This is a genomic window from Streptomyces sp. NPDC025784, from assembly GCF_055558435.1.
Genome location: NZ_JBVHMN010000015.1, coordinates 1 through 56,773 on the forward strand (window position 1 = coordinate 1; position 56,773 = coordinate 56,773).

Genomic DNA, 56,773 nt, shown 5'->3' on the forward strand with positions numbered 1-56,773 from the left:
GTCGAACTCATCGGCGGCGTGCGATTCCCGGCCATCGGAGAACTCCCCTACTTGCTCACCCTCGCCGGACACGGCTTCTACTGGTTCCGGCTCCGTCCCGGGATGGCCCCCGTCACCGCAAGGCGCTCTTGAACGCCCACCGCCGTGCCCCACAGCCCGCCCGCCCCTGAAAGGACGTGTCGCCATGGCGAAGACCGCGCTGCACCGTCCGAGCGGCCAAGGTCCCGCTCCGCTGCTGACCTCGCTCGCCGGGCTGCTGCGTGAGTGGCTCCCCCGGCAGCGCTGGTTCGCGGGCAAGGGCAGGCCCGTCACGGATCTGACCCTGGTGTCGTCGACCGAGCTGTACCCGGGGTGCCTGCACCTGCTGGTCCGAACGGAATTCCTCGACTCCCGCTCCCCCACCGGTGCCGGCGCTCCCCCGGCCGACGATTGCTACCAACTCCTCCTCGGGATACGGAAGGTCGTGCCGCCGCGGCTCGCCCATGCCGTCATCGGCCGGGCGAGCGCGGGCCCGCTCTCCGGCCTCATGGTGTACGACGCGCTGCACGACACCCGGGCCGCCGGACTGCTGCTGGAGCGCCTGCGCCGGCCCGGCACCGCGGGACCGCTGCGTTTCGAGCGCGACATACGAGTGACACTGCCGGCCGGTCTCGCTCCGCGTCTGCTGGACGCCGAGCAGTCCAACTCGTCCCTGGTGTACGGGGACTCGTTCATCCTGAAGGTGTTCCGCCGCATCCAGCCCGGCATCAACCCGGACCTGGAGGTGCCGTGTGCGCTGGCCCGGCAGGGCTGCACCCGGGTCCCCGCTCCCGCCGCTTGGTTCCGGACCTCGCAGCCGCAGGAGGCGACCCTCGGTGTACTCCAGCCGTTCCTGCCCGGGGCCACGGACGGCTGGAGCCTCGCTCTCGAATCCCTCGCCGCGGACCGCGAGTTCACCGACGAGGCCTACGAACTGGGGCGCGCCACCGCCGAGGTGCACCTCGCCCTGGCCTCGGCCCTGCCCGTCGACGCGCCGAGCCCGCCCCGCAACAGACGGCTTGCGGAGGCGATGCGCGAACGGCTCGACGCCGCCGTCCACTCGGTGCCCGAACTCCGGCCGTACGCGGCCGGACTGCGTTCCGCGTTCGACGCGCTCGCGTCCCTCGACTCGGGCGTCCGGCCCGCGCAGCGGATCCATGGTGACCTCCACCTCGGCCAGGTGCTCCGCGCCGGGCAGCGGTGGTCCGTCATCGATTTCGAGGGCGAGCCGGCCCGTCCGCTCGCCGAACGGCGCCGCCTCCAGTCCCCCGTTCGCGACGTCGCGGGAATGCTGCGATCCTTCGACTACGCCGCCCGGTCCCGCCAGCCCTGGCGGCCCGAGTGGGCGGAACGCTGCCGCGAGGCCTACTGCGCGGGCTACGCCGCCGAGGCGGAGTGGGATCCCCGCGAGGAACCCGAGCTGCTCCGCGCCTACGAGACGGACCGAGCCGTGTACGAGGTGCTGTACGAGGCGCGACACCGCCCCGACTGGCTGCCCGTGCCGATGGCCGCGGTCGGCCGCCTCGCCTCCGCCGAGGTCCGATGACCAGTTGTCCCACCCGTTCCCCTTCCCCCGAGGAGGCTGAAGTCGTGACAGCCCGCATCGCACCGGCCGGCGTACGGCCGGCCGCTTCCGCCCCGATGGACGCGCCGGACCGCGCGCGTCTGCTGTCGGGTGCCCACCACGACCCGCACGCCCTGCTGGGTGCGCATCTCGTCCCGGACGGCGTCGTGTTCCGGGCGCTGCGCCCGTTCGCGCAGTCCGTGGCCGTGGTGGTGGACGGGCTGCGCACCGAACTGGAGAACACGGGCGACGGGATCTTCTCGCGCGTCCTGCCGCTCGACGCGATCCCCGCCTACACGCTGTCGGTGACGTACGACGGCACCCCGTTCGAGACGCAGGACCCCTATCGCTTCCTGCCCACGCTGGGCGAACTCGACCTGCACCTCATCAGCGAGGGCCGGCACGAGGAACTGTGGCGGGCCCTCGGCGCGCACCCCATGACGGTCGACGGTGTGAGCGGCACCCGCTTCACCGTGTGGGCGCCGAACGCGCAGGGGGTCAGGGTCTGCGGCGACTTCTGCCACTGGGACACCAACGCCGGTTTCCCGATGCGGTCGCTCGGCTCCAGCGGCATCTGGGAGGTGTTCCTCCCCGGAATGGGCGAAGGCGCCCGGTACAAGTTCGACATCACCCGCCCCGACGGGACCCGCACGCTGCGCGCGGACCCGATGGCCCGGCGCACCGAGACACCCCCGGCCACGGCATCCATCGTGACGGAGTCGGACTACGAGTGGCACGACGCCGAGTGGATGGCGGGGCGGGCGAAGTGCCCGGTGCACGTGGCGCCGTTCTCCGTGTACGAGGTGCACCTGCCGTCCTGGCGCGCGGGACTCACCTACCGCGAGCTCGCCGAGCAGCTCCCCGCCTACATATCCGACCTGGGCTTCAGCCACGTCCAGTTCATGCCGCTCGCCGAGCACCCGTTCGGCGGATCGTGGGGCTACCAGGTCACCGGTTTCTACGCCCCCACCGCACGACTGGGCACCCCCGACGACTTCAGGTACCTCGTCGACGCCCTGCACCGGGCCGGCATCGGCGTCCTGATGGACTGGGTGCCCGCACACTTCCCCCGCGACGACTGGGCCCTCGCCGAATTCGACGGAACCGCGCTCTACGAACATGCCGACCCACGCCGTGCCGCCCATCCGGACTGGGGCACCCTCGAGTTCGACTACGGACGGCACGAGGTCCGCAACTTCCTCGTCGCCAACGCCGTCTACTGGTGCGAGGAGTTCCACATCGACGGCCTGCGCGTCGACGCGGTCGCCTCCATGCTCTACCTCGACTACTCCCGCGAACCCGGACAGTGGGTCCCCAACGAGCACGGCGGACGGGAAGACCTCGACGCGGTCGCCTTCCTCCAGGAGATGAACGCCACCGTCTACCGCCGCAACCCCGGCGTCGTCACCATCGCCGAGGAGTCGACCGCCTGGGACGGCGTCACCCGGCCGACGTCCGACGGGGGACTCGGGTTCGGGCTGAAGTGGAACATGGGCTGGATGCACGACTCGCTGGAGTACATCCAGCGCGAGCCGATCCACCGCAAGTACCACCACAACGAGATGACCTTCTCGATGGTGTACGCCTACAGCGAGAACTACGTCCTGCCCATCTCCCACGACGAGGTCGTCCACGGCAAGGGCTCACTGGTCTCCAAGATGCCCGGAGACTGGTGGCAGCAACGCGCCACCGTGCGCGCCTACCTCGGCTTCATGTGGGCCCACCCCGGCAAGCAACTCCTCTTCATGGGACAGGAGTTCGCCCAGGGCGCCGAATGGTCCGAGGCGCACGGCCCCGACTGGTGGCTCCTCGACCCCGCCTACCCCGCCGAACCCGACCACCGCGGCGTCCGCGACCTCGTCCGCGAGCTCAACACGGTCCACCGGCGTGAACCCGCGCTGTGGCAGCGCGACACCGATCCCTCCGGGTTCAGCTGGATCACCGCCGACGCGGCGGACGACAACGTGCTCGCCTTCGTCCGGTACGACGCCGACGGCACCCCACTGCTCGCCGTCTGCCACTTCTCGCCCGCCGTGCGGCACGGCTACCGCATCGGCGTCCCCGAGGACGTCCCCGCCTGGCAGGAGATCCTCAACACCGACCATGCCCGCTACGGCGGCAGCGGCATCCACGCCCCCCACCCGGTCAAGACCGAGTCCGAGCCGTCGCACGGACGTCCCACCAGCATCGAGCTGACCCTGCCGCCCCTCGCCACCGTCTGGCTCCGCCCCACCTGAGGGCCGCCCCGCGGAGCGGAGCCGGGGCCGCGGCGAGGTTCAGGACGAGGACGGCTTGCCCGCGGTCTCCAGCCAGGTGTGGAACAGGTGCCCGAGGTCCTTGCCGGACTCCCGCTCGCAGAGGCGGACGAACTGGGCCGTGGTGCCGTGACCGTCACGGTGCCCGGCGGCCCAGTTCCGCAGGATGCGGAAGAAGGCGCGGTCACCGACGGCGGTGCGCACCTTGTGCAGGGTCATGGCGCCGCGCGCGTACACGGGCGTGTCGAAGATGTGCGCGCCGCTGCCGGGGTCGCCGGGCGGGAACGCCCACAGATCGCTGTCGGCGGGACTGGCGTACAGGGAGTCGAACGTCTTCTGCGCGCTCCTGCCGCCGTGCTGCTCGGTGTAGAGCCACTCGGCGTACGTCGCGAAGCCCTCGTTGAGCCAGATGTCCTTCCACCGGGTGAGGGAGACCGAGTCCCCGAACCACTGGTGGGCGCTCTCGTGGACGAGGGTGCCCAGGTCGGGCGCGGAGTCGTAGACGGGCCGCGTCTGGGTCTCCAGTGCGTAGCCGACCTGGGGTGCCCGGTCGACGATGGCGCCGGCGGCGCGGAACGGGTAGCGCCCGAACACCTCGCTCTCCCAGGCCAGTACCGACGGCAGCTTCTTCAGGACCGGCGCGGCGGCGGTCGCCTCACGCGGGTCGACGGCGTTGTAGACCCTGAGCCCGTCCCGGGTGGTGTACTGCTCGACCTTGAACTTCCCCACGGTCGCCGTCGCCAGGTAGGCGGCCATCGGTTCGGACTGCCGCCAGCGGAAGGTGGTCCGGTCGTGGGAGGTGCGCTGCCCGCGCAGGAGGCCGTTCGCGACGGCGGTGTAGCCCTTCGGGACGGTGAGGGTGAAGTCGTACGAGGCCTTGTCCGTGGGGTGGCCGTTCGCGGGGTACCAGGTCATGGCTCCCTGGGGTTCGCCGGCCACGAACGCGCCGTCGTCGGTGGGGATCCAGCCGTCGAGGGAGCCGTCGGGGTCGGTGACCGGTTTCGGTGTACCGGAGTAGGTGACGGTCACCTTGAACTCCTGCCCCTCGCACAGGGCGTGCCGGGGTGTGACGACGAGTTCCTGGCCGTCGCGGCGGAAGGCGGCCTTCACGTGGTCGACGGTGACGCCGGTGACCTTCAGCCCCTTGAGGTCGAGGTCGAAGCGGGTCAGGCGCTGTGTCGCACGGGCGGTGACGACCGCCTTGCCGTCCAGGTGACGGCTGTGCGGGTCGTAGCCGAGGGTCAGGTCGTAGTGACGGACGTCATAGCCGCCGTTGCCCGCGAGGGGAAAGTACGGATCCCCGGCGCCGGCCGAGCCGACGGTGCTCGCCGCGGCCGGTCCGGCCGCGGCGAGCAGGGCCGCCACGGCGACGGGGACGGTGGCGACAACGGCTTCCCGGCGAAGGACGGTTGAGCGTCTTGCGGCCTGCTGCGGGCGTGGCGTCACGTTCGCTCCTTCGGGTCGACGGTGATCACTCGCGCGCACAGCCTATGAGTCTCCTCAGCCGGTATCCCCCTCAATCAGGTCAAGTTACGGGCCGGCGGGTGCGGAGGTCGTGGCCCCGGCGACGGCGGGCTCTGGCCGGAATGCGGGACGGCGTGGTGAAGTGTGCTCGTCAGGCGGTTCGACGGCCCTGGTCCTGACGGGCCGTCGGCTCGTCGGGACGACGCACACCCGCACCACACAGCACAGCAGAGGAGCTCCTCGTGACCAAGAACGCCCACGACTGGCCGCACGCACCCGTCTCGGTCGGGCTGGTCGGCGCGGGGCCATGGGCACGCATGGTCCACGCGCGCGTGCTCGCCGCCGGGCCCGAGACGCGGCTGACCTCGGTGTGGGCCCGGCGTCCCGAGGCCGCGCGGGAGACTGCCGCACCCTACGGGGCCGCCGTGGCGGGGACGTTCGAGGAACTGCTCGACACCTGCGAGGCCGTCGCCTTCTGCGTTCCGCCCGACGTGCAGGCGGAACTGGCCCTGCGGGCGGCGAAGGCCGGCAAGGCCCTGCTGCTGGAGAAGCCCCTGGCCCTCGATCTGGCCGCTGCGCGGGAGCTGGTGGACGCCATCGACAGCGCGGGGGTCGTCTCCCAGCTCGTCCTGTCGAACCGCTATCACCCGGAGACCCGGCGATTCCTGGCCAAGGCCCGGGAGCTGGACGTCTCCGGGGCGAGGTCGTGCATTGTGGGCGGCGCCTTCCTGGGCGGGGCCTTCGCGACCCCGTGGCGCCTGGAACACGGGGCGCTGCTGGACATCGGGCCGCACATCCTCGATCTGCTGGACGCGGCCCTCGGTCCGGTCCTCCGCGTGCGTGCCACCGGGGACCCCCGCCGGTGGGTCGAGCTCACCTGCGAACACGAGGGCGGCGCGGTCAGTCAGGCCTCGCTGTCCGGTTCGGTCGAGGTCGAGCGCGGCATCACGCGGATCGAGTTGTTCGGCCGGCATCCCGAACTGGTCTTCGACGGTTCGGCGCTCGACCACGAGGAGTCCTGGCCCGTGCTGCGCCGCGAGTTCGCGACGGCCGTACGGACGGGACGGTCCGGCGAACTCGACGCGCACCGCGGACTGCGTCTCCAGACCCTGATGGCGCAGGCCCTGGAGGAGGGCCGGTAGCGGAGGCCGGCGGCACGGTGCCGCCGGCACGGCCGGGCCGGCGGCACCGTACGGAGAAGGGACCATCGGACACGGGAGGCGGAGGTGCGCCGCCGTTCAGGCGAAACGGCCGCCGCCCGAGCGTGCGCCGCGCGAGGCCTGTCGAGAACACAGCTGTGAGACTGCCCCTGATCGCTCCCATGCTCGCCACGCCCGGCACGCTCCCACCCAGGGGTCAGGACATGCGCTGGGCGTACGAGACGAAGCAGGACGGCCAGCGCGCCGTGGTCTATCTGCCCGGGGACGGCGGTCTGGTGCTGCGTGCCCGGTCCGGCGAGGACATCACCGCCGCGTACCCGGAGCTGCGTCCGCTGGGTGCCGCTCTGGGGAGAACACCGGCGATCCTGGACGGCGAGATCCTCGTCCTGGACGAGCGCGGGCGTGGCGACTTCCAGCTGCTCCAGTCCCGTATGGGGCTCGCCGGATCGCCGGGCAAGGCGGCTCGCCGTGCCGCACAGGCCCCCGCGCACCTCGTGCTGTTCGACGTCATGCACCTCGCGGGTGACCTGACCCGACTGCGCTACGCGCGACGGCGCGAGGAACTGGACGGGCTCGCCCTGGCCGGACCGTTCTGGTCCACCCCGGTCGCGCTCGTCGGCCACGGCGAGGCGGCCCTGCGCGCGACTCGGGAGAGTGGTCTGGAGGGGCTGGTGTGCAAGCGGCTGGACTCCGTGTACGAGCCCGGGGTGCGCTCACGCTCCTGGATCAAGATCCGCAACATGAGGGCCGAGGACGTCCTCGTCGGCGGCTGGGCACCGGGCAGGGGACGGCTGGCCGGGCTTCCCGGTGCCGTGCTGGTGGGACAGCGCGACGCGGAGGGCGCGTTGCGGTACGTGGGGAGCGTGGGGACCGGCTGGAGCGAGACGGAGCGCGCCGAGCTGGCCCGGCTGCTGCGGGCCGCCGCGACGGACCGCTGCCCCTTCACCCCGGCACCGCGGGTGACCGGGGCGCACTGGGTGGTGCCACGGCTGGTGGGCGAGGTCCGCTACAGCACCCGCACCCGGGCCGGTCTGCTGCGGCAGCCGTCCTGGCTGCGACTGCGCCCCGATCTGGCTCCGGAGGACTCGGCGGCCGACCTCCCTCACGACAGACGGACATGACCGCCCGACGGGGCGGTCATGTCCGCTGCGCGTGGCCCGGTCAGGTCCTGCCGGGGCCGCCGCTTCCGAAGGAACCGCTGGATCCGGGGACCCAGCGTTTGCGATGCTGATCGTCGGCGTGTTTGCTGCCCGCGGCGTGGAGGTTGTACGGCATCAGCCGTTCGCTCTCGTCCACGGCGTGCGGGACCTCGTCGGGTTCCCGCATCTCCCGGATCTCGTGGATCGCCCCCTCGGCGGGCAGCTTGGGCTGCTCCTCGGGGGTGGGCGGGTCCAGCTCCTCGCGCCGCACGCTGATGCCCATCCGGACGGCCCAGACGAGCGCACCTGCGATGACGAGACCACCCACGAAGGCGGCGATCGCGTTCACCGCGGAACTGGCTGCGATCACTTCATAGGTCGCGGTGTTCATGTTGCTCGTGTACCCCCAATGCCAGGGGAAACTGCGGTACCTCCGTCAACGACGGTCATACCATTGTATTCCGGTTTGATTCGGACGATATGCCCATTCAAACCGGACGCGACGACCACCGCTCGCTCCGGTACTCCGAGCGGGTCACCCCGGGCGGTGCGCCACCGCCCCGAACATGGTCACGGACATGTGCAGGGCCCCATGCGCGGCGGCCTCGGTGAGGTCCTCGTACAGGAGGTCGCGCTGCACCTCGGTGACGAGGCCGCGGCGTACGGCGGACTCGCCCAGCATACGGATCAGCGGCCAGGCGACCGTGGTGTGGTCCTGGAGCAGCGCCTGCGAACCCCGGTCGTCGACCACCAGCCCGGCAGCCGCCAGCCGGCCCACCAGCTTGCGTCCCGAGTACGGGTCGGCCGCCGCCGAGAGAGCGCCGGAGGTGACGGCCGCGACGGTCTCCGGGTCCCCCGGGTGCAGGATCGTGGTCGCCCAGTCCGTATCGAGCAGGGCCACCCGCCCGCCGGGGCGCAGGACGCGGGCGATCTCGACGACGGCCTTCTCCGGTTCGAGGAGGTGCTGGAGCACGCGCTCGCACCACACCACGTCGATCGAGGCGTCGGGCACGGGCAGGGACAGCGCGTCGCCGTCCATGAAGCGGGCCCGGTCGCCCGGTTCCGTGCGCTGCTCGGCCACCGCGCGCAGCCCCGGGTTGGGCTCGATGCCGAGTGCCGCGCCGCCGGGCGCCGCGGCGGCCGCCAGGTGCCGGGTCTGCGAACCGGTGCCGGAGCCGATGTCGAGCGCCCGCTCCCCCGGCCGTACGTCCAGTGCCGTGTGCGCCCAGGCGCGCAGTCGGCGGACGCCGTCATTGGCGTCCTGCGCGTCGAGCGCCCCCACCAGCCGGTCGACGCCTGACGAGGCACCGATGTTCGGCGCGTGGAACTGTGATGTAGGTCGTGTCGCCCCCATGGCGATCACTCTAGAGCCACCCCGGCCCGCTGTGGCGTCAGATCGTGTAACGCCTCAGGGCAGGGGTCACGGCGGCCAGGCCCAGCACGGCGGCGATCACCAGCAGACCGCCGCCAGCGACCGCGGCGCGCGGTCCGAAGAGCGAGCCGGCCGTGCCGTGCAGGACGTCGGCCAGACGCGGCCCGCCCACGACGACGACCGTGAAGACGCCCTGCATCCGCCCGCGCATCTCGTCGGTCGCGGCGGACAGCAGGATCGCGCCGCGGAACACCATGGAGACCATGTCGGCGATCCCGGCCGCGGCGAGGAACGCCACCGCCACCCACAGGCTGGTGCTGAGTCCGAACCCGGTGATGGCGGCTCCCCAGGCCGCGACCGAGACGATGACCATGAGACCGTGCCGCCGGGCGCGGGAGAAGGTGCCCGACATCAGACCCCCGATCACGGCGCCGATGGGGATCGCCGCGAACAGCAGGCCGAGCGCGAGCCCCTCGCCGTACGGCGCGTAGGTCTGCGCGGCGAGTTCCGGGAACAGCGCGCGGGGCATGCCGAAGACCATGGCGATGATGTCGGCGAGGAAGGACAGCAGCAGCACCTTGTGGACGGAGATGTAGCGGAACCCGGCGGCGACCTCACGCCATCCCGCCCGCTTGGACGGCCCGTCGGTCAGGGGCGGCAGGGCGGGCAGCCTCACCACCGCCCACACGGTGACGCACAGGGCGAGGGCGTCGATCAGGTAGAGCTCGGGCAGGCCGATGACGGGGATGAGCGCGCCGGCGAGCAACGGCCCGGCCACCAGACCGGTCTGCATGACGGTGGAGCCGAGCGCGTTGGCCGCCGGCAGTTCATCGGCCGGGACCAGCCGGGCGATGGAGGCGTTGCGCGCCGGGGAGTTCAGACCGAAGAACGCCTGCTGGAGGGCGAGCAGCACCATCAGGACGAGTACGGAGTCGAGTCCGCTGACCGCTTGTGCCCAGAAGAGCAGTGAGGTGACGGCTATGCCGGTGTTGGTGACGAGGAGGAGCTTGCGCCGGTCCATGCTGTCCGCGACGGCGCCGCCCCACAGCGCGAAGACCACCAGCGGCAGCAGGCCGGCGAGGCTGGCGTAGCCCACCCAGGCCGAGGAGCCGGTGATGTCGTAGATCTGCTTGGGCACGGCTACCGCGGTGAGCTGGCTGCCCACCGCCGTGACGATGGTCGAGGACCACAGCCGACGGTAGGCGGGGCGGCGCAGCGGCCGGGTGTCCATGGTCCACCGGCGCCATCCGCGCCGGTTCGGCGGCTCTGCCGCGGGGGCCTCCTCGTGTGTCCCGGGGCCGCTGTCCTTGCTGCTTTCGCTCGTGTCCACACTCGTCCTGATTGCTCGATACATCTTTCGCTTCAGGGATCACTATGGCCGAGCGGGAACGGTTCGTGTCCTCCGGGGGACGGAACGTTCACAGAGCCGGACCTCAGGCGCCGGCGATCAGGAGGCCACCGGTGGCGATCATCGTCGTGGCGACCAGGCCGTCCAGCACACGCCACGACGCGGGCCGGGCCAGCCACCGGCCGAGCAGCCGGGCGCCGAAGCCGAGCGCGACGAACCAGCACAGGCTCGCCGTCGCCGCGCCCAGCCCGAACGTCCAGCGCAGCGGCCCGCGGTCGGCCGCGATGGAGCCGAGCAGGAACACGGTGTCGAGGTAGACGTGCGGGTTGAGCCAGGTCAGCGCCAGGCAGGTGAGCACGGCACGCCGTCGTGAGTCCGCCGGCACGGCCGACGGCTGCAGGGCCGAGGGCCGCAGTGCCCTGCGTGCGGCGAGGAACCCGTACACGAGGAGGAAGCCGCCGCCGATCAGCCCGACCGCGGTGAGCGCGGCGGGCCACGCCACGACCACCGCACCGACGCCTCCGACGCCCAGGGCGATGAGGACGGCGTCGGACAGCGCGCAGATGGCCACCACGGCGAGGACCGCGTCGCGGCGGATTCCCTGGCGCAGGACGAACGCGTTCTGGGCGCCGATGGCGACGATGAGCGAGAGCCCGGTGCAGAAACCTGCGGTGGCGGCGGTGAGAGCGGCTGTCATGTCGTCGACGGTATGGAGCACATCGCCGGGAGTACAGCTAAAGATTCTTACGTAACATTAGCGCTCGTGATGACAGATCTGCCCATGGACCAGGTGCGCACGCTGCTCGCCGTGGTCGACGAGGGCACCTTCGACGCGGCGGCCGCGGCGCTCCATGTGACGCCGTCGGCGGTCAGCCAGCGCGTGAAGGCGCTCGAACAGCGCACCGGCCGGGTGCTGCTGATGCGGACGAAGCCGGTGCGGCCCACGGAGTCCGGCGAGGTCGTCGTGCGTTTCGCCCGTCAGCTCGCGCGGCTGGAGCGCGACGCGCACGCGGCGCTCGGCATGGCCGGCCCCGGAGAGCCCACGCGCGTGTCGATCGCGGTGAACTCCGACTCGCTGGCCACCTGGTTCCTCCCCGCGCTCACCCGGGTGCCCGAGGACCTCCGCCTCTGCTTCGAACTGCGCCGCGAGGACCAGGACCACACGGCCGCGCTGCTGCGCGAGGGGCTGGTCATGGCGGCGGTGACCTCCTCGCCGGAGCCGGTGACGGGCTGTTCCGTGCGGGCCCTGGGCCGGATGCGCTACCTGCCGGTCGCGAGCCCCGGTCTCGCCGAACGGTGGCTGGGTGCGCAGACGCCGCTGCGTGACGTGATCGCCGACATGCCCCTGGTGGTGTTCGACCGCAACGACGGCCTCCAGGACGAGTTCGTGCGCGCCCTGCGTGGTGGCGGCGCCGCGAGTGCGCTGCGGCACTTCATGCCCACGTCGGAAGGGTTCGTGGACGCCGTCGTCGCCGGAATGGGCTGGGGCATGGTGCCCGAGGCACAGGCCGGACCACTGCTGCGTGCCGGGCGGCTGGTCCGTCTGGCACCGCGCCGGATCGTCGACGTCCCCTTGTACTGGCAGCAGTGGAAGCTGGACTCCCCCGCGCTGGCGTCGGTGGCCGACGCCGTCGCGGCCGTCGCGGCCGAGACCCTCGTCACGCGGGACGGCTCCTGAATCACCGCGGAACGGTTCCTGAATCACAAGGTGCCGGACGGCTCCTGAACATCCCGGTAAGCCTGTATGTTCGCGCTGGGCACGACCGGGCGAGTCCCTGATGACGGCCCTGTCCCGCTACGGGCGCCGAGGTGCGGTCAGGGGCCTCGGAGGAGCATTCTTGCTGTGGTACCCCCCTGACGGTGGGCGGACGAGGGCAGACCGATGACTGGGAGCGCCGAGCGTGAGGTCCAGGCGCTGGAGAACCTGGATGCCCTGCTCAGCGGGGCCGTGACGGATGCGATCCGCGCGGCTCGCGGCTTCGCGGGGGGCGTCTATCTGCGTTCGAGCACGCCGGGCCTGCTGCGGCTCGCCGTGCTCGCGGGTCTGCCGGGCCCGCTGTTCCGGCCCTGGTGGCGCATGGACGTACACCGTCCCTTCCCCGTCGCGGACGCCCATCGGCTCGGTGTGGAGGTCCTCCTGACGGACGCGACCGAGACCATGCGCCGCTATCCCCAGCTCGCGGCGGGCCTGCCGTTCCCGTTCGGTTCGCTGTACGTCCCGGTGGTGGGGGCCTCGACGTCGTACGGCGTGCTCACGGTGCTGCGGCCGTCGGCCTCGGACGCCACCGAGGTGCTGCCGGACCGCGACCGGATGACAGCGGTGGCGGAGGAACTGGGCGCGGCGCTGGCCGCGTTGGACAAGGACGGGCCCGGCGTCCGGTGGGACGGGGAGCCGATGTGCACGCGGCCGCCGGCCGACGGTCCCACGGCACGCTGCGTCGGTCGGTTCACCTGGGACCCGGTCGACGGCGGCGTCATCGCGGACGACGGTCTGTGGGCCCTGCTCGGCACTGACCACGCGGGATTCACCGGAACGCCGGAGGCCCTCGCCGCGGCCGTCGCCCCCGACGAACCCCTCCTGTTCCTGGCCGCCCTGCGCGAGACCGCCGCGGGGCACCCACCGCACCACCCGATGCCGCTGTGCACCGCGAGCGGCGAGGTGCGGGTGGTGGAGCTGTGGACGTCGGGTCCGGGCCTGCTCGCGCCCTACCGGGTCAGCGGCGTGGTCGTCGAACCGGGCCCGGGCCCGGCGGCGGACCAGGCGGCGGACCTGCTGCCGGAGGCCGTCTTCGCGCTCGACCGGCTCGGGCTCATCATCTACGTCAACGAACGCGCGGCCGAGCTGCTCGGGCGTCCGCGGACGGAACTGCTCGGACGGTCGCTGTGGCAGGCGGTGCCGTGGCTGGACCGCCCCGTGTACGAGGACCATCTGCGCGGGGCGCTGCTGTCACCCGACCCGGTGCAGTTCCAGGTGCGGATCCCGCACGCGCGACGCGAGGGCACGCCCGGACACGGCGGAGGCGCCTGGCTGACGCTCTCCGTGTTCCCCGGCCCGGCCAGCCTCACCTGCCGGCTCGTGCCGGTGGGGCGTGTCGCCGAGACCGCGGAGGCCGTCCCGCTCGACCCGGCGTCCGTGACGGCCGGCCGGGACACGGGCGACGAGCCGAGCAGCGGCGTCCCGACGACGGCGCCGCTGTACCGGCCCATCGTCCTCGCCATCGCGCTGACCGAGGCCGTGACGGCCCGCCAGGTGTCCGAGGTGGTGATGCGGGAGCTGCTGCCCGCCTTCGGCGGCCGTCGTCTCGCGATCTACCTCCTCCAGGAACGGCGCCTGTACCTGGCCTGGGAGACGGGCTTCCCGCAAGGGTTCCTCGCCCCGTTCGACGGGGTGGGCCTGGACGCGAAGATTCCCGGCGTGGAGACCCTCACCCACGGCCGTGCCCTCTTCTTCGAGTCGATGGAGCAACTGGCCGCGGCCTATCCGGGGATCCCGCTGGACGCCACGGAGGGGGCGCGCGCCTTTCTGCCGCTGATCGCCTCGGGACGCCCGGTGGGTTCGTGCATCCTCGGCTTCGACCGATCCCGCAGCTTCGGCGTGGAGGAGCGTACGGTGCTGACCGCGCTCGCCGGGCTGATAGCGCAGGCCCTGGAGCGGGCCCGGCGCTACGACGACGAAGCCGCCCTGGCACGCGGGCTCCAGGAGGCCCTGCTGCCGCACCGGCTGTCGGCGCATCCCCTGGTGGAGACGTCCGGCCGGTATCTGCCCGGCACCGTGGGCATGGACGTGGGCGGCGACTGGTACGACGTCGTCGAGGCGGGCGACGGACTCGCTCTGGTCATCGGTGACGTGCAGGGGCACGGTGTGCAGGCGGCGGCCACCATGGGGCAGCTGCGCAGCGCGGTCCGGGCGTTCGCGCTCGGCGACCGGTCGCCGGACGAGGTGATGAGCGGTACCAACCGGCTGCTCATCGACCTCGACCCGGGCCAGTTCGCCAGTTGCTGCTACGTGCGGGTGGACCCGGTCACGGGCCTCGCCCGTGCGGCCCGGGCAGGCCATCCGCCGCCCCTGCTGCGCCATCCCGACGGGCGCACCGAGGTGCTGGACCTGCCCGGTGGTGTGGTGCTCGGGGTGGACCCGCGGGCCCGCTACCCGGTGACGGAGCTGCGGCTGGAGCCCGAGGCGGTGCTCGCCCTGTACACCGACGGGCTGGTCGAACGGCCCGGCACGGACATCGACGACGGCATCGAGGCGCTGCGGACGATCCTCTCCCGCGCCGGCACGCCGCACGGAAAGCCGGGTGGCCCCTCGCTCTCCCGGGCCGCCGACCTGCTCACCGCGCCCGCCCGGCAGGCCGGCGAACGCCCGGACGACATCGCGCTGCTCCTCACCACGCTCAGGTCCCCGGAGGGCGGGCCCGGATAGGCCGCGGCCTGCTCAGTGGGCGGCGTCCAGTCGCGCCCGCTGGTCCGGGGTCAGTTCCAGGTCCACCGCGGCCAGGTTCTCCTCCAGCTGTGCCACGGAGGACGCGCCGGCCAGCGGGACGACCGGCAGCTCGGCGCCGATCTGCCAGGCCAGGACCACCTGGTTGGGGCTTGCCCCCGTCTCCTCGGCGATCTCCCGCAGCACGGCGAGCCGCGCCGGGGTTCCCGGGTGGTCGTAGTCCGGCGGGAGCGGCTTGTCGTCCCGCACGTAGGCGCCGGTCAGCAGCGGTGAGTAGGCCACGAGGGTCAGGGCGGGCTCGGCGCGCAGATAGCTGAGCAGTTCACCCGTCGCCGCGCCGAGGCTCCCCTCCGGGAACAGATCGCTCGGCACGTCGCTCCGAGGCCGAAGGAGACTGTGGTGGTACTGCAGGACCTCGTATCCGGGCAGGCCCGCCGCCGCGGCGAGCGCGCGGGCGCGTTCCACCCGCCACACGGCGTGGTTGCTCACCCCGAGGAGTCCGACGCCGCCTTCGGCGACGAGTTCACCGAACGCCTCCACCGTCTCGCGCGGGTCGACCGTGCGGTCCTCTATGTGCGCGTACAGCAGATCGATCCGCTCCACGCCGAGGCGCTCCCGGCTGCGCTCGGACGCCTCGCGGACGGTCTTGGCGGAGAGGCCTTCGGGATTGTCCACGTAGCCCGTACCCGGGGCGAGCGGCCGTGCGCCGAGTTTGGTCGCGATGACGATCTCGTCGCCGACGCCTCGGCTGCGCCGCCAGCGGCCGAGCAGTGCCTCGCTGTGTCCGCCCTGGCTGTCGTCGGTCCAGAAGGCGTAGTTGTCCGACGTGTCGATGAAGTTCCCGCCGGCCTCGACATAGCGGTCGAGCACGGCGAAGGACGTCCGCTCGTCCGTCAGTGAGCCGAACAGCATCGCGCCGAGCGAGAGCACGCTCACCTCACGGCGGGTCCCCGGGTCGGTGCCGATGGTGCGGTACTTCATGGTGTCCCTCCCGTCCGGACCCGAAGTCCTCGGGCCCGGAAAGGAGTCTGGAACTTGAAGAGCACTTCAAGTCAAGCCCTCTTGAACGGGCCTTCCAGCGCGGCCCATTGGAGCAGCATGATGGTCTTCGCGTCGGCGATCTCCCCGGTCCGGATCATCTCCAGGGCACGGGCGAAGGGCAGTTCCACGATCTCGATGTCCTCGCCCTCCTCGTCCAGGCCGCCGCCCTCGTGCGTGCGCGTGGAGGGGCCGTACGACGCGGCGTAGAAGCTCACCCGCTCGGTGACCGACCCGGGGCTCATGTAGACGTCGAAGACGTGGTGGACCTCGCCGACGGTGTGTCCGGTCTCCTCGACGACCTCACGGCGCACGGCGACCTCGGGGTGCTCGTCCTCCTCGTCGAGGAGCCCGCCCGGTGTCTCGACCAGCATGCCGTCGGAGTGCCCGTTGACGTACACGGGGTAGCGGAACTGCCGGGTGAGCAGCACTGTCTCACGGCTTGTGTCGTAGAGCAGGAGGGTGGCGCCGTTGCCGCGGTCGTGGGTCTCGCGCTCCTGGGTGCTCCAGGTGCCGTCGGCGTGCTGGAAGTCGAAGCTGGTGGTGCGCTCCACGTACCAGTGGCTGGACAGCAGGCGCACGTCGCGGATCTTGACGCGGGGGTTGCCGGTGAGGTCACGGCCGACGCGGTCGAGTCCGGTGCGGCCCCGGCGGTCCGGGGTGTCGATTCCTGCGGTCATCGCACGCGATCCGGGCAAAGGCGGGAGAAGTCGTTCATGTGCCCTGTCTACCATCCCGGCACGAACATCGAGGCCACACCGGGGCTTCGCCCGTCTAGGCTCACGGCATGGAACAGACGGAGATCATCCTGCGCGCCATCGGCGTGCTCACCGAGACCAACGCGATGGTGCGCAGGATCGCCCAGGACGAGGAATCCGGGGTCGAGTCGGCCGAGACCCAACTGGGCGCCCTCGTCACAGAGGTGTTCCCCCGAGTCGAGGTGCCGGGCGACGCGGGGCCCGCGGAGGCCGGGCAGGCGGTCGCGGACGCCTATCTGCCCGCCGCCATCTCGCTCGTGGGCGCCTTCGCGTTCCTGTTCTCCGAACTCGCCGAAGTCCACGACTCGGGGCGGACGGACGTCAAGACGGCCGATCTGCTGCAGGACCTCGCCCTGCGGATGTCCCGGGCGGGCGACGCGTAGGCACGCCGGCGGAGCGGGGCGACCGCGCCGACGGGCGGTACGCGGTGCCACGGCCGGCGCGGGGACGGCCGTCCCGGCGGATCCGGGGCGGCCGTCGCCGCGGACGCGTCACCCCTTCTGTTCGACCCGCACCCAGTCGATCTCGGCCTGCACTCCTCCGGCGGCGATGCGGTCGACGCTGGACTGCGGCAGTCCCCAGTACGGGGTGGTGACCTTGTTCCAGCCCGCCGGGTAGGCGCCCCCGAGGGCGAGGTTGAGGATGACGTACTGCTTGTGGTCGAAGACCCACTGTCCCCGCGTGGACTCCAGCTTGTTGCGCGTCGTCTCCTGGACGAGGGTGTCGTCGACGTGGAAGCGCATCGCGGTCGGCGTCCACTCCACGGCGTAGGTGTGCCACTGGTCGGCGCGGCCCCCTGCCGGGTAGGTCTGCCGGGCGCCGATGTTGCCGTCGGCCGAGTAGCCGGGTCCGTGCAGGGCCGTGCTGGTCCAGTCCGCGTAGCCGATGTTCTCCATGATGTCCGTCTCCCCGGACGCCGGCCACGACACCGACGGATCGTCGACGTTGCTCCCCAGCAGCCAGAAGGCGGGCCAGAAGCCGTCACCGACGGGCAGCTTCATCCGGGCGCTGACCCGCCCGTACGTGAAGTCGAACGTGGTGTGGGTGTCGACACGTCCGGACGTGAAGTCGTACGTGCCTCCCCCGGCCCGGGTGCAGCCCTTGCAGTACTTCGCCTTCAGGACGAGGCTGCCGTTCTGGGTGCTGATGTTGTCGGCCGAGTCCACGTACGCCTGCGACTCGCCGTTGACCGGGCCCATCTCCTGACCGGTCCTGACGACACGCCACTTGGAGCGGTCGAGTCCGGCGCCGGTGAAGTCGTCGAAGAACGCCGTACGGTACGCGCCCTGCTGTTCGCCGGGCAGCGCCGGGTACGCGGCGGTGGCGCTGCCTCCGGTGCCCCAGACCTGGAACTCGTAGAGGGAGTAGCCGAACTGGGCCGTCGCCGGAGCCGGGTTGTAGAACGACCGGCGTTCCCTGCCGAGCATGCGGACGTAGCGGCCGGTCACGGGCTGCGGCAGGGTGACGGTGTCGTGGCGCCCGGCCGCGTCGCCCGGCGCCTTCACATCGGCGCGGCGGGCCGCCACCTCGGCTGCCGTCGGCCGGTGGACGGTCCGCCAGGTGCTGTTGTCGTCGGAGACCTGGAGTTCGTAGTCGACGGCGTAGGCGGCTTCCCAGTACAGGTCGACGCTGCTGATGGTCGAGGTCGCGCCGAGGTCGACGGAGATCCACCGGTCGGCGTTCCAGTCGCTGGACCAGCGCGTGGAGTCGCCCTTGAGGTCGGCGGGCCGGCCGCCGTCGGTGGCGAACGCCGGTGAATTGCCCGCGTGCTGGTACAGGTTGGAGTAGGCGGGGTGGTTCAGGGCGAGGTTCGAGCGGGTCGTCGAGGCGGGGGCCGGCTCGCCGCCGTAGACCTTGAAGGCGTAGAGGGAGTAGCCGTAGGGCGTGGCGCGTTCGACGCCGCGCATCCGCACGTACCGGCCGGTGACCTCCTGCGGATAGGTGTGTGCGGTGACCGATCCCCCGGCTCCGGCGGTCTCGGTGTAGAACGGCGTCCAGTCCGTGCCGTTCGTGGAGACCTCCAGCACGTAGCGCTTGCCGTAGGCGGCCTCCCAGTCCAGGACCACACGGTCGATGCGCAGGGTGGCGCCCAGGTCGACGCGGATCCAGGCGTCGTCCGCGAACTGGCTGGACCAGCGGGTGGTGGTGTTGCCGTCGAAGGCGAGTCCGGGCGCGGTGCCGGCGTTCTCGCTGCCCGAGGCCGTGACGGCGGCGGGGTTCGCGGCGTAGGCGGTCGCCGCGCGGTCGGTGTCCCAGTTCGCGGCGGCGGCCACGGCTGCCGGCTCGGGCGCCGTGGCCGCCAGGGCCGTGCCCGCGGAGAGCAGGGACAGGGCGGACAGGGCGGCGAGGGCGGTGAGCAGGGTGCGGTGGGTACGGGATGGCATGCGGCTCTCCTGGGGGAGGTTGGGGGTGCCGGTCCGTGCGGGGCGTACTCGTGCGCGCGAAGGTGCGCGGGTGCTCACGTGCGGGTCGCTGGGACGGCGCGCCGCGCCGGGAGGGGCCGGTGCCGGCGAGCCGCGGTGCTGGGGGCGTGGCCCCCGTCGGTCGGAGAGGTGCTCGGGAGGTGCCTACAGCGCCGGTGCCGACCGGCGCGCGATCATGGTCGTGCGCAGTACGACCGGGGCGAGGGGCCGGTCCTGGCCTTCGTGGTGGGCCGGGAGGATGCGGGCGGCCGTCTCCCCCGTCACCCGCATGGACCGGCGGACCGTGCCGAGTGCGGGCTCGGTGTGCCGGGCAACCGGGATGTCGTCGAAGCCGATGACCGCGATGTCGTCCGGCATCCGGCGCCCGGCATCGCGCAGGGCGCCCAGGACACCGGGCGCCGCGAGGTCGTTGCGGGCGAGGACGGCGTCGAACTCCCGCCTCTCGTTCGGCAGTCGGCGCGCGGTCGCGCGTCCGTCCGCCTCGGCGAAGTCGTCCTCGACGACCAGGTCGAGGCCGACACCGTGGGCGGCGCAGGTGTCGTGGAACCCGGCGAGCCGGTCGCGTGCGCAGCCGAACCGCGACGGGCCGGTGAGGACCAGCGGCCAGGTCGGCGAGGGCACCGGCACACCCACCGTGCGGCTGCGGCCGCGGGCGAGCCCGACGGCACCGGAGCTGGGTACATGATCCATACGGTCGATCACCTGGCGGACCCGTGCGGCCGTTGCCTTGCCGACCTCCCCGCGGGTGTTGAGCACGCGGGAGCGGGAGACGGTCGCCTTGCCGGCACCGGCCGCCCGGGCGACATCGGCGATGGTCACGGCCACAACTGCCTCCCGGCACACGGGGATCGCGGCTTCACGCGCAGGAACCGGAACGGGTACCGGAACCGGTACGGGCGCTGGGCGGGGAGTCAACCCGAGCGTCATGGCGCCGTCAATAGTTCACGCCAAAATTTCCCGGGAGCGCTCTCAAACTCCGCCCTACGTTCGGAACTTGAATGAACCGAAGGTGGGTACAGGTGCGCCGGTCAGCGCGATGCCGACCGCCAAGGAGGCCTCGGGCGCCCCAGCGACACGACGACCCCGGCCACCTGGACCCGCCCACGGCACCCCTCAGGCGTGGGGCACGACCGCCACCGGGCAGTCCGCGTGGTGCATCACCGCGTGGGCCACGGAACCGATCCGCGACCCGACCGCCGAGCGGTGGGCACGCCGCCCGACGACCATCAGCTGGGCCCGCCCCGCCAGCGACAGCAGCACCTGTCCACCGCTGCCCAGTTCGACGTGCTGGGTGACGGGCACACCGGGGAACCGCTCCCGCCACGGCTGGAGCGCCTCCGCGAGCGCCTCCCGCTCGTACGGCTCCAGGCCCCCGGCCTCGTCCAGCATCTTCAGCGAGCCGGGGCTGTAGGCGAACACGGGCGGCAGGCTCCACGCCCTGACGGCACGCACGGCGGCGCCGCGCGCGGCGGCGGTCTCGAAGGCGAACCCCAGCGCCGTGGCGCTGTCGTCCCGTCCGCCCTGCTGCCCCACGACGATCTCGCGGCCGGCCGCCTCGGCCGGGGCGTGGTCGTCGGCGCGGACCAGGACGACCGGGCAGGGGGCTTCGGCGATCACCTGCTGCCCGACGGAACCGAGCAGGAAGCCGACGATCGTGCCGTATCCGCGTGATCCGAGGACCAGGGCCCGCGTCGCGGCCGCCTCGGCCAGCAGCAGTTCGACGGCGGCACCCTCCAGGACCTCCGCGGTCACCTCCAGACCGGAGTGCCGGTCGGTGAGGGAGGTCGCCGCCTCCCGCACCATGTCCTGTGCCCACCGCGCATGGTCGTCACGGTCGCCGCCGCCGATCACGTCGTGGGGTGCCCAGTGCCAGACGTGGACCAGCCGCAGCGGCAGCCCGCGACGGACGGCCTCCCGGCCCGCCCAGGCCAGCGCGGCCCGGCTCTCGGGCGATCCGTCCACGCCCACGGTGATCCGGTCGGTCATGCGCCTGCCTCTCCCTCGCCGGCCCACCCGCTCGCCGGTCCCGCACTCGTGCTGACGGTCCAGTGTCCGTCACCGTCGGCGGGGTCCCGCACGGGGACACGGTTCGCGCGGGCGGACCGGCGTGCCCCGAGGCCCGTCCGACGGCGCCCGCCCGGCGACGCGAGGAACTCCCGGGCAGGCGCTGGGGGGTTTCGTTCGGATCGGCTCGGGTCCGAACGAAGCCCCTAGGCGGACGCGCGCACCACGAGCTCCGGATCGAAGATCACAGAGGTCGGTTCGGTACGTACGCCCTGGATGTGCTCGGTGAGGAGCCGCGCCATCACCGACGCCATCTCCTCGACCGGCTGGCGCACGGTGGTCAGCGGCGGACGGCAGGCCACCGCCGCGGCGGAGTCGTCGAAGCCGACGACCGCGACATCGTCCGGCACGCTTCTGCCCCGCTCCCGGAGTATCTGGCACACACCCTGGGCCATCAGGTCGTTGGCCGCGAACACGCCGTCCACGTCCGGGTGTTCGGCGAGCAGGCCGGACATCGCGGCCATGCCGCTGTCGAGCGTGAACCCGCCCTCCGCGACGGGGACGTAGGGATGGCCCCGGCGCGCCATCGTGTCGCGGAATCCGGCGAGCCGCTCCTGGCTCGCCGACACACCCAGCGGTCCCGTGACCGTGACGATCTTCCGGCATCCCCGGTCCAGCAGATGCTCGGCGGCCATGCGGGCGCCGTCCCGGTGGGCGAGGTCGACATAGCTGAGCGGCACCGGCCGGGACGGCCGGGCGAAGAGCACCGTGGGCACCCCGGCGTCGGCGAGCAGTGCGGGCAGCGGGTCGTCGGCGTGCGTGGAGACGACCAGGGCACCGTCCGCGCTGCCCTGCCGGAGATCGTTCAGAGCCTGCTGCCGGGTGCGCGCGGAGTCGGCGAACATGAGCAGCGGGTGCATCGAGCGGGGCCGCAGGTGTGCCACCACTCCGGTGACGACGCGGCCGAAGAACGGGTCGGCGAACACCTGCGCCGTGAAGGCGTTCTCCTCCTCGTCGACCACGTCGCCCGCGCCGGACACGATGAGGGCGACCGTCTCGGTCCGACGGGTGACCAGTGACCGGGCGGCCCGGTTGGGTGCGTATCCCGTGCGCTCGATGGCCTGCCGGACCACGTCCTGGAGTGCGGGATCCACGCTGCGGACGCCGTTGATGACCCGGGACACGGTGGCACGCGAGACGCCGGCCTCCCGCGCGACGTCCTCCAGCGTGGGTGCCTGTCTGCTCATGTCCGCACCCTAACTGCCCAGCCCCGCGGGGGTATAGAGCGCTCTCCACAAGGCCCCTTCTCCGGCCCGGGGATGCGCTCAGGAAGCCGCTCCGGCGGCCCAACAGCCCTCTTGTGAGCACCTCTTGAACACATTCGCCGTCCGCGCGGGAGATCCGGTCGAGCGCATTGATCAGCGAACTACCGTAAAACACAACACAGTTGGCGGTTGAAAAGGCATCAATCTTCGGGACTCCTGCGACAACTCTTGACGCTGTGTTCACGCGGATGAAGCATGCATCGGCAAGAGAGCGCTCCCCGCACCTTCCATCGTTCACTTCCTGAACCAGGAGAGTCGCCCCCATGCCCCGAATCCCCACAAATGGTCCCGACTCCGGCCGGTCCGCTCCGGCCCGACGGGCCGTTCTCGGAGCGATGGCCGCCACCGCCGCGGCCCCGGCACTGCTCGCTCTGTCGTCACCGGCGTCCGCCACCCCCGCGAAGAAGCCGTCGGCCCTTCCGGGCGGCGGCGATCTCGGCCCGAACGTCATCGTCTTCGACCCCTCGACCCCGAACATCCAGGGCAGGCTGGACGAGGTCTTCCGTCAACAGGAGTCCGCGCAGTTCGGCACGGGCCGCTACGCGCTGCTGTTCAAGCCGGGCACGTACAACGGGCTCAACGCCCAGCTCGGCTTCTACACCTCGATCGCCGGTCTCGGCCTGTCACCGGACGACACCACGATCAACGGCGACGTGACGGTCGACGCCGGCTGGTTCAACGGCAACGCCACGCAGAACTTCTGGCGTTCGGCCGAGAACCTCGCGCTGGTCCCGGTCAACGGCACCAACCGCTGGGCGGTCGCACAGGCCGCCCCCTTCCGCCGCATGCATGTGCGCGGCGGCCTCAACCTCGCCCCGAACGGATACGGCTGGGCCAGCGGCGGCTACATCGCCGACAGCCGCATCGACGGCCAGGTGGGTCCGTACTCGCAGCAGCAGTGGTACACCCGCGACAGCTCGGTGGGCGGCTGGGTCAACGCCGTCTGGAACATGGTCTTCTCGGGTGTCCAGGGTGCTCCCGCGCAGTCCTTCCCCAACCCGCCGTACACCACCCTCGACACCACTCCGGTGTCCCGGGAGAAGCCGTTCCTGTACCTCAACGGCAGCGAGTACCGCGTCTTCCTGCCGGAGAAGCGCACCAACGCGCGCGGCACCACCTGGGGCAGCGGCACCCCACGCGGTTCGTCGCTGCCGCTCAGCCAGTTCTACGTGGCCAAGCCCGGTGTCACGGCCGCCACCCTGAACGCGGCACTCGCGCAGGGCCTGCACCTGCTGCTCACGCCGGGGATCTACCACCTCGACCGGCCGATCGAGGTCAACCGCGCCAACACCGTGGTGCTGGGCCTCGGCTACGCCACCCTGATCCCCGACAACGGCGTCACCGCGATGAAGACGGCCGACGTGGACGGTGTGCGGCTCGCCGGGTTCCTCATCGACGCCGGTCCGGTCAACTCGGCCACCCTGCTGGAGGTCGGGCCCGCCGGCGCCTCGGCGAACCACTCGGCCAACCCGACCACCGTGCAGGACGTCTTCGTGCGCATCGGCGGTGCCGGCGCAGGCAAGGCGACGACCAGCATGGTCATCAACAGCCGTCACACCATCGTCGACCACACCTGGATCTGGCGCGCCGACCACGGCACCGGCGTCGGATGGGAGACCAACCGCGCCGACTACGGGATCCGCGTCAACGGCGACGACGTGCTGGCCACCGGCCTCTTCGTCGAGCACTTCAACAAGTACGACGTCCAGTGGTACGGCCAGCGGGGCCGCACCATCTTCTTCCAGAACGAGAAGGCGTACGACGCGCCGAACCAGGCCGCCATCCAGAACGGCTCGGTCAAGGGGTACGCGGCCTACAAGGTCGCCGACTCCGTGACCACGCACGAGGGATGGGGCCTGGGCAGCTACTGCTACTACAACGTCGATCCGACGATCGTGCAGCACCACGGGTTCGCGGCACCGAACGTGCCGGGAGTGAAGTTCCACGACCTCCTGGTGGTCTCGCTCGGCGGAAACGGACAGTACGAGCGCGTCGTCAACGACACGGGGTCACCGACCTCGGGCACCTCCACCGTGCCGTCCACGGTGGTGTCGTACCCCTGACCTCGTGCCGGGGGCCGGCCTCAGCACGAGGTCAGGCTCCCGAGCTCGACCGCGTCGGCCATCGCCTGCATCCCCTTGTCATTGGGGTGCAGGTGATCGCCGCCGTCGAAGAACGGCAGGACGCGTTCGTGGTCGTAGGGGCTGCGCAGCGTCCGGTCGAAGTCGGTGACGGCGTCGAACAGGCCGCCGTCCCGGATGAACGCGTTGACCTCGACACGCACGGCCTCCGCCGCCGCGTCCCATTCGGACCAGCCCTTGAAGGGCGCGATGGTGGCCCCGACGACGCACTTGCCCGCCGCGTGCGCCCGTTCCACGATCTTCCGGTAGCCGTCGATCATGTCCTGGGCGGTGACACCGGTATGGGCCTTGATGTCGTTGACGCCCTCGAAGAGGAAGACCGTGCGGACCCCCGGATGCGACAGCACGTCGCGTTGCAGCCGGTTGAGCGCACTCTGTCCGGCACCGTCCGCGAGGACCTTGTTCCCGGAGATCCCCTCGTTGGCCACACCCCGCACGGGGCCGCCCGCCTGCTGGAGGCGACGGGCGAGGTAGTCGGGCCAGCGGCGGTTCAGGTCGCCGCTGGACTGCCAGCCGTCGGTGATGGAGTCGCCGAGCGTGACGACGGCGGAGGTGTCTGCGGCCGCCCGGACGGTGACGGCGTCGAGGTAGAACCAGGAGCCGATCCGCTCGGTCCAGTTGGCTGCGCCCTCCTCCGCCGTGTGGTCGCCGGGGGCCGCGTACGAGGTCTGCATGGCCATCCCGTGCCCGGTCGCGGTGCCCTCGGCGCGGGCCGTGTGCAGGCTGACGACCAGGTCGGTCGCGGCGGGCAGCCGGCCGGGCAGCGGGTCGCTGTACGCGGTGGCTCCGGCGGGCACGGTGACGGAGGCCGCGCCGCCGAAGGTCAGGCGCCGGTTGCTGCCGTGCACGAGTTCCGCGCCGGCGCTCTGCCGGCCCGCGTACACGCTGTCGAAGGTCACGGGCCCGTCGCCGAACGCGTTGGAGAGCCGGATCCGGGCCTGGTCCCCGCCGGCGCTCGTGTGCACGACGAGCCGGTAGCTGTGGTCGGCGACCGCGCCACCCACGCGGTCGGCGCTGGCGCCCCAGGTGATGACGTCGTCGTGTGCGGCGCGGGCCTGGGCCGAGGACGTCCGGGCCGGGGCGGAGGACGTCCGGGCCGCGGACACCTCGGTGGTGTGTCCCTGGACGGTGTGTCCCTGGACGGTGGTCGCGCACGCCGGTCCGCCGAGGGCGGTGACGAGCAGTGTGGCGACGGTGACGGCCGTCCGGCGTGCTCCCGGGCGCGCCGTCATCGGTCGAACCCGCGGAGGGTGACGGACGCGCCGGGCGCCACGGTGACCTGCCGTGAGGTGCTGCCGTGCGCCACGGTCGTCGTCCGGCCGCCGACGCTGTGGATCCGCACCTCGGTCGGTGTGCCGTCGCGCCAGCTCAGGTCGACGACGAAGCCGCCGCGTACGCCGACTCCGGTGACCGAGCCCGACGTCGCCCAGGCGCCGGGCAGCGCCGGCAGGAGTTCGAGGTGCCCGGGGCGTGAGTGGACGAGCATCTCGATCATCGCGGCGGGGGTGCCGAAGTTGGCGTCGATCTGGAAGATGCCGCGGCCCTTCTCCACCTCGTAGATGTCGAAGAGGTTGGGTGCCGTTCCGTTGCTGCCGTTCGTCGAGGGGCGGAGGTTGTTCACGACGAGCTGGTACGCCTTGTCGGCGTTCTTCAGGCGGGCCCAGCACAGGGCACGCCAGGCGTTCGCCCAGCCGAAGCTCTCCGTGCCGCGGGCGGTGAGCAGAGCCGTGGCGCCGTCCACGACGGCCTTGGGTGTGGAGTCGTCCGGCCGAATACGGTCCCCGGGGAAGAGCCCCACGAGGGGGGACAGGTGTCGGTGTGTGGTCTCACCGAGGTTGTCGGGTGACATCCACTCCTCCAGCCAGCCGGTCTTGTCACTCACCCGGGGAAGGTACAGCCGCCCGCGCAGAGAGCCGATCGTCTCGGCGTACGCCTTGTCCTTCCCCAACTCCTTCGTCGCCGCAAGGTAGTTGCCGAAGAGAGCCCACACCAGTTCCTGGGCGTAGGTGATGCCCTTGGCGTCGAGCGGGCCGTGTTCGGGCGACCAGTCGCTGTCGGCCACGAGCACCTCCTCGCCGGTGTCCGGCAGGGTGGTGGTCAGCAGCCGCGCCTCCCAGAACTCGCAGGCGCCCTTGAGCATCGGATAGATCTTCGCGAGGTGGGCGCGGGAGCGTGTGTACTCGTAGTGCTCCCACAGGCTGTTGCAGAGCCAGGCGTTGCCCGCCGGGTGCCACCACCAGCCCATGCCTCCGTGGACGTTTGTGGAGATGGCGACCGTCCAGCCGGCGATCCGTCCGGTCGAGTTGCGGTAGCGGTTGCGCGGGTCATTGAAGAGGCGGTGGGTGAGGTCCGTCCACGAGGGCAGCTGGGCGAGGCAGTAGTCGGTGAGCGCGTCGAAGCAGTCCGACAGTCCGGCGCGGTCGGCCATCCAGTAGTTCATCTGGAGGTTGATGTCGGTGTGGTAGTCGCCCATCCAGTCGGGGTCGTTGCCGTCCAGCCACAGACCCTGGAGGTTCAGCGGCAGACTGCCCCGTGAGCCGGAGATCATCAGATACCGGCCGAACTGCAGGTAGGCGGCCTCCAGTTCGGGATCGGGGGCGTCGTCCCTGGCACGGGCCTGGAGGCGTTCCCAGGTGTCCAGGGCTCGTTGCTCGGCGGAGGACGTGCCGAGCGAGAGGTCCTGCTGTGCGAACAGGGCCCGGTAGTCGGCGACATGGGTGCGCAGCAGGGTGGCGGCGCTGTGCGCGGCGGCGTCGCCCACCTTGGTGCGGGCGAGCCGCTCCGGGTCGAGGGACGGGTCGCGGTAGTGGGTGGCGGCGTCGGGCCGGTAGTTCGTGCCTCCGCTCACCACCACGGTGAGGCTCCTGCAGTCGGTGAAGGTGATCCGGGGGCCGTCGACGGTCACCTTGCCGCCGCTGCCGTACGCCTTCACCGCGGCTCCGTGGCGCAGACCGCCGGGCAGCGTGCCGCCGAAGGACAGGCCCTTCACGTTCTCGCCGTGTGTGCCGTCCAGGGTGACGGTGCCGCTGTAACTGCCGCCGCCGCTCTGGTCGAAGTGCAGGACGATCGCGTCGTCGGGGCGGCTGGCGAACATGCTGCGCCGGTACGTGGTGCCCGAGCGCCGGTACGTGGTGGTGACGAGACCCTGGGTGAGGTCGAGGGCGCGCCGGTAGTCGTTCACCGCGGACAGGTCGTGGTCGGGGATGTCGACGGTGAGGCGGGCGAGGAGGGTGAAGGATCCGAAGTCGTCGCGGGAGTAGGGGAACTGGCCGTCGGAGTCGAGTGTGCCGTTGAGTCCGCCGGTCCACAGGGTGGCGTCGGTGATCAGGAGGAGTTCCCGGCCCGGGTCGTTGCCCGCCAGGGCACCCAGTCGGCCGTTGCCGAGGGGCAGGCCCTGCCGGATCATCGAGTGCTCGTCCGCGGGCGCCCGCCACCACAGCTCGTGGTGCGGGCCGGCGGTCGGGCCGGGTGTCGTGGTGGGACGCTGCGGTGCGGCGGAGGCGGTGAAGACGGGCAGGGTGCCGAGGGCGGTGGCGGCTCCGGCCACGGCGGCGAGGGAGAGCAGGCGGCGTCTGCTGGGGTGGCTTCCGGGTGCGGTATCCATACGTGTCTCCGGGGCAGGGCGGGGCCCCGGCCGTCAGGTGCCGGGGCCCCGCGGGTTCAGGAGGACTGAGGTACGTCGATCCGGTCGATGTCGGGCGCGTAGCCCGAACCGCTGTCGAAGGTGATCGTGTTGCTGCCCGCCTTGAGCGCGACGGGCACGCTCACGCTCTCGACGCTCCCCCAGTCGCCCGTGGACGGGAACTTGTGCGAGGTGGCCTTGTTGCCGTTCGCCGAGATGTCGGCGGAGCGTGCGTCACCGCTGACGTAGGCGACCTTGATCAGGTAGGTGCCCGCCTTGTCCACGGTCACGTCGTTGAAGCGGAGGCTGCCGCCGAGGTAGAGATTGCCGATCTTGTGGTCGCCGGAGCATGCGGAGCAGCCGGCCACGGAGGCGTTGCCGGCGAGGGTGTTGGCCGTGGCCTCGGCCTCGTACGCCGTGGCCTTGAGGGCGCCGTCGCGTGGGGTGACGGTGAACAGGCGCGAGCCGTGGGCGGGCAGGGCCTCGGTCACCTTGTCCTTGTAGGTGCCGAGGTTCTCGTGGTTCCACAGGTCGCGGACCGCGGCCTTGCCGGTGAGGCCGAGCGACGCCCAGTGGGCGGTGACGGCGGCGGGCTCGTCGTCGAGGTTGAAGAGGGCGACCGTGTAGCTGCCGTCGGCGTTCTTCGCGGCCCACACCTGCTGCGCGTCGGAGGGGGTGACCGGCCGGGCGGGCGGGGTGCTGCCCTGGTTGACGGCGATGACCTCACGGTTGGTCAGCAGGGAGACACCGTAGGCGTCCAGGCGGGTGAGGTCGTCGCCGGTGTAGAGCGGGGACTTGGCGATGGCCCACAGGGTCGCGTAGCTCTGCCGTTCCGCCTTGGTGAGGCCGTCCATGGCGCCGTTGCCGACGTCCAGGGAGTCGAGGTCGTTCCAGCCGCCGGGTCCGGCGTGCCGCGTCCAGCCGGGGGTGTCGTCCCACCGGTCGTCGACGGAGTTCTCCCAGCTGACGAGCGTGTTGCAGTAGCACTCGACGTCGGTGTCGACGCGCCAGCCGTTGGAGTACTTCTTCCAGTCGGCGGCGTGTCCGATGTCGAGCGACCAGGACACCTCGAGGTGGACGGGGCGGCCGGCGGAGGCGATGGCCTTCTGCCAGGCGGCGACGTCGGCAACGTTGTCGTACTGGTCGCCGCTCTTGCCGGATCCCGGTCCGACGCCGTCCAGCTTGAGGAAGTCGTAGCCCCAGTCGGCCAGCAGCCTGGCCTGGGAGTCGACGTACTTCTGGGTGCACGGCTCGGAGAAGTCGAGCTTGTAGGCGCTGTCCCAGCCGTTGGTGGTGCGCAGGTCGCCGTAGACGATGTCGCCGGTGGTGCAGCCCTCGGCGTCGTGGATGGGCGACTTGCCGTCGTTGTAGGCCTCCTTCTCCAGGCCGACGGGCAGATAGATACCGGCCTTGAGGCCCTTGGAGTGGATGTGGTCGGCGACGGACTTCATGCCGTGCGGGAAGCGGCCGGGGTCGGCCTTCTGGCGGGCGTACTGGTCGAACTCGGGCTTCCAGGACAGGTCGCGCCACCAGCCGGCGTCGATGTTGACGTACTCGTAGCCGTACGGCTTGAGCTTGGCGGCCAGGGCGTCCGTCTGCTTCAGGACGTTCGCCTCGGTGAGGTAGCTGTAGTCGCCGTCGGGGTTGAGGCCCGGGTACTTGGACGACTGCATGCTCCAGCTCGACCAGCCCATGTACGGCTGGGCGGCCAGGGCGGGGGCGTCGGCCGTGGACGCAGCGCCGGGGGGCGCCGGCGCCGTGACCGGCCCGGCGTGCGCCTGGGCCGGGACGGCCGTGGCGACGCCCGCGGTGAGGGCGAGGACGGTCATGGTTCTCAGGACGGGCATGACGGGGTACGAGGATGACCGCATGGGTCGGACCTCCTGGGACGGTGTCAGCGGGGGCGGGGGACGCGGTGGGACTCCGGCGTCGTGGCGGCTCAGCCCTTGCCCGAGCCGATGGTGAGTCCGCTGATGAACTGGCGCTGGAGCGCGAAGTACACCAGCAGCGTGGGGATCGCGGTCATCAGCGCACCGGCCGCGATCAGATTGGGGTTGGTGAAGTACTGGCCCTGGAGGTTGGCCAGGGCCGAGGTGATGGGCCGCTTGTCGCCGGTCTCGACGAGCGCGAGCGGCCAGAAGAAGTCGTTGTAGATCCAGATCGATTCGAGGGTGGCGAGGGCCGCGAACGCGGGGCGGCACAGCGGCAGGATGATCTGGAAGAACTGCCGCCAGACGGGCGCGCCGTCGACGAGTGCCGCCTCGGAGATCTCCTTGGGGATCGTCTTCATGTAGTTGCTGAGGACGAAGGTGCAGAACCCCGACTGGTACGCGATGTGGATCGCGATGATGCCCCAGGCGGAGTTGTACAGCAGGAGCGAGTCGCTCATCCACTCCGGCAGCGGGATGAGGAGGTAGAGGCGGTACAGGGGGGTGATGAGGACCTGCGCCGGGAGGAGGTTGCCCGCCGTGAACAGCATCAGCAGGACGATGTTCCAGCGGAAGTCGAAGCGGGAGACGAAGAAGGCGACGGCTGCCGAGAAGAGCAGGGTGCCGAGGACCGACGGGACGGTGATGAGGACGGAGTTCCAGAAGAAGTGCGGCATGCCGGACTGGTTCCAGGCGTCCGTGAAGTTGCCGAGTCCCAGGCTGTGCGGCCAGGAGAGGTAACCGTGCTTCGCCGTGTCGGAGTACGGGCGCAGCGAGGTGTACACGGCCCACAGCAGCGGGACGAGCCAGAGCAGTGCGATGCCGCCGAGCATCAGATGGCGGCCCGTCTGCCGCCTGGGCCTGCCGGGTGCCGGCCGCGTCCGGGGTTCCCGCACGTCGGAGGCGGGCCGGGTGAGGGTCGTGGTCACTGGTCCTCCTTGCGGAACGTCTGGACGAGGAAGGTCCCGATGGCGGCGAGCGAGACCAGGAGCAGGACGACCGCGAGGGCGGAGCCGTAACCGATGTGGCTGGACTCGCCGATGATGTTGTCGGTGATGAGGAGGGACAGCAGTTCCATGCCGGGTTTGCTGCCGACACCGCCGCCGAGGACGTACACGATGTCGAAGGCCCGCAGGGACTCCATGACCGTGACGACCAGGATGATCACGTTGACGGGCTTCAGCGCCGGGAAGACCACGCGCAGGAACGTCTGCCGGCCGTTGGCGCCGTCGAGCGCGGCGGCCTCCTTGAGCGCCGGGTCGAAGCCCTTCAGCCCGGCCAGGTAGAGGATCATGATGTAGCCGGTGTGCCGCCAGCCGGAGGCGACGAGCACGGCCCACAGGTTGAGGTCCGGGTTGCCGAGCCAGTCGATGTGGTGGCCCGGTCCGGCGGCGTTCAGGATGCCGTTGAGGAGTCCGGTGTCCGGGTTGTAGATGATCTCCCAGATGAAGCCGACGACGGCCAGGGACAGCACCATCGGCAGGAAGATCGCGGTCTGGTAGATCCGGGTGAAGCGGATCTTCCGGTCGAGTTGGTAGGCGAGGAAGATACCGAACGGCGTGGGCAGCAGCGCGGTGAACAGCAGCCAGATGACGTTGTGCCGGACGGCCGGCCAGAAGGGCGGGTAATTGCCGAGGATCTGCTGGTAGTTGTCGAGGCCGGTCCAGTGGATGTCGGCCAGGTCGATGCCGTCCCAGGTGGTGAACGACAGTCCCAGGGAGGCCAGTGCGGGCAGCCAGACGAAGAAGAGCAGTGCGGCCAGCGGGATGCCGATGACGACCGCGAGGAAGACCCGGTCACCGGCGGTGAGACGACGGGCGCGGGCGCGGGAGCGCTTGGGTGCGAGGGGGGCGGAGGACACGGTGGGTGCGGCCTTTCCGGTCCTGGTCAGCCGGTGAAGAAGCGGGAGCGCTGGGACTCGATCTTCTTCAGCGTTCCGCTGCCGTCGTCCGGGTGGCCGAGCCACTCGGTCAGGCCGGGCAGGACGACGGTGGAGATGAAGCCGGGATCGCTGTCGCGGTCGGCGAACTGGCTGATGTGCTTGGCGGAGGCGATGAGCTGGGCGGACTTCTTCTGCAGCGCGTTGTACGAGCCCGTGTCGGCCTGGGTGTTGACGGCGAGGTTGCTGGGGTCGGCGCCCATGTACAGTTCCTCGGCCCCGGCGCCGCCGAGGAACTCCAGGAACTTCCGGGCACCGTCGTCGTTCTTGGGCCGTCGGCTGAGCATGAAGCCGTCGGTGGGCGCCTCGACCGCGTCCTGTCCGTGGGCGGCGTCGATCTCGGGGAAGGGGAAGAAGTCGATGTCGGCGCGGATCTTCTCGTCGGTGACCTGCTGGCCGAGGAACAGGCCGATGACGGCCATGCCGGACTTCTTGTCGAGCAGCGACTGGGCCGCGTCCTGCCAGGAACGGCCGCCGGCGCTCTGCTGGTAGTACGGAGTCAGTTCGCGCCACAGGTCGAGGACGGCCACGGCACGCTTGTCGGTCCAGGAGACCTCGCCGCGCATCAGGGACATGTGGAAGTCGTAGCCGTTGGCCCGCAGGTCGAGGTAGTCGAAGGCGCCGAGGATGCTCCAGCTGTCGCCGCCGCCGTAGCCGGAGGCGACGGGCGCGAGGCCGTCCTTCTTCATCCGCTTGGCGAGCGCGATGAACTCGCTCCACTTGGTGGGGACTTGGTAGCCGCGCTCGGCGAAGAGGCTCTTGCGGTAGAAGACGGCCCACGGGTAGTTGTACAGCGGAACGAAGTAGTACTTGCCGTCCTCGCCGCGGGAGAGCTGCTTGGTGGCGTCGCTGAAGTTGGCGCCTATCGAGTCCCAGACGTCGTCGATGGGGCTGCAGAGCTTCTTCTTCGCGAAGTACTGCATGCGGTAGCCGGCGAACCAGGTGAAGACGTCGTCCGGGGTGCCCTGGAGGTAGGTGGAGATGCTCTTCTGGAAGGTGTCGTGGTCGACGGTGTTCGTCTTCACCTTCAGTCCGCTGTCCCGGGCGAACGCCTTGGTGACGGCGGCGTAGGCCGACTTGGGGGTGGCGTCGGCGCCGTTGGACCCGAAGGTGACCGTCTTCGGGTCGGCGCCCGCTCCCCCGCCGCAGGCGCTCAGCAGGGGTGCGCCCAGGGCGGCGGCGCCGAGTCCGAACAGCCCACCGACCACGTTGCGCCGGCCTGGGCCGCGCGCAGCCAGGTGAGGGCGGCTCTGCTGCGTCATCGTTGCTCCTCGTGCGTGCTAGTGCGTGTCTGATCTGATGAAGGACTGGATAGCGGTGGCGGCGGCCCCGCGCGCCCACTCCTCGAACGGCAGCGGGCGGGTCAGGACGTCGCACCGCGCGGCCGAGCCGAAGGCGGCCGCGGCGAACGCGTCACGGATCTGTCCAGCGAACAGGTCGTAGGCGGCCAGGCCCTCGCCGGAGATGATCACCCGCTCGGGACCGAGCAGGTTGGCCACGGTCGCCAGGGCCCGGCCGATCGCCTCGCCCGCCCGTGCGTACACCTCACGGGCGCCGGGGTCGCCCGTGTGTGCCAGGTCCAGTGCCGCGGCGGCGTCGGCCACGTCGACGCCGGTCGCCTCCCGGACCTGGGCGACGATCGCCGAGTCCGCGGCGATCGCCTCGACACAGCCGCGGTTTCCGCAGTGGCAGAGGGGCCCTGCCGGGTCGATGGCGACGTGCCCGATCTCGCCGGCCACGCCGTGCGCGCCGGACACGACCCGGCCGTGCACCACGAGTCCGCAGCCGATACCGGCGCCGACGGTGACCAGCGCGAAGTCGGAGAGCCCCACTCCGGCACCGAACCACTGCTCGGCGACGGTCAGCGCCCGGACGTCGTTGTCGACGGTGACGGGAAGTCCCGTGGTCATCCCCGCGAGTTCGGCGAGCGGCACGTCACGCCAGTCCAGGAAGGGCGAGTAGCGCACCACTCCGGCGGCGCGGTCCACGTCGCCGGAGACGGCGATGCCGAGTCCCTGGACCCGGACTCCGAAGCCGTCGGCCTCGGCGAGCAGTTCCTGGACGAGTGCCGCCGTCGAGGCCAGCACGGCCTTGGGGTCCCGGCTGCGGAGGGGCAGGTGCCGGGCCACCCTGATGCGGCAGCACAAGTCGGTGAGGACGGCGATGAGTTCGTCGCCCGTGACCTTGACGCCGATGAACAGCGCCCGTCCCCCGTCCACCCGCACCGGGTTGGCGGGACGCCCGAGCGAGGACTGCCGGGCGTCCTCGTCGACGTCCTCGACGAGATAGCCGGCCTCGATGAGGGGCTTGACCGCCTTGGTGACCGCGGCCGCCGACAGACGGGTCCGCCCGGCTATCTCCGACCGGGTGAGCGGGCCGTGGGACAGCACGGTGGTGAAGATCTGGGAGGCGGCGGGGGTGTGGGCCAAGAACGCCTCGGTGCGAGAGGTCGAACGCATGGCCCGGAACCTAGGTCCCTTATTTTCTGCTGTCAATGAAAGAAGCAGGATTATCTTGAGACTCCGCTGCGAGGCGACCTCAACCTGCAAAAGACAGATACACGCGAGGTGTTGACACACGATCGAAGGTCAGGGTTGGCTTTCGAACGTCTCATGGCACGAGCGGAACGTGAGGATCCCCGTCGATGATCTCCTTCGCCCCGGACACCGGGGTCTGGCTGCTGACCACACCGCGCACGTCGTACGCGCTGCGCGTCGACGCCTCCGGGGTGCCCTGCCATCTCGCGTGGGGCCCGAGGCTGACACTCGCGGAAGCGGAGGAACTCGTCGGGCCCCCGCCCGCCGAGGTCAGCAGCTTCGAGGGAAGACCCGGCATCGGTGAGGAACTCCCCGTGGACGGCGGGACCCGCTACGGCCCGCCGTCCCTCCAGGTCCGTTTCGCGGACGGATCCCGCGCCTTCGAGTGGCAGCACACCGGTCACCGTGTCCACGACGGCGAACTCGCGCTGGAGTTCCGCGACCGCCGCCACCCCCTGCACGTCACGCTGCACTACCGGGTGCGGCCCGACACGGACGTCATCGAGCGCTGGACCGTGGTCCGCAACGCAGGTGACGAGCAGGTCACCCTGCTGCGGGCCGATTCGGCGGCATGGTCCCTGCCCGCGCTCGGCGACTACCGGCTCAGCCATGTCACCGGCCAGTGGTCCGCCGAGAGCCGGCTGCGCCGCGAGCCCCTCCCGCACGGCGAGACCGTGCTGACGAGCCGTCGCGGGATCACCAGCCATCACGCGAACCCCTGGGTGATGCTCGACGCCGGTGAGGCGACCGAGGACCACGGGCGCGTGTGGAGCGCCGCCCTCGCGTGGAGCGGGAGCTGGCGCGTCACCGTCCAGCGCACCCCGGACGGGCGGGCCGGATTCACCGGTGGGGCGGGGCACGACGGGACGACGGTTCCGCTCGCGCCCGGCGAGGAGTTCACCACTCCCCCGTTCGCGGCACTGTGCACGGACGGCGGTTTCGGCGCGGCCAGCCGGGCCTGGCACGCGTACACGCTGGCCCATGTGCTGGCGCACGGCGACGAGACCGCTCCGGTGCTCTACAACTCCTGGGAGGCGACCGGCTTCGACGTCGACGAGGTCGGTCAGAAGGCGCTCGCGGAGCGCGCGGCGGAGCTCGGGGTCGAGCTCTACGTCGTCGACGACGGCTGGTTCGGGCGGCGGCGCAGCGACCGGGCCGGTCTCGGAGACTGGACGCCCGCCCCCGACCGCTTCCCCGACGGACTGGGGCCGCTGGTCCGGGCCGTGCACGACCTGGGGATGGGCTTCGGTCTGTGGGTGGAGCCGGAGATGGTGAACCCGGACAGCGACCTCTACCGCAACCACCCGGACTGGGTGCTGCACTTCCCCGGCCGCCACCGGTCCGAGCTCCGCAACCAGCTCGTCCTCAACTTCGCCCGCCAGGACGTCGCCGACTGGGCCCACGACTGGCTGACCCGGCTGGTCGGCGACCACGGCATCGACTTCCTGAAGTGGGACATGAACCGGGCGTTCAGCGAACCCGGCTGGCCCGGCCGTCCCGACGGCGCGGACCGTCTCGGTCCCGCGTACGTGCGCAACCTCTACGCCGTCGTCGACCGGCTGCGCGCGGACCACCCGGGGCTGCGGATCGAGTCGTGCAGCGGCGGGGGCGGCCGGGTCGACCTGGGCATCCTGTCCCGTACGGACCAGGCGTGGGCGTCGGACAACACGGACGCCGCCGACCGCATGTGGATCCAGCACGGCTACGGTCAGGTCTATCCCGCGCGCACCATGGGCGCCTGGGTCACCGACGTGCCGAACCAGCTCACCGGCAGGACCGTTCCGCTGCGCTTCCGCTTCCATGTGGCGATGGCCGGGGCCCTGGGCATCGGCGGCGACCTCACCCGCTGGTCGGAGGACGAACTGCGGGAGGGCGCGGCCTTGGTCGCCGAGTACAAACGGGTGCGCCATCTCGTCCAGCACGGCCGGATGGACCGTCTGTCACCACCCACCGAGGAAGGCGTCTGCGCCGTCCAGTACACCGCTCCGGACGCCTCGGAGACCGTACTGCTCGCGAGCCGCAGGACCGCGGGCCACGGCGCCCCGCGCCGGCCGGTCCGCCTGCGCGGTCTCGCTCCGGGAGCGCGCTACCGCGACACCGCCACGGACACCGTCCACCACGCCACGGTGCTCACCGAGTACGGCCTCCAGCCGGATCTGCCGCGGGGAGACTGGTCGAGTGCGCTGATCCACCTGGTGCGGGAACCGGGGGCCTGACGTCGGCGACCGCCCGCCCGGGGCCGAGGGGGTCCACCGCGCCCGGGTCACCACGCTCCGCCGTACCGGCCGGGCGGGCGCCGCGGGGCGCAGCCGCCCGAGGAGCGAGCGCGGACGGGATCAGTAGCGCTGGGCCTTGGCCAGTGCGGGAGTCAGCCTGGGTTCCGTGGGCTCCCTGCTGATCACGATGGGCTGCTTCCGCGCGCCCGGTTCGAGGTTCTCCGCTCCCACGAACCTCGTCTCCACCACCTTGCCGTCCGGGTTCTTGAAGTCGACCTGCACGGCGTACGACGCCTTCTTGTCGGTCTTGTTGGTGATGGTGACGAGTACGGCGCGCAGGCCACCGGTCTCCGCGGTGGGCAGTCCGGTCATGGCGACCTCCGACCGCGCGTTGCCGCCGTCCTTGACGTCCTTGAGCTCCTTCTCCGCGACCGCCGCCGAGCGGGCGGTCTCGGCGGACACGGACGCCTCGAACTCCGAGGCGCGGGCGGAGGCGGAGGAGGCCGCCGCCGACGCCTGGCCGCGGGCCGACTCGATGATCGAGGACGCGGCCGAGGCCATGGCGGAGGGCGGCGTCCCGCTGAAGGACGCGGTGTTCGGCGGGGTCGGGCGAGGACTCACGGAGGAGCCGCCGCTGTCGTCGCCCGAGCCGCACGAGACGAGCAGGGAGCCGCACGCGAGCGCTGCCGCCAGGACCGCGATCCTGCCGGTCCGGGTTCTGCCGTGGGAAGTACGTGTGCTCATGAAGGCTCGTCCTCTGGCCGCGGTACGGGACTCCCCCATGCTCGGCGCCCGGCCCGGTGTCCGCGAACCGCGTGACCCATTCGGGGTGGTGGATCAGCCCGCGCCGCCGCCCGCTTCCCGTTCGAGCCAGGTCTCCGCGATCGCCAGTGCGACCGCCATGATGCTCAGCTGCGGGTTGACCTCGGGGCAGCCGGGCAGGACGGAACCGTCCGCGACGAGGACTCCGTGGACGCCGCGGAGTCTGCCCTCGGGGTCCGTGGGCGCGAGCCGGGGATCGGCACCGGCGGCGGCGGTACCGGTCGGGTGGAACGCGGAGAGGTGCAGGTCGCGGGCGCCGACGCTGGTGAGGAGCTGGTCGAGCTCGCCGGCGGAGCGGGCCCGCGGGGCGCTCGCGACACCGGTGAGGACCTCCTCGGCCCCCGCCGCGAACAGCAGGCGGCCCATCGCGCGGACGGCCGTCATCAGCCGCTCGCCGTCGCGGGGGTCGAGGTCGTAGCTCACCAGGGTGCGGTCGCGGCCACGGACCCGGCCGGAGGGGCGGTCGGCGATCATGGCCCCGAGGGTCGCGAGCCGCTCCGAGTCCTCCAGTTCGCCTCGCAGCTCGCGGCCCAGGCCGGGGAGGACGAAGCTGCCCATCCCGGGAGGGCTGGCCGTGGCCTCGATGAGGATCCCGCGGTCGTGCAGTTCCTCGACGCCCGCGCTCTGCAGCACGCCCCGCCAGGCGGTGACCGGCTGCGCGAAGCGCCCGGCGACGCTGGTGGCCGGGTGCACGCTGAGGTTCCGGCCCAGGCGCGGGTGCCCGCCGAGTCCGGAACGGCGCAGCAGGGGCGGTGTCTGGAGCGCGCCGGCCGCGGTGACGACCAGCGGGCTCAGGATCTCCAGCTCGCTGCCGTCGGGCCGCCGCACCCGCACGCCGGCGGCGCGCGGTGCTCCCGGACGGTCGTGGTCCAGCAGGATGCGGCGGACCCGTGCGCCCGTGACGATACGGGCGCCGGCGGCGCACGCGTCGGGCAGGACCGACAGCTGCACGCTCTGCTTGGCGCCGGTGGGACAGCCGACCACGCACTGGCACGAGCCCTTGCAGCCGGGCGCGTTGCGCCGCAGCGCGCCGGCCCGCCAGCCGAGCCGCTCGGCGCCCGCGAGGGCCAGCAGGCCGTTGTTGCCGAGCACGTCGAGCGGCTGGGTGGCCACGCGCAGGGTGCGCTCGACCTCGTCGAGTCGGGGCGGGAGGCCCTCGGCGAGCGCGAATCCGAACCGCCGGCTCCAGCGCGTGAGCACACGGTCCGGAGTGCGGTAGCAGGTGCCGGAGTTGACCACCGTGGTGCCGCCGACCGCGCGGCCGACCGGCAGCAGGAGGGGCGGCCGGCCCAGGGCGAGCGTGGCGCCTCCGTCGCGGTACAGCTCGGTGAAGCGGTCGAGCGGGGCCCGGCGGCCGAAGGAGGCGGTCGAGTGGTGCTCGCCCTCCTCCAGGACGACGACGCTCAGGCCGGCGCGTGCGAACGTCCGCGCGGCCACCGCACCGCCCGCGCCGGACCCGACGACCACGACGTCGGCGGTGGAGCGCGTGGGCCAGTCCCGCGCCGGGGTGCAGTCGAGGGGCGGGTCCTCGGGCGCCGGCGTGGGTGCGGGCAGGGCCGGCATCCGTTCGGTGCCGGCGGCGAGCATGACCGGCACCTTGAGGACGTCGAGCAGCGGGGCGAGCCCGGGACGCGCGGCGAGCGAGCGGAGCAGGCTCTCGCGTTCGTCGGCGCCGAGCGCGGCCAGTCGCCGGCCGGCGCGCAGGACGGCGTACGCGTCCAGGGCGACGACCGCGGTGTGCACTCCGGCCCGCGCGGGCAGGGGCAGCGTGGCGAGCACCGAGTCGAGCCGGTCCGGCACGCGGGTGGGCCACTCCTCGTCGCCGGTGTCCGCGAGCAGCGCGGCGACGAAGCCGGCGGCGGTCACCGGTCGCCCGCTTCGGCGTGCGCGGTGCGGTCCAGGACCCAGGAGGCCTCCGGGCGCCAGCGGCCCCACCAGCGTTCCAGCACGACACGGGCGTCGGCGGTCTCGCTGTTGCGGCACACCGCGCGGGCGCCGTCCGGGTCGCGGTACTCCAGGACGAGGGTCCGCTCGGCGGGCTGGTCGACCTCGACGCGGATGCGGCGCAGGGCGGTCCGGCCGGTCACCGTCCATCGCGGCAGACCGAATCGGGCGCGGAACCGGCCGATGCCGAGCCACCCGACGGCCGACCGTTCCGCCCTGCGCGGCCAGGTCCGGCCCCGGTGGCGCAGGCGCAGGAAGACCAGGGGCGGCAGCCGCCGCAGCCCCGGACGGGTGGACACCGCGGCGACCAGTTCGAGGACATCGCCGTCGCCGAGGTCCGCGTGCAGCCAGGTCCAGCGCTGGGCGTTGCCGTGGCCGTAGATGCGGGCCGAGGCGCCGGGCGCGCCGCGCAGGGTCAACGTCCTCTCGCCGTAGGCGAATTCTCCGTCGTAGGCGGCACGTGCGGCCGGAAGCATCTGTGCCGCGGGCAGCAGCGGACGGCGCCAGGCCCAGCGCGGGAAGGTGAACAGCGGTGGTTCCTGCGGGCGTTCGGTCAGTTTCCAGTGGAAGTCGTCCACGCTGCCGGTCAGGTGCCCGGCGGCGACGGTGACGTCGTCGCTCGTGAATCCGTGCTCCGGCCGGGTCCAGGGGACGGGTCCGAAGCGGGCGTGCCGCACCTCGCCCTCGCGGGGGAAGGCCGCGACCCAGCCGTGGGCCGTCGGTTCGGATCCGTCGGCGGGCGCGGTCAGTTCGTGGTGCAGCCAGATACCGGTGCCGGTCGCCGGGTCGGTCAGCGTGGTGTACCAGACCTCGGTGCGCCCGGGGGCGCCGTTCCAGCGGGGGGCGAGGAGTTCGGCCTGGGTGTCGCGGCGCGGGAAGCGGAAACTGAGGAGGAAGGGCAGCAGACCGGTGAGCAGCGGGAAGCGCAGGACGCCCGCGCCGACCCGCGTGTCGCCCTCGTACAGCGTGAACGGCAGGACGGTCATCGACGCGACCGGGCGGCGTGGGGTGACGGACTTCCAGCCGTCGAGGGTGAGGACGCGTCCGTCGGCGGTGAAGGTCAGCCGGTAGCGGATGCGCCTGCGGGCGAGCGGTGACACCTCCAGTTCGCCCTTCACCCCCGTGTCGTCGGCGAGCCCGGCGATCCGTGCCCGGCCCGTCAGACGCGCCATGGTCGTCCGGTGTGGGCGGAGCACCGTGTCGGCGTCGGCGCGCAGGTCGAGCCTGAGCCGCCGTTCGCGCGGCTCGGCGTCGAGCCGGACCGTGCCGAGCATGGTCTCGGTGAACTCGGTGGCCCTCATGCGAGACCGGCCAGCATGATCCGCTCGGTGGCACGGAGGTAGGCCTCGGCCGCCGCGTGCGCCTGCCCGGTGTCGCCCGCGGTCACCGCCGCCACCACCGGTGCGAGCCGGTCATGGGCGGTCTCCGGGTCGGTGAAGGGTCCGTTGAGGAGGGAACGGACGGGCAGATACGCGTTGAAGAGCGTGTTCGTCAGGAGGACGTAGACCCGGTTGCCGGTGGCGCGGGCGAGTGCGCGGTGCACTTCGACGTCGGCGAGCTGCACCGCGTCGGCGTCCTCGGCCTCCCGTACGGCCGTGAGGAGCGTGCGGAGTTCGGCGTGCTGTCTGCGGGTGGCCCTCGCGGCGGCCCGCCCGGCGATCAGCGCACCGACGCCGCGCCGCACCTCGAAGATCTCGTGGACCCATTTGGCGTCGTGACGCACGAGCATCGGCAGCAGATCGGCCCCGCCGAGGCGCGCGTAGTCACGCACCCGGGTGCCGACGCCGTGCCGAGTCTCCAGCAGGCCGGCCTGGACGAGACGGCCGAAGGCGTGCTTGAGCGTGGTGCGGGTGACTCCGTAGCCGTCGGCGAGCTGTCGCTCGGGGGGCAGATAACTCCCGGCCGGGTGACGGCCGTCGAGTATGTCCGTGCGCAACCGGTCTTCCAGGACGTCCACGATGGTCTCGCGGGGCAGTGCCTCCACGGTTCTCCCTAAAGCGAGTGGATGAGTGGCTGATCCACTGAACCAGTGAGTGACGGGCGAGGTCAACCCCCTGACAGTAGGGGCTCGTTGGGGCGTCCGCAGGTGAACCATCGCCGAGCACCGCCGTTCGCTCACGCGAACACCGCACGAAGCAGGGGAAGTTGGCCCGGACCAAGTGTGCGTGAATCGTTGACATGTACGCCGTGCGGAGCAATTCTGAGAGCGCTCTCACAGGAAACGGACGACGACCGTCCGCAGAAATCCACCTCGCTGAACCCCCACGTCAAGGAGGTAGAGAGTGCCCGGGAAACCCAGATGGCGCGCTCTGGCGGTGGCCGCGGCCACCCTCACGGCGTCGTTCCTCACGTTCGGGACACCGTCCCGCGCCGAGGCGGCCGTACCGGCGACCATCCCCCTGAAGATCACGAACAACTCCGGCCGCAGCGACCCGGTCTACATCTACGACCTGGGGACGCTGTTGTCGACAGGCCGGCAGGGCTGGGCCGACGCGAACGGCACCTTCCACGCCTGGCCCGCGGGCGGCAATCCGCCGACTCCCGCACCGGACGCCTCGATCGCCGGACCGGCGAACGGCCAGTCGAAGACGATCCGCATCCCCAAGTTCTCCGGCCGGCTCTACTTCTCCTACGGGCAGAAGCTCGACTTCCGGCTGACCACCGGCGGTCTCGTGCAGCCGGCCGTGCAGAACCCGAGCGACCCGAACCGCAACATCCTCTTCAACTGGTCCGAGTACACGCTCAACGACTCCGGACTGTGGATCAACAGCACCCAGGTCGACATGTTCTCGGCCCCGTACGCCGTCGGCGTCCAGGCGGGCGACGGGAGCACCAAGACCACCGGCCATCTCAAGCCCGGCGGGTACAACGGGTTCTTCAACGCGCTGCGGGCCCAGTCCGGCGGCTGGGCGGGCCTGATCCAGACCCGGTCCGACGGCACCGTCCTGCGCGCCCTCGCCCCCGGTCACGGCATCGAGGCGGGCGCACTGCCCGCGTCGGTGATGGACGACTACATCAACCGGGTCTGGCAGAAGTACAGTTCGTCCACGTTGACGGTGACGCCGTTCACCGACCAGCCCGGCACGAAGTACTTCGGCCGTGTCTCGGGTGGCGTCATGAACTTCACGAACGGCTCCGGCGCCGTCGTCACCAGCTTCCAGAAGCCGGACTCCGACAGCGTCTTCGGCTGCTACAAGCGGCTCGACGCACCCAACGACCTGGTGCGCGGGCCGATTTCCCGCACGCTGTGCGCGGGATTCAACCGCTCCACCCTGCTGGCCAATCCCAACCAGCCCGACACGAGTTCGGCGGGCTTCTACCAGGACGGGGTGACCAACCACTACGCACGCGCCGTCCATGCGCAGATGGCCGACGGCAAGGCGTACGCGTTCGCGTTCGACGACGTCGGCAACCACGAGTCGCTCGTCCATGACGGCAGTCCGCAACAGGCCTACGTCACGCTGGACCCGTTCAGCTGACGGGCGCCGCGGGTGGCCGGGAGCGCGAGGGGTCCGCCCGGCCACCCGTCAGACGTCGTCGCCTGGGTCCAGGCAGAGAACGGGGACCCGCTGGACGAGGTTGTTCGCGAAGCCGCCCCGGTTCCACGGCTGATCGAGGGGCTGGGTGTGCCCCTCGGCGTCGGTGGCCCGGGCACCGAGTACGTACTGTCCGGGTGTGGCCGTCCAGGCCAGGCGCCACGAGCGCCAGGCCCAGGGGTGACCGTCCCCCGGGCCGAGTTCGGCCGGCCGCCACGACCCTCCCCCGTCCGTACTGACCTCGACGCCGGTCACCGGCGCCCGGCCCGACCAGGCCCGGCCCTCCAGCGTGACGGGCCCCGGCCGGACCACCCGCGTCCGGGACATGAAGTCGGGGAAGCCGGGCGGGACCAGCAGTGCGCGGGGGGCGATCCGGGTGACCGGTTCGCCCTCGTCGTCGGCGCCCTGCCGCAGCCGGTAGGCCACGGCCTGCTGGAACCCGGTGAACGGCGCGTCCGCCACGGTGATGTCCCGAAGCCACTTCACATGCGCCATGCCGTACCAGCCGGGCACCACCAGGCGCACCGGATGCCCGTGCTGCGGGGGCAGCGGGCCGCCGTTCATCGCGTACGCCACGAGGACCTCGGGCGCGTCGCCGAGGGCCACGTCCAGCGGCAGCGCACGCCGGTAGTCCTGCTCGATCCCGCGCTCGACGCCGTGGTCGGCACCGGTGAACACCACGTCCACCGCGCCGGGTTCGACCCCGGCCTCGGCGAGCAGCATCCGCAGCGGCACACCGGTCCACTCGGCCGTGCCGACCGCCTCCACGAGCCACGGCTGGCTCACCGGCCGCGGGGTCAGCAGGGCCCGACCGTTGCCCGCGCACTCCAGGGTCACCCGGCTCGTCACGGCGGGGTACTTCCTGAGCGCGTCGATCCCCAGCCGCAAGGGCCTGCGCACCCGCCCGCCGATCGCCAGCTCCCACGCGTCCTGGTCCGCGTACGGGATGTCGTAGTGGGTCAGCACGTAGTGCAGGCCCGGTGGCGTCACGTCGTACCTCAGGGCCTCCAGCGGGATCCCGTGATTGCGGGCGGCGAGCGCCAGTTCCTCCCGGCTGATGCCCTCGTCGGGACCGGCCAGCCGTGCGGGTGCGCTCACATCGTCGAGGCGGTGCGCCATGACGGCATTGTCCGCCCGGGCGGCGAGCGGGCGCCAGACGGAGGGCGGCCCCGGGTCGACGGCGCCCCCGGGCACGAAGTCGGGTGCCGGACCGACGCTAGGCGGCCGGCGGTCCGACCGTCCGGTCCACCAGGTCGTGCCAGCCGGACTCCAGGCGCTCCAGCGGCATGCCGCGCTGGCGGGTCAGGTGGTGGACGAGGGCCGGTTCCAGGTACCCCATGAGGGTCTGGGCGTGCAGTTCGATGTCCGCGGCCGGTTCGGCCTGGCGCAGCAGCATGCACACGTGCATGAAGCGGACGCGGTAGGGCGCGGAGCTGAAGCGCCGGGAGGGGCTGGGTTCGGCGGCGAGATACAGGTCGAGCTGGTCGGAGGTCAGGCGCAGCGCGCGACAGCCGAAGGCGTGCAGCCGCTCCAGGGGCGACGCTCCGGGGCCGAGCGGTGCCGGACCGCTGATGAAGGCCGTCTGGAACTGCTGCTCGGTGTGGTCGAGCAGCGCCGTCAGCAGCCCGGTGCGGTCGCCGAAGCGCCGGAAGACGGTCCCCTTCCCCACCTCCGCCGCGGCGGCGACGGCCTCCATCGTCACATTGGCCACTCCGTGCCGCTCCACCAGGCGCGCGGCGGCCTCCAGCAGACGGGCCCGGTTGCGCGCGGCGTCGGCGCGCAGCTGCGGGGCCTCGGCAGGAGTGGCGAACTCCATCAGGACGGGTTCGGCGGAGGGGTCCTGCGACTTCGGGAACTCCGGAAGAGGGGTGGACATGCACCCAGCGTAGCCGCACCCGGGGACAACTGGACTGCGGTCCGGTTAAGTGGTACACCTTTAAACGGACCTCGGTCCGTTTTATTACGGCAATGTTTCAGCTTCGGGAGAACACCATGTCCGTACGCATCCTCGCGCTCGTCGGCAGCCTGCGCGCCGGGTCCCACAACCGCCAGCTCGCCGAGGCGGCCGTCCGGCTCGCCCCGGAAGGCGCCGAGGTCGAGCTGTTCGAGGGACTGGCCGAGATCCCCTTCTACAACGAGGACATCGACGTCGAGGGCGCCGTCCCCGCCGCCGCCACCCGGCTGCGTGAGGCCGCCGGCAGCGCCGACGCCTTCCTCCTCTTCTCGCCCGAGTACAACGGCACGATCCCGGCCGTGCTCAAGAACGCCATCGACTGGCTGTCCCGCCCGTACGGCGCCGGCGCATTCGGCGGCAAGCCGGTCGCCGTGGTCGGCACCGCGTTCGGCCAGTTCGGCGGGGTCTGGGCGCAGGACGAGGCCCGCAAGGCCGTCGGCATCGCGGGCGGCACCGTCCTGGAGGACGTGAAGCTCTCCATCCCCGGCTCCGTGACCCGCTTCGCGGACACCCACCCCGCCGACGACAGCGAGGTCGCCGAGCAGCTGACCGAGGTCGTCCACCGCCTGCACAGCAAGGTCGGCACGGCCAACGCCGCCTGACCGGCTCCCCTGAGGGCCGGCCCGGTTCACCCGGGCCGGCCCTTCCGCGTGTCACAGGACTGACCCCGTGTGTCCCAACTCGGAACGATCTTGGCGGAACGTGTCGCTCCGGGGCCAGGATGCCCGCATGAAGGGTGACCTCTTTTCCAGTGACCACATGGTGCAGCCCGCCGTCACGGCCGGCATGACCATCCAGAACGCCAAGTCGATCAGGTACGCCGTCAACGGCGAGATGCTCGCGCGCCAGGGCGCGATGATCGCCTACCGGGGCAATCTCCAGTTCGAGCGCAAGGGTCAGGGTGTGGGCGGCATGCTCAAGCGGGCGGTCACCGGGGAGGGGTTGCCGCTGATGACCGTCCGCGGACAGGGCGAGGCCTGGTTCGCTCACGAGGCGCAGAACTGTTTCATCGTCGGTATCGAGCCGGGCGACGTGTTCACCGTCAACGGACGCAACGTCCTGTGCTTCGACGCGACGTTGTCGTACGAGATCAAGACCGTGAAGGGGGCCGGCATCACCGGTGGCGGTCTGTTCAACAGCGTCTTCACCGGCCACGGCGCTCTGGGGCTGATATGCGAGGGCAACCCGCTGGTCATACCCGTCTCGCAGCATCAGCCGGTGTTCGTCGACACCGACGCCGTGGTGGGCTGGTCGGCCCACCTGCACACGTCGCTGCACCGCTCCCAGTCGATCGGCTCGATGATCCGTGGTGGTTCCGGTGAGGCCGTGCAACTGAAGCTGGAGGGCGAGGGGTTCGTCGTCGTGCGCCCCAGCGAGGCGACGCCGCCGAAGACTCAGCAGCACTGAGGCGTCGCGGTGCCCCGGCCGGGGAGATGACGAGAGGGTGCCCCGCCGGACGGCGGGGCACCCTCGTCGTGCGGTCCGTCAGTGCCCTGCGGCAGGGGTGTTGGCGGAGGTGACGTTGACGGCGGCCCAGGCCTTGTTCACCGTCCTGTACTCGGTGCTGTCGGCGCCGTACATGTCGGAGGCGGCCTTCAACGTGGCCTTCCGGGCGTCGTGGAAGTCGGTCGTGGAGACCATGTAGCGGGTCAGCGCCCGGTAGAAGATCGCGCTCGCCTTCGTCCGTCCGATGCCGGTCACCCGGGAACCGTCGTACGTCGGCGAGTCGTACGACACGCTGCCGATCGTCTTGCGGCCGCTGCCCTCGGCGAGCAGGTAGTAGGCGTGCGAGGAGACGCCGGAGCCCGCGTGGACCTCGGTGTCGAAGGCGGCGGGCGACCAGTAGTCGATCGTGCCTTCGAGCTCGTCGAGCGAGGGGTGGTCCAGCCGGCGCAGGAACTTCTGCGCGAGACCCAGCTTCTCCCCGAGGAGGTAGTTCGGCGGGTTCCTCGGGTTGTCGGTGGCGAACTCGACGTTCGAGCCGAAGATGTCGGCCAGCGACTCGTTGAGGGCGCCCGGCTCGCCGTACTGGTTGCCGTCCCGGTCGACGCGGGTCGGTTCGAGGCCGGCGGTGGCGTCGACGACGCCGTGGGTCAGCTCGTGACCCGTGACGTCCAGGACGACCAGCGGCTTCTTGAACATGTCGCCGTCACCGTCGCCGTACAGCATGCAGCCGCAGACCGAGTCCCAGAAGGCGTTGCCGACCTTGTTCCCGAAGTGGACCATTCCGCGGGCACCGGCGCTGTTGTTCTTGATGCCCTTGCGGCCGAAGGTCTTCTTGTAGAAGTCCAGGGTCTTGGTGATGCCGTACTGGGCGTCGACCGCGGCGGTGGCACGACCGGAAGTGGTCCCGGTCCCCCACTTGTTGTCACCGTCGGTGAACTTCTTGCCGCGGGAGAAGTTCTCCAGCTCCTGGCCCCTGGCGTCCCGCGTCTCGGTGTTCCACCGGGTCGGGTCCTTGAGCAGGAAGCTGGTCCGCGCGGTCTGCGTCGTCTTCAGCGCCACCTTGCCGGCGAACAGGGACGAACCGGTGCCGTTGGCGGTGGCCGGGTAGTGGGCGGCACCCGTCGCGCCGACGAGAGCGGCCGGCGCCCCGGCCGTACCGGTCTGCGGGGTCGCGTGCTCGCCGCGCCTGCGCAGGGTGTCCGCCAGGGACGGCGAGATGAACTCGTCGTTGTCGGGGACGTTGCTGCGTATCCGGCCGGTCCCGGCGTCCACGACGACCGTGCGGGAGCCGCCGGCCTCGGTGGTGTCGCTGTCCGTCACCCGCACCTGGTAGGCGAGGGCCGAGGCTCCTTCACGGGCGTCCAGGACGAGTTCGGCGGTGCCCGCGTCGCCCTTGGCCGCGGTGGCCGCCTTCTGCTGCGCCTGCTCGGGCGTGAGCTTCGCCTCGGTCGTGGCCGGATCGACCGTGTGGTCGGCGGCCCGCGTCACGCCGAGGTAGCCGGACGCCTTGTCGAGGTGCACGACCAGGTCGCCACCGAGCACCGGCAGGCCCTGGTGGGTACGGACGAAGCGGACGTGCTGCTTGCCGTCCGGGTCCGTCATGACGTCCTTGGCGCGCAGGGTGTCGCCCCCGGCGACACCGGTGGCCGAGGCATGGGCGAACGCGGCGGCGCGGGCGGCGTCCACCGGCGACGAGTCCGAAGCCGCCGCACGGGCGGGCGAGTCGGGCGCCGCGAAGACGGGGCCCGCCGGAAGCGTGGCGGCCGTCGTCACCGCGACGGCGATCGCCACGCGGCGTATGTGGGGTCTACGCACTGAGTTCCTTCGTACAGGGATGGCCGGGGTCGCCGACCACCGTGGGACACGGCGCTGTAGGGCGCCGCGGGGGCTGGTCGGGCCCCGAGTCCACACCCTCACCGATCTGCCATGTACATGTAAAGGCGAAAGATCCCTTTTATTGCTTCTGGGGGAATCTCTTTACGAATGCGTTGACTTCGTGGCGACCGGTGGACGGCCAACTGCGCGTCGACCGGACAGATGTGAGAGGGAATGAGGAGGTTGCCCGGCGGGAGCCGCCGGAGCGCACATGTGACCGATGTCGCAGCACCGTCGGCGCGAAGCCGACGAACCGACGGGGCCGACGGCTCGCCGACGTCAGACCGTGCGGTCCGCGAGAGAGGACACCAGCGTGCGCAGCCGGCCCGCGGCCTGCGGGGCGAGCGTCGCACCGGCCAGGAGCTCCTCCGCCGAGGCGAGATGACGGCGGGCCTCGCGCTCGGCCGCGGCGCGCCCGCCGGCCCGCTCCACGAGGGCCGCCGCACGGCGCACCCCCACGTCGTCGAGAGCGGGCTCCGCGGCGAGGAGTTGCGCCAGCGCGGCGCCGCCGGGTGCCTTCAGCGCGGCGAGGACGGGAAGGGTCTTCTTCCCCTCCCGCAGATCACCGTGGACCGGTTTGCCCGTGACGACCGGATCGCCCCAGATGCCGAGCAGGTCGTCGGCGATCTGGAAGGCCACCCCGAGATGCCGGCCGACCCGATCGAGGACCGCGGCCATCTCCCCCGGTGCGCCGGCCAGTTGGGCACCGAGGGCCAGCGCGGCACCGAGCAGCGCACCGGTCTTCCCCTCGGCCATCACCTCGTACTCCGCCACACCCACCGCCCCGGGCCCCGTCCAGGGCCGTCCGGCGAACAGCAGATCGTCGGCCTGGCCCCGCACCAGGTCACCCAGTGCGGTGGTCAACCGCCGTACGGCGCAGGCGGTTCGGGCCCCGTCCGGTGCGGCTGCAAGGGTCTCCACTGCCAGCGCGAACAGCGCGTCGCCGGCGAGGACGGCGGGTCCGGTGCCGTACGCCTTCCACACCGCCGGACGGCCCCGGCGCAGCGCGTCACCGTCCATGATGTCGTCGTGGAGCAGCGAGAAGGTGTGCACGAGTTCCACCGCGATCGCACCCGGCACGCCCGCCTCGGCCGGCCCTCCGGCGGCCTCCGCACCGAGCAGCGCGAGCGCCTGCCGTACGCCCTTGCCCCGGGCGCCGGTCGCGGGGGCGCCGCCGACCTCGCAATGGCCGAGCGCGTATCCGGCCATCTCGGCCACCCAGGGGTGCAGGCTCCCGACCGCCTGCGCCAGGGCCGGGGCGACAAGCGCGCGGCTGCGGCGCAGGATCTCCGGGGCGCCGGGCGGTGACTGGAGGGCTACGGGGCTCATCGGGCCACCTCCGCCGTTGCCGCCAGGCCGAGTTCGGTTCGTGCCCGTTCGACCATCCGGCGGGCGTGCCGCAGCCCGATGTGCTCCAACACCCGGGCCAGGTCGGCGAGATCGGCGGCGGTCTCCGTGCGGTCGCGTCCGAGGCGGGCCAGGCACTTGACCAGTCCGAGCCGTGACAGGGCCCGGCCGCGCGGTTCGCTCATCGCCTCGAACTCGGCGAGCGCCTGTGCGTACACCTCACGGGCCTGCTCGTAACACCCGGCCCGGTAAAGGACGTTGCCGCGCATCTTGTGGTTGTAGGCGAGTGCGCCGGACAGCTTCATCGCGCGGCAGGACAGCTCCGCCTCGCTCAGCAGCTCCAACGCGCGGTCCGCGTCCCCGTCGCGGACGGAGACGATGTCGGCGAGACCACGCAGGGCCCAGGCATGGCCGCGCCGGTCCTCGGCCCGCGCGGCGATCTCCGCCGCCTCCTCGAACATGGCGTACGCGGTGTCGTAGGCACCCGTGTTGCGATGGATCTGCGCGATTCCCTCCAGGGCCCACACGGTGTGGCGGGCCTCGCCCCGCTTGCGGGCCTCGGCCAGCAGCTGTTCGTGCAGGGCCGTCACGGCCGCGTAGTCGCCCTGGATGCGGCCGGTCTCCGCCATTCCCGCCAGCGAGTAGCCACGTACGACGATGTCGCCCGCGCTGTCGCCGAGTTCGGCGGCGAGCCGCAGCAGCCGCCATGCCAGCGGGAACGCACCGCGCTGTCGGGCCAGCGTCCCCCCGCTCCACAGTGCCCACGCCATCGCCGCCGTGTCACCGGCCGCGCGAGCCGTTCGGTAGCTCGCCTTCCACGCCCGGTCGGCGTCCTTCACCTGCCCGAGGCGGCGGTGCGCCTCGGCGACCGCGAGGCCCGAGCGGGCCGCCTCACCCTGCTCACCCGCGCGCTCGGCCGCGCGCAGTTGCTCGGTGCCGGCCGCGAGGACGTCGGTCAGCGAGGAGTTCACGGAGAGAGTGGTCAAAGCGCCCTGGTACTCCGGGGCGAAGGCCTTGCCGTACATGATTGCCTTTCCGTCTGCCACCGGTCGGCCGCGTTCGCTCGCGGCTCGGCGGTGGCGCTGCCTGCCTGTCGGGAAGGGCGGCCGTCGTGCCACGGCGCAGCTATGCACACGATGTATACACATCATGTATACGCGCAGCGTATAGTGCGCCGGATTTTCACCCGGGAATCCCTGTCCCACCGAGTCCGACGCGCCACCCACCCGTTGCCGATCAAGACGAGAGCGGTGCCCGTGAGGTTGCCTGGGAGCGTGAGGAAGCCCCGAATCGCGTTGTGTCGGTACCCGAAGGCGGCGCAATATGGCGGGAGTTGACCTCGCCGCGGGTCCTTTGAACCGGCCCGTGGGACCCGCCGACCCCACCGAATCCAAGGAAGCAGGCGCCGATGCCCGCAGGCCCGATGCACGCCCACGAGGCGCCGCTCGACGACGCACTCGTCAGACGGCTGCTGGCCGCCCGGTTCCCGAAGTGGGCCGAACTGCCGCTGAAACGCGTCGAGTCGGCCGGGACCGTCAACGCGCTCTACCGGCTCGGCGACGACATGGTGGTCCGCCTCCCGCGCATCGCGGCGGGCGCCGACGACGTGCTGAAGGAAGGCATGTGGCTGCCGCGGCTCGCCCCGCTGCTGCCGGTTCCCGTCCCGGAGGTGCTCGCCGTGGGGCCGCCCTGCGAGGACTACCCATGGTCGTGGGGAGTGCTCCGCTGGCTCGAAGGTGAGCTTCCCGCGGTCGGCGCCCTGGACGACGCGGAGCAACTCGCCGTCGGCCTCGGCCGGTTCGTGGCCGCCCTGCGGAACGCCGGGCTGCCCGGAGGTCCGCCCGCCTACCGTGGCGGGCCACTCACCGCCGTGGACACCGAGACGCGTACCGCGATCGACGCACTGCACGGCACGGTCGACACGACGGCCGCGACGGCGGCATGGGAGGCGGCGCTGGCACAGCCGCCGTGGACGGGCCCGCCCGTGTGGGTCCACTCCGACCTCATGCCCATGAACCTGCTCGTCCACCGGGGCCGGCTCTCCGCCGTCCTCGACTTCGCCACGGCCGGCACGGGCGACCCGGCCTGCGATCTGATCCCCGCCTGGAACCTGCTGCCCGCCTCCGCGCGGCCCGCGTTCCGCGACGCGGCGGGCGCCGACGACGCCACCTGGGCACGCGGGCGCGGCTGGGCCCTGTCCATGGCTCTCGTCCAACTGCCCTACTACCGCACGACGAACCCCGTGATCGCGGCCAACGCGGAGCATGTGATCCGCGAGGTGCTCGCCGAGCTCTGAGGACCGGTCCGCGCGACACCGCGCCGTCACCCGGCCGCGGCCGGGTGACGGCGCCTCTCAGGACTCCACGAGCGACTGCGTGCCGATCACCCCGAGCAGCGCCACGCGTTCGGCGTCGTCCGTGCCGGGCTCCGCCGTGTAGACCATGATGCGCAGGTCGTCACCGGCGACGCTGAGCACGTCGCAGTCCAGCGTCAGCGGACCCACCTGCGGGTGGTCGATGGTCTTCCGCGACGCCTGGTGCCGGCCGACCACGCCCGAGTCCCAAAGTCCGGCGAACCGTTCGCTCTTCGCCCGCAGTTCCGCGATCAGCCGTGCCAGGCGCCGGTCCGCCGGGTACCGGCTCGCGGTCGCCCTCAGGTCGGCGACCAGCCCCTCCTCGAACGCGCGCCGGGCCTCGGGCGTGTAGCGGGCACGGCCGGCCGGGCCGAGGAAGGCACGCCAGACGCCGTTGCGTTCATGGCCGCGCCACCCGGAGGGGTCTCCCATCAGGGCCGCGTGCAGGGGGTTGGACAGCAGCAGCGTCCAGGCCGCGTCGTAGACCGCGACGGGAGTCCCGGCCAGCCGGTCCAGCAGACGGTGCACGCTCGGCGTGATGCGGGCGGGGACGGCGTCACGGCCCGGTGGCACGAGCCCGGCGACCCGGAAGAGGTGCTCGCGCTCGGTGCCGGACAGCCGCAGCGCCCGGCTCAGCGCCTCGACCACCTGCTCCGACGGGTTGGCGGCCCGGCCCTGTTCGAGGCGGGTGACGTAGTCCACCGAGATCCCGGCCAGCAGGGCCAGCTCCTCGCGGCGCAGCCCGGCCGCGCGCCGTTGTCCTCCCGCGGGCAGTCCCGCCGCCTGCGGCGGGACGCGGTCGCGCCACCGCCGTACCGTGCTGCCGAACTCCGTACTCGCCATGCCACCACTGTGCACCGCTTCGCGCCCGTCTTCCTGGTACTGGCGGTCCCAGGAAGACGGGACGCCTGGCTGACCGCACCGCCCCGCCGGAGCCTGGAGCCATGACTACGACACTCATCACAGGAGCGAACAAGGGTCTCGGCTTCGAGACCGCCCGCCGGCTCGTCGCCGCGGGTCACACCGTCTACGTGGGAAGCCGCGACCCGGAGCGCGGACGGCAGGCCGCCGAGGAGCTGGGCGCACGGGCCGTCGTGATCGACGTGACCGACGACGCCTCCGTCGCCGCGGCCGCGAAGGCCATCGAGGCCGACGGCGGACTGGACGTCCTGATCAACAACGCCGGCATCGAAGGACGCGGCGAGGGCAACACCGTCATCGGCGCCGCCGACGAGACGGCCGGGACCATGCGGGCCACGTTCGAGACGAACGTCTTCGGCGTGGTGCGCGTCATGCACGCGTTCCTGCCGCAGCTGCGCCGGTCCGCCGGCCCCGTCGTGGTGAACGTGAGCAGCGGCCTCGGCTCGATGGCCCTGGTCACCGATCCCGACGCCCCGGCGTACGGCTACCCGGGCATCGCGTACCCGGCGTCGAAGACCGCGGTCAACATGATCACCGCCCAGTACGCGAAGGCCTTCCCCGACATCCGGATCAACTGCGTCGAGCCCGGCTTCACCGCGACCGACCTCAACGGCAACACGGGGACGCAGACCGTCGAGCAGGGCGCCGAGATCATCGTCCGCATGGCCCGGATCGGCTCCGACGGCCCCACCGGGGGCTACTTCGACGCGTCCGGCCCGGTCCCCTGGTGAGCGGTGCGGGCGGGTGGCCGGTCCACTGAGGGCGCCGGGCCGGCCTCCCGCCCGGCGGGCGGGGCGGTAGGCCGGCCCGCCCCGCCCCGGACCCCGCGCATGGAACATATTTTCGATTACGGAGTACGCTGGCCCCATGGCCACGCATCTCCAGGGCTCGCTCTTCGACCAGACCGACGAGCTCCACCTCGGTCCGCTGGACGGACTGCGCCGCACCGTCCTCGGCGACGGGGCGTGGATCGACCTGCTGCCCGGCTGGCTCGGCGGCGCGGACGCGCTCTTCGCGCGGCTCGCCGCGGAGGTGCCCTGGCGTGCGGAGCGGCGTCAGATGTACGAGCAGGTGGTCGACGTACCGCGGCTGCTCGCCCACTACGGCGCGGACGATCCACTGCCGCACCCCGTGCTCGACGAGGCGCGGGACGCGCTGTCCGCGCACTACGCCGACGAACTGGGCGAGCGGTTCACCACGGCCGGGCTCTGCTACTACCGGGACGGCCGCGACAGCGTGGCCTGGCACGGCGACCGGATCGGCCGGGGCGCCCGCGAGGACACCATGGTGGCGATCCTGTCCGTGGGTGCCCCGCGCGACCTGCTGCTGCGGCCTCGGCACGCGCGCGGAGACACCGTGCGGCGGCCGCTCGGCCACGGCGACCTGATCGTGATGGGCGGTTCCTGCCAGCGGACCTGGGAGCACGCCGTCCCCAAGTCGGCGCGCGCCACGGGACCCCGGATCAGTGTGCAGTTCCGCCCGACCGGGGTGAGCTGAGCCCGCGGCCGGTGCGGGAGTCACGACCGGTGCGGGTCACGGCGTGAGCTGGTTCTGCACCGCGGGCGCGTACCGGTCGGCGATGTCCTCGATCTCCGCGGCGCGCAGGTGCGTGCCGCGCGCGATGCCGTACATGACGCCGAGTCCGAGCAGGGCGGCAACGGCAAGTTCGGCGCGCAGGCCCGCGTCGGGGCCGGCGAGCCGCTCGGCGAGACGTTCGCTGACCTGGGTGCGGAAGTTGGCGCGCAGGATGTCGCCCTGTTCTCCGTGGAGCGGGGCGAAGACGATCCGCAGGACCGGGTCGGCGCCGCGCAGCGTCTGGCCTTCGAGGAGGTGGCGGACCATGTGGCGGCCGAGGTCCGGCAGGGGTGCGTCCAGCAGCGCCTCGGCGTCCGACTCGAAGGACATCACGCGGGCGAACAGCGCGTCCTTGTTGCCGAAGTACTTGAGGATCAGCGGCGCGCTCACCCCGGCCCGTTCGGCGACCGCCTTGAGCGTGATGTCCGCGTGGGCGTGCCGGGCCAGCAGATGGCGGGCGGCGCGGAGGATGGCCGCCTTCGTCGCCTCGGCGTCGCGACGCGGCGCGGGTGTCCTCGTCCCGTCGTCCTCGTGCCGGGCGCCGGCGGGGGACGCCGTGTCGCCGGGGTGCGGGGTGATCACTGTTCTCATGCTCCTTCGAGGGCCTCGTCACGGCGGGCCCCGGTACGGCCCCGGCTGCGCCGGGTCCCGCGGGAGCCGGGGTCGCCGGGTATCGAGAGAGCGGCGGCGCAGGCCACCAGTGCGACCGTACCCGCCATCACGAAGGCCAGCAGATAGCCGTGCAGTGTGGGCACCGGGGCACCCCCGACGAGGCTCGTGTGATGCACGAGGACGGCGGCGACCGCGGCGCTGCACACGGCCTGTCCGATGGTGCGCATCAGGACGTTGACGCCGTTGGCGGACGCGGTCTGCCCGGCCGGCACCGCCCGCAGGATCAGAGTGGGCAGGGCGGAGTAGGCGAGGGTGGTGCCCGTCGCGCAGACCGTGGCGCCCACGATGATCATCCACAGGTCGCGGCTGTCCATGATCCGCAGGAGATAGCCGAGGGCGATCACCGCCGCGCCGAGGGCCAGCGTGACCCGCGGGCCCCGGGCCGCCGATATACGGGCCGAGACGGGTGAGAGCAGCAGCATGGTCACTCCGCCGGGCAGCAGGCACAGGCCGGTCGCGACGATGGACAGGCCGAGGCCGTAGCCGGTCGCTTCGGGAGCCTGGACCAGTTGCGCCGTCACCAGGGAGTTGCCGTAGAAGGCGAATCCGGTCAGCAGCGCCGTGATGTGCGGGAGGGCGACGCGGGGCCGGGCGGCCAGCTTCAGGTCGACCAGCGGGCGTTCGGCGCGCAGCTGCTGCCGGCACCACAGGGCGAGTATCAGGACGCAGGCGACGAAGAGGCCCACGATCCCTGGGCTGGTCCAGCCCCAGGTGCCGCCCTGGGACACACCGAGGAGGAGGCACACGAGTCCGGCGGCCAGGCCCAGCGCGCCGAGCGTGTCGAAGCGGCCCGGCTCGCGGACGGGCGACTCGCGCACGGCCCACCAGGCGAGCGCGAGTCCGAAGGCGCCGAGCGCGGTCGTCGCCCAGAACATCGCGTGCCAGTCGGCGTACTGGACGACGAGCGCGGCGAGCGGCAGTCCGAGGGCGGCGCCGATGCCCACGGTGGAGCTCATCAGCGCGACCGCGGATCCCGTCTTCGCCGGCGGCAGTTCGTCGCGCAGGATGCTGATCGACAGCGGCACGACGGCGGCCGCCGCGCCCTGCAGGGCGCGGGCCGCGATGAGAAGGCCGATGTCCGACGTGAGGGCGCACAGGAGCGAGCCGACCGTCATGAGCGCGAGGGCCGTCAGCAGGACGCGCCGTTTGCCGTACATGTCTCCCGCACGGCCGAGGACCGGCGTCAGGACGGCTCCGGACAACAGGGTCGCCGTGACCATCCAGGAGACCGTGCTCGCCGAGGCCCCCGTCAGCCGTGGCAGGTCCGGCAGCAGCGGGACCACCACGGTCTGCATGACGGCCATGAGGATGCCGCCGAACGCCAGGACGGGGACGGTGAGCCGGTCCCGCAGAGCTGTCATGGGTTCTCCAGAAGTCAATGCGAAACCAGGTGAATTCATATTCACCTTATCGGTGAATCGCCATTCACCCAACCGTGCGTCCTCCCGGAGACCGCTTGGACCGCTACGGACGGGAGCGCGACTGCACCGTGCGGGCCACTCGCGGCCCCAGCCAGCGCTCGGAGCGGCGCAGCACCTCCAGTCGCCCCGCCGCACGATCCATGCGGTAGTACAGCTGCGGCGGCACGTAGGGAAGCAGCGGCGAGTGCCATTGGCCGAGCAGGGCGAACATCCGG

Annotated in this window: 46 protein-coding genes and 1 pseudogene (1 of these 47 cut by a window edge); 16 read left to right on the plus strand and 31 right to left on the minus strand. The window is 71.9% G+C overall.

All coding sequences use genetic code 11. The features are described from left to right. The 3 genes from ACZ4IF_RS29530 to glgB form a co-directional block, all read left to right on the plus strand. The coding region (locus tag ACZ4IF_RS29530; protein ID WP_467568559.1) for an alpha-glucosidase C-terminal domain-containing protein at nucleotides 1-132 on the plus strand (132 nt) is incomplete at its 5' end. A 52-nt stretch (nucleotides 133-184) separates the two neighbouring features. Then, on the plus strand, nucleotides 185-1,564 hold the full coding sequence (locus ACZ4IF_RS29535; RefSeq protein ID WP_467568167.1) for a maltokinase N-terminal cap-like domain-containing protein: 1,380 nt from the start codon (nucleotides 185-187) through the stop codon (nucleotides 1,562-1,564). Between the two features lie 95 nt (nucleotides 1,565-1,659). Next, a complete protein-coding gene (gene glgB, locus ACZ4IF_RS29540; RefSeq protein ID WP_467568561.1) occupies nucleotides 1,660-3,819 on the plus strand; it encodes a 1,4-alpha-glucan branching enzyme in 2,160 nt (719 codons plus the stop codon). Nucleotides 3,820-3,858: 39 nt separating this feature from the next. On the opposite strand, the gene ACZ4IF_RS29545 is transcribed toward glgB, so the two are convergent. Continuing rightward, a complete protein-coding gene (locus ACZ4IF_RS29545; protein WP_467568169.1) occupies nucleotides 3,859-5,283 on the minus strand; it encodes a M1 family metallopeptidase in 1,425 nt (474 codons plus the stop codon). A 335-nt stretch (nucleotides 5,284-5,618) separates the two neighbouring features. Between ACZ4IF_RS29545 and ACZ4IF_RS29550 the strand changes: the two genes are divergently transcribed. Both ACZ4IF_RS29550 and ACZ4IF_RS29555 read left to right on the plus strand, forming a co-directional pair. After that, nucleotides 5,619-6,443, plus strand: a complete 825-nt coding sequence (locus ACZ4IF_RS29550) for a Gfo/Idh/MocA family protein (protein WP_467568563.1) — start codon at nucleotides 5,619-5,621, stop codon at nucleotides 6,441-6,443. 155 nt (nucleotides 6,444-6,598) lie between these two features. Next, nucleotides 6,599-7,582 carry an ATP-dependent DNA ligase gene (locus ACZ4IF_RS29555; RefSeq protein ID WP_467568171.1) on the plus strand — a complete coding sequence of 328 codons (984 nt, stop codon included), beginning with the start codon at nucleotides 6,599-6,601 and terminating at the stop codon, nucleotides 7,580-7,582. Nucleotides 7,583-7,622: 40 nt separating this feature from the next. Here ACZ4IF_RS29555 and ACZ4IF_RS29560 read toward each other — a convergent pair whose 3' ends face one another. The 4 genes from ACZ4IF_RS29560 to ACZ4IF_RS29575 form a co-directional block, all read right to left on the minus strand. Beyond that, entirely contained in the window at nucleotides 7,623-7,991 is a 369-nt protein-coding gene (locus ACZ4IF_RS29560; protein WP_359504270.1) for a DUF6479 family protein, read from the minus strand. A 144-nt stretch (nucleotides 7,992-8,135) separates the two neighbouring features. Beyond that, nucleotides 8,136-8,954, minus strand: a complete 819-nt coding sequence (locus tag ACZ4IF_RS29565) for a methyltransferase domain-containing protein (protein WP_467568174.1) — start codon at nucleotides 8,952-8,954, stop codon at nucleotides 8,136-8,138. A gap of 37 nt (nucleotides 8,955-8,991) precedes the next feature. Then, nucleotides 8,992-10,302, minus strand: coding sequence for an MFS transporter (locus tag ACZ4IF_RS29570; protein ID WP_467568176.1), 1,311 nt, complete (start codon nucleotides 10,300-10,302; stop codon nucleotides 8,992-8,994). A 103-nt stretch (nucleotides 10,303-10,405) separates the two neighbouring features. Further along, complete coding sequence (locus ACZ4IF_RS29575) at nucleotides 10,406-11,017, minus strand: LysE/ArgO family amino acid transporter (protein ID WP_467568178.1); 612 nt, start codon at nucleotides 11,015-11,017, stop codon at nucleotides 10,406-10,408. Between the two features lie 66 nt (nucleotides 11,018-11,083). Here ACZ4IF_RS29575 and ACZ4IF_RS29580 point away from each other — a divergent pair, with 66 nt between their 5' ends. Together ACZ4IF_RS29580 and ACZ4IF_RS29585 are read left to right on the plus strand one after the other, a co-directional pair. Then, nucleotides 11,084-11,998 (plus strand): LysR family transcriptional regulator ArgP, encoded by a 915-nt coding sequence (locus ACZ4IF_RS29580; protein ID WP_467568180.1) that lies wholly within the window; start codon nucleotides 11,084-11,086, stop codon nucleotides 11,996-11,998. Nucleotides 11,999-12,202: 204 nt separating this feature from the next. Continuing rightward, entirely contained in the window at nucleotides 12,203-14,743 is a 2,541-nt protein-coding gene (locus ACZ4IF_RS29585) for a SpoIIE family protein phosphatase (RefSeq protein WP_467568182.1), read from the plus strand. A gap of 12 nt (nucleotides 14,744-14,755) precedes the next feature. Here ACZ4IF_RS29585 and ACZ4IF_RS29590 read toward each other — a convergent pair whose 3' ends face one another. Then, nucleotides 14,756-15,742, minus strand: a complete 987-nt coding sequence (locus ACZ4IF_RS29590; RefSeq protein WP_467568184.1) for an aldo/keto reductase — start codon at nucleotides 15,740-15,742, stop codon at nucleotides 14,756-14,758. A gap of 71 nt (nucleotides 15,743-15,813) precedes the next feature. Next, nucleotides 15,814-16,479, minus strand: a complete 666-nt coding sequence (locus tag ACZ4IF_RS29595; protein ID WP_467568186.1) for an NUDIX domain-containing protein — start codon at nucleotides 16,477-16,479, stop codon at nucleotides 15,814-15,816. Between the two features lie 107 nt (nucleotides 16,480-16,586). Between ACZ4IF_RS29595 and ACZ4IF_RS29600 the strand changes: the two genes are divergently transcribed. Next, the gene (locus ACZ4IF_RS29600; RefSeq protein ID WP_359504250.1) at nucleotides 16,587-16,940 is read left to right on the plus strand and encodes a hypothetical protein; all 354 of its coding nucleotides are present in this window, start codon (nucleotides 16,587-16,589) and stop codon (nucleotides 16,938-16,940) included. A gap of 108 nt (nucleotides 16,941-17,048) precedes the next feature. Here the strand turns inward: ACZ4IF_RS29600 and ACZ4IF_RS29605 are convergent, their stop codons facing one another. The 4 genes from ACZ4IF_RS29605 to ACZ4IF_RS29620 all read right to left on the minus strand — a co-directional run bounded on the left by ACZ4IF_RS29605 (nucleotide 17,049) and on the right by ACZ4IF_RS29620 (nucleotide 22,231). Further along, nucleotides 17,049-18,941: a discoidin domain-containing protein gene (locus tag ACZ4IF_RS29605; RefSeq protein WP_467568189.1), complete on the minus strand. Its 1,893-nt coding sequence runs from the start codon at nucleotides 18,939-18,941 to the stop codon at nucleotides 17,049-17,051. A 183-nt stretch (nucleotides 18,942-19,124) separates the two neighbouring features. Continuing rightward, nucleotides 19,125-19,805 carry a LacI family DNA-binding transcriptional regulator gene (locus ACZ4IF_RS29610; RefSeq protein WP_467568191.1) on the minus strand — a complete coding sequence of 227 codons (681 nt, stop codon included), beginning with the start codon at nucleotides 19,803-19,805 and terminating at the stop codon, nucleotides 19,125-19,127. 288 nt (nucleotides 19,806-20,093) lie between these two features. Then, nucleotides 20,094-20,966 carry a universal stress protein gene (locus ACZ4IF_RS29615; RefSeq protein ID WP_467568193.1) on the minus strand — a complete coding sequence of 291 codons (873 nt, stop codon included), beginning with the start codon at nucleotides 20,964-20,966 and terminating at the stop codon, nucleotides 20,094-20,096. A gap of 224 nt (nucleotides 20,967-21,190) precedes the next feature. After that, nucleotides 21,191-22,231, minus strand: coding sequence for a LacI family DNA-binding transcriptional regulator (locus tag ACZ4IF_RS29620; RefSeq protein ID WP_359490228.1), 1,041 nt, complete (start codon nucleotides 22,229-22,231; stop codon nucleotides 21,191-21,193). A 341-nt stretch (nucleotides 22,232-22,572) separates the two neighbouring features. On the opposite strand from ACZ4IF_RS29620, the gene ACZ4IF_RS29625 reads away from it, so the two are divergent. Next, nucleotides 22,573-24,372: a coagulation factor 5/8 type domain-containing protein gene (locus ACZ4IF_RS29625; protein WP_467568195.1), complete on the plus strand. Its 1,800-nt coding sequence runs from the start codon at nucleotides 22,573-22,575 to the stop codon at nucleotides 24,370-24,372. Nucleotides 24,373-24,392: 20 nt separating this feature from the next. Here ACZ4IF_RS29625 and ACZ4IF_RS29630 read toward each other — a convergent pair whose 3' ends face one another. From ACZ4IF_RS29630 to ACZ4IF_RS29660, 7 genes are all read right to left on the minus strand, one after another. After that, nucleotides 24,393-25,682 (minus strand): SGNH/GDSL hydrolase family protein, encoded by a 1,290-nt coding sequence (locus ACZ4IF_RS29630; protein WP_467568197.1) that lies wholly within the window; start codon nucleotides 25,680-25,682, stop codon nucleotides 24,393-24,395. Then, nucleotides 25,679-28,054 carry a glycosyl hydrolase family 95 catalytic domain-containing protein gene (locus ACZ4IF_RS29635; protein WP_467568199.1) on the minus strand — a complete coding sequence of 792 codons (2,376 nt, stop codon included), beginning with the start codon at nucleotides 28,052-28,054 and terminating at the stop codon, nucleotides 25,679-25,681. The genes ACZ4IF_RS29630 and ACZ4IF_RS29635 overlap by 4 nt, the downstream gene beginning before the upstream one ends. 56 nt (nucleotides 28,055-28,110) lie before the next feature. Further along, the gene (locus ACZ4IF_RS29640; protein WP_467568201.1) at nucleotides 28,111-29,943 is read right to left on the minus strand and encodes an alpha-galactosidase D; all 1,833 of its coding nucleotides are present in this window, start codon (nucleotides 29,941-29,943) and stop codon (nucleotides 28,111-28,113) included. Between the two features lie 68 nt (nucleotides 29,944-30,011). Beyond that, the gene (locus ACZ4IF_RS29645; RefSeq protein WP_467568203.1) at nucleotides 30,012-30,929 is read right to left on the minus strand and encodes a carbohydrate ABC transporter permease; all 918 of its coding nucleotides are present in this window, start codon (nucleotides 30,927-30,929) and stop codon (nucleotides 30,012-30,014) included. Then, nucleotides 30,926-31,861: a carbohydrate ABC transporter permease gene (locus ACZ4IF_RS29650; RefSeq protein WP_467568205.1), complete on the minus strand. Its 936-nt coding sequence runs from the start codon at nucleotides 31,859-31,861 to the stop codon at nucleotides 30,926-30,928. The genes ACZ4IF_RS29645 and ACZ4IF_RS29650 overlap by 4 nt, the downstream gene beginning before the upstream one ends. 26 nt (nucleotides 31,862-31,887) lie before the next feature. Further along, nucleotides 31,888-33,201: an ABC transporter substrate-binding protein gene (locus ACZ4IF_RS29655; RefSeq protein WP_467568207.1), complete on the minus strand. Its 1,314-nt coding sequence runs from the start codon at nucleotides 33,199-33,201 to the stop codon at nucleotides 31,888-31,890. A gap of 18 nt (nucleotides 33,202-33,219) precedes the next feature. After that, nucleotides 33,220-34,398, minus strand: a complete 1,179-nt coding sequence (locus ACZ4IF_RS29660; RefSeq protein WP_359490242.1) for an ROK family transcriptional regulator — start codon at nucleotides 34,396-34,398, stop codon at nucleotides 33,220-33,222. A gap of 185 nt (nucleotides 34,399-34,583) precedes the next feature. Here ACZ4IF_RS29660 and ACZ4IF_RS29665 point away from each other — a divergent pair, with 185 nt between their 5' ends. Continuing rightward, nucleotides 34,584-36,692: an alpha-galactosidase gene (locus ACZ4IF_RS29665; protein WP_467568209.1), complete on the plus strand. Its 2,109-nt coding sequence runs from the start codon at nucleotides 34,584-34,586 to the stop codon at nucleotides 36,690-36,692. Between the two features lie 120 nt (nucleotides 36,693-36,812). Here ACZ4IF_RS29665 and ACZ4IF_RS29670 read toward each other — a convergent pair whose 3' ends face one another. The 4 genes from ACZ4IF_RS29670 to ACZ4IF_RS29685 form a co-directional block, all read right to left on the minus strand. Then, nucleotides 36,813-37,436: a hypothetical protein gene (locus tag ACZ4IF_RS29670; RefSeq protein ID WP_467568211.1), complete on the minus strand. Its 624-nt coding sequence runs from the start codon at nucleotides 37,434-37,436 to the stop codon at nucleotides 36,813-36,815. A 93-nt stretch (nucleotides 37,437-37,529) separates the two neighbouring features. Beyond that, complete coding sequence (locus ACZ4IF_RS29675) at nucleotides 37,530-39,380, minus strand: GMC family oxidoreductase (RefSeq protein ID WP_467568213.1); 1,851 nt, start codon at nucleotides 39,378-39,380, stop codon at nucleotides 37,530-37,532. Next, complete coding sequence (locus tag ACZ4IF_RS29680; RefSeq protein WP_467568215.1) at nucleotides 39,377-40,759, minus strand: hypothetical protein; 1,383 nt, start codon at nucleotides 40,757-40,759, stop codon at nucleotides 39,377-39,379. Before ACZ4IF_RS29680 ends, ACZ4IF_RS29675 begins: the two co-directional genes overlap by 4 nt. Then, on the minus strand, nucleotides 40,756-41,442 hold the full coding sequence (locus ACZ4IF_RS29685) for a FadR/GntR family transcriptional regulator (RefSeq protein ID WP_467568217.1): 687 nt from the start codon (nucleotides 41,440-41,442) through the stop codon (nucleotides 40,756-40,758). The genes ACZ4IF_RS29680 and ACZ4IF_RS29685 overlap by 4 nt, the downstream gene beginning before the upstream one ends. Before the next feature lie 325 nt (nucleotides 41,443-41,767). On the opposite strand from ACZ4IF_RS29685, the gene ACZ4IF_RS29690 reads away from it, so the two are divergent. Then, a complete protein-coding gene (locus ACZ4IF_RS29690) occupies nucleotides 41,768-42,937 on the plus strand; it encodes a glycoside hydrolase family 64 protein (RefSeq protein WP_467568565.1) in 1,170 nt (389 codons plus the stop codon). Between the two features lie 48 nt (nucleotides 42,938-42,985). On the opposite strand, the gene ACZ4IF_RS29695 is transcribed toward ACZ4IF_RS29690, so the two are convergent. Together ACZ4IF_RS29695 and ACZ4IF_RS29700 are read right to left on the minus strand one after the other, a co-directional pair. Then, entirely contained in the window at nucleotides 42,986-44,113 is a 1,128-nt protein-coding gene (locus ACZ4IF_RS29695; protein WP_467568219.1) for a sulfite oxidase, read from the minus strand. Nucleotides 44,114-44,210: 97 nt separating this feature from the next. Then, complete coding sequence (locus ACZ4IF_RS29700; RefSeq protein WP_467568221.1) at nucleotides 44,211-44,870, minus strand: TetR family transcriptional regulator; 660 nt, start codon at nucleotides 44,868-44,870, stop codon at nucleotides 44,211-44,213. Nucleotides 44,871-44,986: 116 nt separating this feature from the next. On the opposite strand from ACZ4IF_RS29700, the gene ACZ4IF_RS29705 reads away from it, so the two are divergent. Continuing rightward, a complete protein-coding gene (locus ACZ4IF_RS29705) occupies nucleotides 44,987-45,550 on the plus strand; it encodes an NADPH-dependent FMN reductase (RefSeq protein WP_345657107.1) in 564 nt (187 codons plus the stop codon). 127 nt (nucleotides 45,551-45,677) lie between these two features. After that, complete coding sequence (locus ACZ4IF_RS29710; protein WP_460385828.1) at nucleotides 45,678-46,355, plus strand: AIM24 family protein; 678 nt, start codon at nucleotides 45,678-45,680, stop codon at nucleotides 46,353-46,355. 78 nt (nucleotides 46,356-46,433) lie between these two features. Here ACZ4IF_RS29710 and ACZ4IF_RS29715 read toward each other — a convergent pair whose 3' ends face one another. From ACZ4IF_RS29715 to ACZ4IF_RS29725, 3 genes are all read right to left on the minus strand, one after another. Then, nucleotides 46,434-48,209 carry a M4 family metallopeptidase gene (locus tag ACZ4IF_RS29715; RefSeq protein WP_467568225.1) on the minus strand — a complete coding sequence of 592 codons (1,776 nt, stop codon included), beginning with the start codon at nucleotides 48,207-48,209 and terminating at the stop codon, nucleotides 46,434-46,436. A 339-nt stretch (nucleotides 48,210-48,548) separates the two neighbouring features. Further along, the gene (locus ACZ4IF_RS29720; protein ID WP_467568227.1) at nucleotides 48,549-49,598 is read right to left on the minus strand and encodes a polyprenyl synthetase family protein; all 1,050 of its coding nucleotides are present in this window, start codon (nucleotides 49,596-49,598) and stop codon (nucleotides 48,549-48,551) included. After that, on the minus strand, nucleotides 49,595-50,641 hold the full coding sequence (locus ACZ4IF_RS29725; protein WP_467568229.1) for a tetratricopeptide repeat protein: 1,047 nt from the start codon (nucleotides 50,639-50,641) through the stop codon (nucleotides 49,595-49,597). The genes ACZ4IF_RS29720 and ACZ4IF_RS29725 overlap by 4 nt, the downstream gene beginning before the upstream one ends. A gap of 383 nt (nucleotides 50,642-51,024) precedes the next feature. On the opposite strand from ACZ4IF_RS29725, the gene ACZ4IF_RS29730 reads away from it, so the two are divergent. Beyond that, entirely contained in the window at nucleotides 51,025-51,912 is an 888-nt protein-coding gene (locus ACZ4IF_RS29730) for an aminoglycoside phosphotransferase family protein (protein ID WP_467568231.1), read from the plus strand. A gap of 57 nt (nucleotides 51,913-51,969) precedes the next feature. Here ACZ4IF_RS29730 and ACZ4IF_RS29735 read toward each other — a convergent pair whose 3' ends face one another. Beyond that, entirely contained in the window at nucleotides 51,970-52,812 is an 843-nt protein-coding gene (locus tag ACZ4IF_RS29735) for a helix-turn-helix transcriptional regulator (RefSeq protein ID WP_467568233.1), read from the minus strand. Between the two features lie 101 nt (nucleotides 52,813-52,913). Here ACZ4IF_RS29735 and ACZ4IF_RS29740 point away from each other — a divergent pair, with 101 nt between their 5' ends. Then, nucleotides 52,914-53,621, plus strand: coding sequence for an SDR family NAD(P)-dependent oxidoreductase (locus tag ACZ4IF_RS29740; protein WP_467568235.1), 708 nt, complete (start codon nucleotides 52,914-52,916; stop codon nucleotides 53,619-53,621). A 136-nt stretch (nucleotides 53,622-53,757) separates the two neighbouring features. After that, the gene (locus tag ACZ4IF_RS29745; RefSeq protein ID WP_467568237.1) at nucleotides 53,758-54,387 is read left to right on the plus strand and encodes an alpha-ketoglutarate-dependent dioxygenase AlkB; all 630 of its coding nucleotides are present in this window, start codon (nucleotides 53,758-53,760) and stop codon (nucleotides 54,385-54,387) included. 36 nt (nucleotides 54,388-54,423) lie between these two features. On the opposite strand, the gene ACZ4IF_RS29750 is transcribed toward ACZ4IF_RS29745, so the two are convergent. From ACZ4IF_RS29750 to ACZ4IF_RS29760, 3 genes and pseudogenes are all read right to left on the minus strand, one after another. Beyond that, entirely contained in the window at nucleotides 54,424-55,056 is a 633-nt protein-coding gene (locus tag ACZ4IF_RS29750; RefSeq protein WP_467568239.1) for a TetR/AcrR family transcriptional regulator, read from the minus strand. Then, nucleotides 55,053-56,498: an MFS transporter gene (locus ACZ4IF_RS29755; RefSeq protein ID WP_467568241.1), complete on the minus strand. Its 1,446-nt coding sequence runs from the start codon at nucleotides 56,496-56,498 to the stop codon at nucleotides 55,053-55,055. The genes ACZ4IF_RS29750 and ACZ4IF_RS29755 overlap by 4 nt, the downstream gene beginning before the upstream one ends. A 103-nt stretch (nucleotides 56,499-56,601) precedes the next feature. Next, nucleotides 56,602-56,773: pseudogene (locus tag ACZ4IF_RS29760) on the minus strand (FAD-dependent monooxygenase) (it continues 653 nt past the right edge of the window).

Excerpts from the sequence above, each read along its gene's own strand:
- ACZ4IF_RS29535 (WP_467568167.1), top strand. The coding sequence starts at position 185 with ATGGCGAAGACCGCGCTGCACCGTCCGAGCGGCCAAGGTCCCGCTCCG.
- glgB (WP_467568561.1), top strand. The coding sequence starts at position 1,660 with ATGGACGCGCCGGACCGCGCGCGTCTGCTGTCGGGTGCCCACCACGAC.
- ACZ4IF_RS29550 (WP_467568563.1), top strand. The coding sequence starts at position 5,619 with ATGGTCCACGCGCGCGTGCTCGCCGCCGGGCCCGAGACGCGGCTGACC.
- ACZ4IF_RS29560 (WP_359504270.1), bottom strand. The coding sequence starts at position 7,991 with ATGAACACCGCGACCTATGAAGTGATCGCAGCCAGTTCCGCGGTGAAC.
- ACZ4IF_RS29565 (WP_467568174.1), bottom strand. The coding sequence starts at position 8,954 with ATGGGGGCGACACGACCTACATCACAGTTCCACGCGCCGAACATCGGT.
- ACZ4IF_RS29575 (WP_467568178.1), bottom strand. The coding sequence starts at position 11,017 with ATGACAGCCGCTCTCACCGCCGCCACCGCAGGTTTCTGCACCGGGCTC.
- ACZ4IF_RS29585 (WP_467568182.1), top strand. The coding sequence starts at position 12,203 with ATGACTGGGAGCGCCGAGCGTGAGGTCCAGGCGCTGGAGAACCTGGAT.
- ACZ4IF_RS29590 (WP_467568184.1), bottom strand. The coding sequence starts at position 15,742 with ATGAAGTACCGCACCATCGGCACCGACCCGGGGACCCGCCGTGAGGTG.
- ACZ4IF_RS29595 (WP_467568186.1), bottom strand. The coding sequence starts at position 16,479 with ATGACCGCAGGAATCGACACCCCGGACCGCCGGGGCCGCACCGGACTC.
- ACZ4IF_RS29600 (WP_359504250.1), top strand. The coding sequence starts at position 16,587 with ATGGAACAGACGGAGATCATCCTGCGCGCCATCGGCGTGCTCACCGAG.
- ACZ4IF_RS29605 (WP_467568189.1), bottom strand. The coding sequence starts at position 18,941 with ATGCCATCCCGTACCCACCGCACCCTGCTCACCGCCCTCGCCGCCCTG.
- ACZ4IF_RS29615 (WP_467568193.1), bottom strand. The coding sequence starts at position 20,966 with ATGACCGACCGGATCACCGTGGGCGTGGACGGATCGCCCGAGAGCCGG.
- ACZ4IF_RS29620 (WP_359490228.1), bottom strand. The coding sequence starts at position 22,231 with ATGAGCAGACAGGCACCCACGCTGGAGGACGTCGCGCGGGAGGCCGGC.
- ACZ4IF_RS29625 (WP_467568195.1), top strand. The coding sequence starts at position 22,573 with ATGCCCCGAATCCCCACAAATGGTCCCGACTCCGGCCGGTCCGCTCCG.
- ACZ4IF_RS29630 (WP_467568197.1), bottom strand. The coding sequence starts at position 25,682 with ATGACGGCGCGCCCGGGAGCACGCCGGACGGCCGTCACCGTCGCCACA.
- ACZ4IF_RS29635 (WP_467568199.1), bottom strand. The coding sequence starts at position 28,054 with ATGGATACCGCACCCGGAAGCCACCCCAGCAGACGCCGCCTGCTCTCC.
- ACZ4IF_RS29640 (WP_467568201.1), bottom strand. The coding sequence starts at position 29,943 with ATGCGGTCATCCTCGTACCCCGTCATGCCCGTCCTGAGAACCATGACC.
- ACZ4IF_RS29655 (WP_467568207.1), bottom strand. The coding sequence starts at position 33,201 with ATGACGCAGCAGAGCCGCCCTCACCTGGCTGCGCGCGGCCCAGGCCGG.
- ACZ4IF_RS29660 (WP_359490242.1), bottom strand. The coding sequence starts at position 34,398 with ATGCGTTCGACCTCTCGCACCGAGGCGTTCTTGGCCCACACCCCCGCC.
- ACZ4IF_RS29665 (WP_467568209.1), top strand. The coding sequence starts at position 34,584 with ATGATCTCCTTCGCCCCGGACACCGGGGTCTGGCTGCTGACCACACCG.
- ACZ4IF_RS29670 (WP_467568211.1), bottom strand. The coding sequence starts at position 37,436 with ATGAGCACACGTACTTCCCACGGCAGAACCCGGACCGGCAGGATCGCG.
- ACZ4IF_RS29680 (WP_467568215.1), bottom strand. The coding sequence starts at position 40,759 with ATGAGGGCCACCGAGTTCACCGAGACCATGCTCGGCACGGTCCGGCTC.
- ACZ4IF_RS29695 (WP_467568219.1), bottom strand. The coding sequence starts at position 44,113 with ATGGCGCACCGCCTCGACGATGTGAGCGCACCCGCACGGCTGGCCGGT.
- ACZ4IF_RS29700 (WP_467568221.1), bottom strand. The coding sequence starts at position 44,870 with ATGTCCACCCCTCTTCCGGAGTTCCCGAAGTCGCAGGACCCCTCCGCC.
- ACZ4IF_RS29705 (WP_345657107.1), top strand. The coding sequence starts at position 44,987 with ATGTCCGTACGCATCCTCGCGCTCGTCGGCAGCCTGCGCGCCGGGTCC.
- ACZ4IF_RS29710 (WP_460385828.1), top strand. The coding sequence starts at position 45,678 with ATGAAGGGTGACCTCTTTTCCAGTGACCACATGGTGCAGCCCGCCGTC.
- ACZ4IF_RS29720 (WP_467568227.1), bottom strand. The coding sequence starts at position 49,598 with ATGAGCCCCGTAGCCCTCCAGTCACCGCCCGGCGCCCCGGAGATCCTG.
- ACZ4IF_RS29725 (WP_467568229.1), bottom strand. The coding sequence starts at position 50,641 with ATGTACGGCAAGGCCTTCGCCCCGGAGTACCAGGGCGCTTTGACCACT.
- ACZ4IF_RS29730 (WP_467568231.1), top strand. The coding sequence starts at position 51,025 with ATGCCCGCAGGCCCGATGCACGCCCACGAGGCGCCGCTCGACGACGCA.
- ACZ4IF_RS29735 (WP_467568233.1), bottom strand. The coding sequence starts at position 52,812 with ATGGCGAGTACGGAGTTCGGCAGCACGGTACGGCGGTGGCGCGACCGC.
- ACZ4IF_RS29740 (WP_467568235.1), top strand. The coding sequence starts at position 52,914 with ATGACTACGACACTCATCACAGGAGCGAACAAGGGTCTCGGCTTCGAG.
- ACZ4IF_RS29745 (WP_467568237.1), top strand. The coding sequence starts at position 53,758 with ATGGCCACGCATCTCCAGGGCTCGCTCTTCGACCAGACCGACGAGCTC.
- ACZ4IF_RS29750 (WP_467568239.1), bottom strand. The coding sequence starts at position 55,056 with ATGAGAACAGTGATCACCCCGCACCCCGGCGACACGGCGTCCCCCGCC.
- ACZ4IF_RS29755 (WP_467568241.1), bottom strand. The coding sequence starts at position 56,498 with ATGACAGCTCTGCGGGACCGGCTCACCGTCCCCGTCCTGGCGTTCGGC.